Annotated in this window: 43 protein-coding genes (2 of these 43 only partly in view); 26 read left to right on the forward strand and 17 right to left on the reverse strand. The window is 49.4% G+C overall.

All coding sequences use genetic code 11. The features are described 5' to 3' along the window. On the reverse strand, positions 1-3,304 hold the 5' portion of the coding sequence (locus tag LZD49_RS05705) for a SusC/RagA family TonB-linked outer membrane protein (protein ID WP_234666352.1). The gene continues 14 nt to the left of window position 1, outside the view; the window shows 3,304 of its 3,318 coding nt (coding positions 1-3,304); the start codon lies at positions 3,302-3,304; the stop codon falls past the left edge of the window. Positions 3,305-3,891: 587 nt separating this feature from the next. Between LZD49_RS05705 and LZD49_RS05710 the strand changes: the two genes are divergently transcribed. From LZD49_RS05710 to LZD49_RS05765, 12 genes are all read left to right on the forward strand, one after another. Beyond that, complete coding sequence (locus tag LZD49_RS05710; protein ID WP_234666353.1) at positions 3,892-4,101, forward strand: helix-turn-helix transcriptional regulator; 210 nt, start codon at positions 3,892-3,894, stop codon at positions 4,099-4,101. A 75-nt stretch (positions 4,102-4,176) separates the two neighbouring features. Continuing rightward, a complete protein-coding gene (locus LZD49_RS05715; protein ID WP_234666354.1) occupies positions 4,177-4,659 on the forward strand; it encodes a hypothetical protein in 483 nt (160 codons plus the stop codon). A gap of 183 nt (positions 4,660-4,842) precedes the next feature. Next, a complete protein-coding gene (locus tag LZD49_RS05720; protein ID WP_234666355.1) occupies positions 4,843-6,570 on the forward strand; it encodes a family 16 glycoside hydrolase in 1,728 nt (575 codons plus the stop codon). Between the two features lie 26 nt (positions 6,571-6,596). After that, positions 6,597-8,597: a plastocyanin/azurin family copper-binding protein gene (locus LZD49_RS05725; protein WP_234666356.1), complete on the forward strand. Its 2,001-nt coding sequence runs from the start codon at positions 6,597-6,599 to the stop codon at positions 8,595-8,597. A 171-nt stretch (positions 8,598-8,768) separates the two neighbouring features. After that, positions 8,769-9,377 (forward strand): RNA polymerase sigma factor, encoded by a 609-nt coding sequence (locus LZD49_RS05730; protein ID WP_234666357.1) that lies wholly within the window; start codon positions 8,769-8,771, stop codon positions 9,375-9,377. A gap of 273 nt (positions 9,378-9,650) precedes the next feature. Continuing rightward, positions 9,651-10,727 (forward strand): FecR family protein, encoded by a 1,077-nt coding sequence (locus LZD49_RS05735; protein ID WP_234666358.1) that lies wholly within the window; start codon positions 9,651-9,653, stop codon positions 10,725-10,727. A 235-nt stretch (positions 10,728-10,962) separates the two neighbouring features. Then, positions 10,963-14,421, forward strand: a complete 3,459-nt coding sequence (locus tag LZD49_RS05740) for a SusC/RagA family TonB-linked outer membrane protein (RefSeq protein WP_234666359.1) — start codon at positions 10,963-10,965, stop codon at positions 14,419-14,421. Positions 14,422-14,477: 56 nt separating this feature from the next. Next, positions 14,478-16,010, forward strand: coding sequence for a SusD/RagB family nutrient-binding outer membrane lipoprotein (locus tag LZD49_RS05745; RefSeq protein WP_234666360.1), 1,533 nt, complete (start codon positions 14,478-14,480; stop codon positions 16,008-16,010). 27 nt (positions 16,011-16,037) lie between these two features. After that, the gene (locus LZD49_RS05750) at positions 16,038-16,970 is read left to right on the forward strand and encodes an RraA family protein (RefSeq protein WP_234666361.1); all 933 of its coding nucleotides are present in this window, start codon (positions 16,038-16,040) and stop codon (positions 16,968-16,970) included. 276 nt (positions 16,971-17,246) lie between these two features. Beyond that, positions 17,247-18,731, forward strand: a complete 1,485-nt coding sequence (locus LZD49_RS05755; RefSeq protein ID WP_234666362.1) for a mandelate racemase/muconate lactonizing enzyme family protein — start codon at positions 17,247-17,249, stop codon at positions 18,729-18,731. Between the two features lie 85 nt (positions 18,732-18,816). Further along, the gene (locus tag LZD49_RS05760) at positions 18,817-21,144 is read left to right on the forward strand and encodes a cation:proton antiporter (protein WP_234666363.1); all 2,328 of its coding nucleotides are present in this window, start codon (positions 18,817-18,819) and stop codon (positions 21,142-21,144) included. Positions 21,145-21,250: 106 nt separating this feature from the next. After that, the gene (locus tag LZD49_RS05765) at positions 21,251-24,523 is read left to right on the forward strand and encodes a cyclic nucleotide-binding domain-containing protein (protein WP_234666364.1); all 3,273 of its coding nucleotides are present in this window, start codon (positions 21,251-21,253) and stop codon (positions 24,521-24,523) included. On the opposite strand, the gene LZD49_RS05770 is transcribed toward LZD49_RS05765, so the two are convergent. Genes LZD49_RS05770 through LZD49_RS05785 form a run of 4 tightly spaced genes read right to left on the reverse strand, consistent with a single transcriptional unit; the run spans position 24,518 to position 27,905 of the window. Beyond that, on the reverse strand, positions 24,518-25,105 hold the full coding sequence (locus tag LZD49_RS05770; protein WP_234666365.1) for an HD domain-containing protein: 588 nt from the start codon (positions 25,103-25,105) through the stop codon (positions 24,518-24,520). The genes LZD49_RS05765 and LZD49_RS05770 overlap by 6 nt on opposite strands. 2 nt (positions 25,106-25,107) lie before the next feature. Further along, complete coding sequence (locus LZD49_RS05775; RefSeq protein ID WP_234666366.1) at positions 25,108-26,154, reverse strand: adenylate/guanylate cyclase domain-containing response regulator; 1,047 nt, start codon at positions 26,152-26,154, stop codon at positions 25,108-25,110. Next, a complete protein-coding gene (locus LZD49_RS05780; RefSeq protein ID WP_234666367.1) occupies positions 26,151-26,525 on the reverse strand; it encodes a response regulator in 375 nt (124 codons plus the stop codon). The genes LZD49_RS05775 and LZD49_RS05780 overlap by 4 nt, the downstream gene beginning before the upstream one ends. Before the next feature lie 18 nt (positions 26,526-26,543). Continuing rightward, positions 26,544-27,905, reverse strand: coding sequence for a sensor histidine kinase (locus LZD49_RS05785; RefSeq protein WP_234666368.1), 1,362 nt, complete (start codon positions 27,903-27,905; stop codon positions 26,544-26,546). A gap of 215 nt (positions 27,906-28,120) precedes the next feature. Here LZD49_RS05785 and LZD49_RS05790 point away from each other — a divergent pair, with 215 nt between their 5' ends. The 6 genes from LZD49_RS05790 to LZD49_RS05815 all read left to right on the forward strand — a co-directional run bounded on the left by LZD49_RS05790 (position 28,121) and on the right by LZD49_RS05815 (position 35,116). After that, a complete protein-coding gene (locus LZD49_RS05790; protein WP_234666369.1) occupies positions 28,121-29,377 on the forward strand; it encodes a TolC family protein in 1,257 nt (418 codons plus the stop codon). A 2-nt stretch (positions 29,378-29,379) separates the two neighbouring features. Continuing rightward, the gene (locus LZD49_RS05795; protein WP_234666370.1) at positions 29,380-30,390 is read left to right on the forward strand and encodes an efflux RND transporter periplasmic adaptor subunit; all 1,011 of its coding nucleotides are present in this window, start codon (positions 29,380-29,382) and stop codon (positions 30,388-30,390) included. Positions 30,391-30,401: 11 nt separating this feature from the next. Further along, a complete protein-coding gene (locus LZD49_RS05800; protein WP_234666371.1) occupies positions 30,402-30,701 on the forward strand; it encodes a DUF190 domain-containing protein in 300 nt (99 codons plus the stop codon). Position 30,702: 1 nt separating this feature from the next. Beyond that, positions 30,703-33,849 (forward strand): efflux RND transporter permease subunit, encoded by a 3,147-nt coding sequence (locus tag LZD49_RS05805; RefSeq protein WP_234666372.1) that lies wholly within the window; start codon positions 30,703-30,705, stop codon positions 33,847-33,849. Positions 33,850-33,902: 53 nt separating this feature from the next. After that, a complete protein-coding gene (locus LZD49_RS05810) occupies positions 33,903-34,289 on the forward strand; it encodes a DUF5618 family protein (protein ID WP_234666373.1) in 387 nt (128 codons plus the stop codon). Positions 34,290-34,480: 191 nt separating this feature from the next. Further along, the gene (locus LZD49_RS05815) at positions 34,481-35,116 is read left to right on the forward strand and encodes a hypothetical protein (protein ID WP_234666374.1); all 636 of its coding nucleotides are present in this window, start codon (positions 34,481-34,483) and stop codon (positions 35,114-35,116) included. On the opposite strand, the gene LZD49_RS05820 is transcribed toward LZD49_RS05815, so the two are convergent. The 3 genes from LZD49_RS05820 to LZD49_RS05830 form a co-directional block, all read right to left on the reverse strand. Further along, entirely contained in the window at positions 35,117-35,800 is a 684-nt protein-coding gene (locus LZD49_RS05820) for an NAD-dependent epimerase/dehydratase family protein (protein ID WP_234666375.1), read from the reverse strand. A 54-nt stretch (positions 35,801-35,854) separates the two neighbouring features. Continuing rightward, positions 35,855-36,700: an oxidoreductase gene (locus LZD49_RS05825; RefSeq protein ID WP_234666376.1), complete on the reverse strand. Its 846-nt coding sequence runs from the start codon at positions 36,698-36,700 to the stop codon at positions 35,855-35,857. 90 nt (positions 36,701-36,790) lie between these two features. Further along, on the reverse strand, positions 36,791-37,693 hold the full coding sequence (locus LZD49_RS05830) for an AraC family transcriptional regulator (RefSeq protein WP_234666377.1): 903 nt from the start codon (positions 37,691-37,693) through the stop codon (positions 36,791-36,793). A 197-nt stretch (positions 37,694-37,890) separates the two neighbouring features. Between LZD49_RS05830 and LZD49_RS05835 the strand changes: the two genes are divergently transcribed. Beyond that, complete coding sequence (locus LZD49_RS05835; RefSeq protein ID WP_234666378.1) at positions 37,891-38,865, forward strand: class I SAM-dependent methyltransferase; 975 nt, start codon at positions 37,891-37,893, stop codon at positions 38,863-38,865. A gap of 173 nt (positions 38,866-39,038) precedes the next feature. Here LZD49_RS05835 and LZD49_RS05840 read toward each other — a convergent pair whose 3' ends face one another. Together LZD49_RS05840 and LZD49_RS05845 are read right to left on the reverse strand one after the other, a co-directional pair. Further along, the gene (locus LZD49_RS05840; RefSeq protein ID WP_234666379.1) at positions 39,039-39,695 is read right to left on the reverse strand and encodes a hypothetical protein; all 657 of its coding nucleotides are present in this window, start codon (positions 39,693-39,695) and stop codon (positions 39,039-39,041) included. A gap of 75 nt (positions 39,696-39,770) precedes the next feature. Continuing rightward, positions 39,771-40,340 carry a Crp/Fnr family transcriptional regulator gene (locus LZD49_RS05845; protein WP_234666380.1) on the reverse strand — a complete coding sequence of 190 codons (570 nt, stop codon included), beginning with the start codon at positions 40,338-40,340 and terminating at the stop codon, positions 39,771-39,773. A gap of 235 nt (positions 40,341-40,575) precedes the next feature. Between LZD49_RS05845 and LZD49_RS05850 the strand changes: the two genes are divergently transcribed. The 7 genes from LZD49_RS05850 (at position 40,576) to LZD49_RS05880 (ending at position 48,187) form a co-directional block, all read left to right on the forward strand. Further along, on the forward strand, positions 40,576-43,011 hold the full coding sequence (locus LZD49_RS05850) for an ABC transporter permease (protein ID WP_234666381.1): 2,436 nt from the start codon (positions 40,576-40,578) through the stop codon (positions 43,009-43,011). A gap of 115 nt (positions 43,012-43,126) precedes the next feature. Continuing rightward, the gene (locus LZD49_RS05855; protein ID WP_234666382.1) at positions 43,127-44,245 is read left to right on the forward strand and encodes a hypothetical protein; all 1,119 of its coding nucleotides are present in this window, start codon (positions 43,127-43,129) and stop codon (positions 44,243-44,245) included. A gap of 50 nt (positions 44,246-44,295) precedes the next feature. Then, positions 44,296-44,778, forward strand: a complete 483-nt coding sequence (locus LZD49_RS05860; RefSeq protein ID WP_234666383.1) for a PA2169 family four-helix-bundle protein — start codon at positions 44,296-44,298, stop codon at positions 44,776-44,778. A 342-nt stretch (positions 44,779-45,120) separates the two neighbouring features. Next, positions 45,121-45,645: an RNA polymerase sigma factor gene (locus tag LZD49_RS05865; protein WP_234666680.1), complete on the forward strand. Its 525-nt coding sequence runs from the start codon at positions 45,121-45,123 to the stop codon at positions 45,643-45,645. Then, the gene (locus tag LZD49_RS05870) at positions 45,632-46,471 is read left to right on the forward strand and encodes a HEAT repeat domain-containing protein (protein WP_234666384.1); all 840 of its coding nucleotides are present in this window, start codon (positions 45,632-45,634) and stop codon (positions 46,469-46,471) included. Before LZD49_RS05865 ends, LZD49_RS05870 begins: the two co-directional genes overlap by 14 nt. 20 nt (positions 46,472-46,491) lie before the next feature. After that, complete coding sequence (locus tag LZD49_RS05875; RefSeq protein WP_234666385.1) at positions 46,492-47,355, forward strand: DUF4097 domain-containing protein; 864 nt, start codon at positions 46,492-46,494, stop codon at positions 47,353-47,355. A 4-nt stretch (positions 47,356-47,359) separates the two neighbouring features. Continuing rightward, positions 47,360-48,187, forward strand: a complete 828-nt coding sequence (locus tag LZD49_RS05880) for a DUF4097 family beta strand repeat-containing protein (protein ID WP_234666386.1) — start codon at positions 47,360-47,362, stop codon at positions 48,185-48,187. A gap of 91 nt (positions 48,188-48,278) precedes the next feature. Here the strand turns inward: LZD49_RS05880 and LZD49_RS05885 are convergent, their stop codons facing one another. The 7 genes from LZD49_RS05885 to LZD49_RS05915 form a co-directional block, all read right to left on the reverse strand. Then, complete coding sequence (locus tag LZD49_RS05885) at positions 48,279-48,713, reverse strand: MarR family winged helix-turn-helix transcriptional regulator (protein WP_234666387.1); 435 nt, start codon at positions 48,711-48,713, stop codon at positions 48,279-48,281. A 456-nt stretch (positions 48,714-49,169) separates the two neighbouring features. Next, positions 49,170-51,014, reverse strand: coding sequence for a chloride channel protein (locus tag LZD49_RS05890; protein ID WP_234666388.1), 1,845 nt, complete (start codon positions 51,012-51,014; stop codon positions 49,170-49,172). A 203-nt stretch (positions 51,015-51,217) separates the two neighbouring features. Then, on the reverse strand, positions 51,218-51,985 hold the full coding sequence (locus tag LZD49_RS05895; protein ID WP_234666389.1) for a hypothetical protein: 768 nt from the start codon (positions 51,983-51,985) through the stop codon (positions 51,218-51,220). An 86-nt stretch (positions 51,986-52,071) separates the two neighbouring features. Beyond that, entirely contained in the window at positions 52,072-54,015 is a 1,944-nt protein-coding gene (locus LZD49_RS05900) for a response regulator (RefSeq protein WP_234666390.1), read from the reverse strand. Positions 54,016-54,032: 17 nt separating this feature from the next. After that, a complete protein-coding gene (locus LZD49_RS05905) occupies positions 54,033-54,617 on the reverse strand; it encodes a chemotaxis protein CheB (protein WP_234666391.1) in 585 nt (194 codons plus the stop codon). Next, the gene (locus tag LZD49_RS05910; protein ID WP_234666392.1) at positions 54,614-55,429 is read right to left on the reverse strand and encodes a protein-glutamate O-methyltransferase CheR; all 816 of its coding nucleotides are present in this window, start codon (positions 55,427-55,429) and stop codon (positions 54,614-54,616) included. Before LZD49_RS05910 ends, LZD49_RS05905 begins: the two co-directional genes overlap by 4 nt. A 2-nt stretch (positions 55,430-55,431) precedes the next feature. Further along, positions 55,432-57,671 carry the 3' portion of a response regulator gene (locus LZD49_RS05915; protein WP_234666393.1) on the reverse strand. It continues 1,192 nt past the right edge of the window, so the window shows 2,240 of its 3,432 coding nt (coding positions 1,193-3,432); its start codon lies beyond the right edge, outside the window; it ends in the stop codon at positions 55,432-55,434.

Consider the following 57,671-nt stretch of genomic DNA (forward strand, 5'->3'; position numbering starts at 1 on the left):
TCACGTTGAAACCATAGCTGCGGCTGGAAGGGATCGACATATATTCGATACCCGGCAATGCAGTTCCTCCGTTGTAAGCCATCGTTTCAGGATCCACATGCGGCACTTTCGACCACAAGGCAAGGTTGCGTCCTACGAACGAGACAGTGATGTTTTTGATCGGTGAACGGCCCAGCAGGCGGTTAGGGATCGAATAGCCCAGCTGTACTTCGCGGAGTTTCACGAATGAAGCGTCGTACATCACCCCTTCGGCGATGTTACGCCCGCCCGTGAAGGCAGTATGCCATGCACGCGCAGTGAGTTTCACATCATTTGTGCTGTAAGTACCGTCCGCATTCTGAACCACACCGTCGCCGATCACACCGTTGCCTGCCTTGGTCAGGTCGTAACCATCCGCGCGGCCTTCAAGTGTTTCTTTGATGATACCACCTTCACGACCCACCACTTGCGTATGGGAATACAGCTTTCCGCCGTGGCGAACATCAAACAGGAAGCTGAATTTTACATTCTTGTAACTGAACTGATTGGAAATACCAGCCAGCCAATCAGGATTGTAGTTACCCATTTTCTGAACATTGGTCGTAGGAACCGGACGGCCATCTTTGTACACAACCTGACCTACATTCTGGCCTGTTGCGTCGTAATAAGGCTTCGAAGGATCGGTATTCTGTACGCGTGCAAATGCGATGCCGTACATATCTCCCATCCGCTCGCCTACGCGTGCTTCGATGCTCACGCCTTTGCTCGCCATCACGAAATTGGTAATGCCGTCCGACAGTTCGAGTACTTTGCTGCGGTTAGCCGAGAAGTTGACACCGATATTCCATTTGAAATCGTTGATTTCCACTGGTGTTACATTCAGCATGGTTTCAAAACCCCAGTTCTTGATCTCCCCTGCATTGAAAAAACGGCCATTGTAGCCTGTTGTCTGCGAAAGCGGGATTTGCAGGATCTGATTTTTGGTTTTGCTTTGATAGAATGTGAAATCGAGGCCTACGCGGTTCTTGAAGAAACGCACGTCAGCACCAAGTTCGTAAGCTGTACTGATCTCCGGTTTCAGGTTCAGGTTAGCCAGGCGGTCGGTTTCGCCATAAATCTGCGAGCTTCCGTAAGGCGTGCTTGGGTTGTAAGCCTGTGTAAATGTAAATGGATCGGTATCGTTACCAACCTGTGCAAAGCTGGCGCGGAGTTTGGCAAAAGAAATCACCTCGGGAAGCTTAACCATATCGCTCACTACAGCGCTCAAAGCTACCGATGGATAGAAGTACGAGTTGTTTTCGGTACCGAATGCTTTCAACGCCGTAGGAAGCGTCAATGCGCTACTCCAGTCGTTTCTTGCGGTAATGTCCAGGAACAGATAGTTACGGAACGAAACCGATGCTGAACCATACAAACTGTTGATCCGCTTGCCGACTTTGCTTTGGGACGCTACAAGCGCAATGCGGGAGTTGGTAAGGTTATAAATACCCGGTAGGTTCAACTGCCCAGCATTTTCCTCGTCATAAATCGAGCTCTGACGATTCTGATTGCCACCGAATGTTGCCGACACATTAATATCCTTGCTGATATCCTTGTTGAATGACAAAAGAAAATCGCTGTTACGCTCTTCAGTGTTGACTTTCACCTCGCGGTATTGCCCGAATGGGAAGCGCTGCGTGCTGAATGCACGGCGGTATTCGCGGCGCTCGTTACCCCAGTCGGTAGCGGTGCGTACTTGCAGGCTCAGCCAATTGGTGAAATCGTACTTCAGGATCACGTTACCGATAATGCGGTTCACTTCCTGGCCGTTGGTGTTTGCAAAAACTGTCAGATAGGGGTTATCGTGATAGTTGTAGTTCCAGCCAAACTGACGTTGTTCTTCCGCACCGTTCATCCATAAACGTTCCATATCCGAAACCTTCACCGAGCGAGGGAGCCAGCAGTTAAAAAGGTACATAATGCTTTCCGTACCATAGCTGATCGACGGACGGTTACCGCTCGATCCTTTGATGTAGCTTACAAATGTTTTAGCCGAAAATTTCTTGGTAAGATTGTAACCTGCACTCAATGAGACGGTATGACGCTTCAAATCCGTGTTTGGAACGATACCCGTCTGATCCAGATTGGTATAAGACAAGCGGAAATTGCCCTGGTCGTTGTTGCCGATCAAAGCAACGTTGTTGGTGAGCGTGCGGCCGGTTTTCAGGAAGTCCTTCAAACCATTTACATCAGCTTCCCAGGGCGTTGCGGTGATGACACTCCCCGCAGGCGCATTCAGATCGCCGCCGAGGAAGGGAATCGCCTGGCCGTTCAATGTGCGGGGCGAATTGTATTGCGGATAGCTTTGGCCTACAAATGCCGGCCCCCAACCTTCGTCGGTACCGTCGGTAAGACCGCCCCCGGCACCGTTGACGAATGCGAAATCGCCGCCGTTACCGTTACCCTGGCCATATTTGTTCTGATACTCGGGCAATTTCAATGCACGCTCGAAAGTCGTGTTACTATTCACCTCGACACCGATGCCTTTATTGCCCTTACCCGATTTGGTAGTGATCAAAATCACCCCGTTAGCCGCTCTTGAACCATACAAAGCAGCAGCCGCAGGTCCTTTCAGTACGCTCATCGTCTCCACGTCGTCGGGATTGATAAAGCTGGCGCCATTACCGAAATCGACTTCCAGGTTATTCTGGCCCGAACCGCCGGTGATGGAATTGCTGATGGGCACCCCATCGATCACGTACAACGGCTGGTTTTTATTCAAATCCACCGAGCGCTCGCCACGGATCGTTACCCGCGCCGAACCACCGATACCCGACGGGCTTCCAACGACGGTCACCCCGGCTACTTTACCTGCCAGCTGGTTCACAATGTTGGTCTCACGCGCCGTTACAATGCTTTCGCCTTTCAACTCCTGCACGGCGTAACCCAGCTTGCGGACATCTTTTTTAATCCCCAAGGCCGTTACCACCACTTCCTGCAACTGTTTTTGATCGGCCATGAGCGTCACATCGGCCACAGCACGGCCACCGATCGTTACTTCCTGCGATACATAACCTAAGAATGAGCAGGTGAGCACGGAACTGGCCCCTTTGACGCTGATCTGGTACTTGCCATTCGAGTCTGTAACTGTACCATTCGTACTGCCTTTTTCAATCACGCTCACGCCCGCGAGGGGGAGCCTGTCATCGTCGGAAATCACCTGGCCGGTAACCACCGACTGCGCGATGCCCGTATGCGAGTACATCAGGCCGGTAAGCGCAATGCCCGCGCACGCGCCGCTTCTGAAAATACTCAGCCGGAAGCATAAGTAAAATTGTTTGATCATGAGCACTAGGTTATTTAGTTGAGAAAATAGAATGGGCAAATTATGCCCTGCAAAACGCAAAAATCAACTTAATTAAAATCTGTTGTGTTAAGTATTTATTAACATACTATAAACAAATCGGCCATTCGAAACAACCTCCGGAACGCCCGGCAGAGACTACTGATCAATGCATAAAACTCTCACTAACTACCGCTCGCACAAATACTACGCTACGTGGCACGGACGCTGGGCAGCGCCATGTTCCTTTAAATTTACAAAATCGGAATTATAAAAAAGCAACCGCACGTTGCTCTATCCGACTGTTTAGTAGCATTTTAAAAACAAGCTACTCACAAAACCCAAAGATCGGCATTGCCATTTTGAAATAATACAGAAAATTCTTTGAAGAGGGATATTTCCAAATCCCCCGCGCAGGCGGTCATATTGCTTAAAGGCCATACCCACATTCACTCTTTCCGCTATACGCCCCGCGGGAATTATTCATCCTTGTTTAACTTTTGATTTTTCAACCGGCACGTTGGATCATTCTTGTGTTACTGTTTAATGGAATTGTCGTATCAATGGCGAACCCAAAAAAACCGATCGCCATGTTTACGTCCCGAGAGTGTGAAATAATCAGTCTGATCGCGCAAGGATTACCGTCGCGCGCCATTGCCGACCGCTTGTGCCTGAGCACGGAGACTGTCAAGTCTCACCGTAAAAACATTATCCGCAAAATTTCTGAGTTAACGGACGGGTCCACAGCCTTGCTCGAATTTGCGATCGCATATGAAAGGGAGCGTGAAAAATCACTCTAAAAGGGGGATTTACAAGTGTGGGTATATCTCCTACTTTTGAAATCACTCCTAACACTAACAGCCACAATTGTACCCATGAAGCATCTTCCAACCATCGCTACATCCATTATTTCGGCTGCACTCGCCCTCTTTGCTTACAATGCCTCCGCACAAAATAGCCGGGGTCTGGAAAACATTGTACCGAGAAAACAAGCCAAACTACCCGACGGCCATATTTATCTTCCACACGAGCGGCTGACGATAATGAAAGACATATCGAACGACCAAAAAAGAATCCACATAGAGATCAGCAACGAAATTACACCAGAGCGAGAAATCCAGGTGTTTCTGAAACAGGACACGGCTGAGCTGGAAGACTTAGCCACCGGCATCTATGAGCTATTTTTTACCGGCTCGAGCCTCGCCCTGACAAACAAGCAGACAAGCAAGAAAATCGTATTTGAACTTAATGACGAATCGCCGCATTCAAATTCAAGCAAACTGCATGGCAACGCTGACCAAGTACTAAACGCGATTGGAATTGCTGCTTATTTCAAAACCTGTCCCCGCCCCCAATGACCCCCGTTCACAAGTGACCGTATAGTCCGCATAGATTCTCCTGAGCCAACGTATTGTTTTAGCGATTTTCGTTTGCGATTACCTCAATTTCTGGAAAAAAATTCATACTATTTCCAGATATAATGGTAAAAAAAATGCCGAACTTCGGTTTTTAATTGTAAACAATACACTTAATCGATTCCAATGCGTCAATTGTTCCAGACAGTCTCCCTCCTTTTGCTGGCCAGCCCGGCGATGGTGATGGGCCAGACAGCGAAGGGAAACTATTCTCCTCTTTCCCTAAAAGACCTCAGCGCCTTCGAAAGCGCCGCCCCCAACTGGTCGATACAAGGTGGTATTACCATACATCCTTCCGGTGCTGCAAAGCCGAAGACATTGGCTGGCGAAGGCGTCCTGATCGGCAGCCCGGGAACGGTGCTTACCACCAAGCTAAAAGCGAGCGACCTCAGGCTTTCCATCGAATTCAACGTTTCGCCGGGTGCCGAAGGTAACATTATCCTGCCGGGTGGTCAGAAAGTGAAGATCTCCGACAGCAGTAAACAAAAAGTAGCCGACGCTTCCACTTCGGGTTACATCGGCCAGTTCCCTACGCAGAATGCGGCCAAATCCGCCGGACTATGGCAGACGCTCGAACTTTCATATGATGCTTCGGTCCAAAACGTTCCTAACTCGGCGAGGATAAATGCGCTTTCGCTCAATGGTGTGACAGTCCTCGAAACGGTTTACCTTCCCAATTCCAAAACGGCAGCTGATGGCCAGCCGATCGCGTTCGAAGTTACCAAAGGGAGTATCGCGTTTCGCAATGTTGGCTACCAACTACTTGCTAACCGTAAACCGTTATCCATCAGTAATTTGAATTACAAAGTATATTCAGATAAATGGGATGCCAAAGAATATAGCAAGCTCGATCACGAAGGCCAGTCGCCTGTACTAACGCAGGAAGTGACCAACGGTATGCGTGAATTTCATCTCGTATACGAAGGTGATATCGACGTTAGTGAAGCAGGTGATTACATTTTTACGACCATATATTCGGGGCCGGTATTTTCACTGGATATCGATGGAAAAAATGTAGTATCGTCAGGCGAGGCTACCTCACAGGAAACCCATACAGGCTCAGCGAACTTATCGCAGGGTAAACACAAAATCAAAATCTATTACTCGCGATTCCCATGGCGGCAGCCTGCTTTGGGCTTGCGTGTAGAAAAGTCCGGCGTGCGCCCTTATGATTTGCATACCCTTTCATCCCTACCCGAGCCTGAACCGAAGCCCTACATCAGCGTGACACCCGATATGCGTCCCGAAATGGTACGTTCATTTATTCAATTGGAAGGTGAAAAATCCAAACGCACACATTGTATCTCTGTGGGCAGCCCGGATGGCTGGAACTATACAGTGGACCTGAACCGGGGCGCATTACTACAGGCATGGCGCGGACAGTTCGCGGACGTTACCGAAATGTGGTATGAACGCGGCGAGCCGCAATTGCTTTTCCCCGCCGGTTTGAAAGTACACGTCTCAGGCCGCAGCAGTGTCGCCGTGCTCGATAATGGTAATGCAGCATGGCCCGACTCTTCGAACATCAATTTCCTGGGCTATAAAATTGATCAGAAAGGCTACCCTGTTTTCCGTTATGCGATCGGTTCGGCGACCGTGAGCGACGAGTTGGTATCGGGTGGCAACAGTCTTTCGCGGACATTCCGCGTGGATGGAACACCTTCTGGCTCTTTATATTCGCTGCTGGCTAGCGGAAAGCAGATTACCGAAATAGAAAAAGGACTTTATCAGATCGACGACCGCTTTTTTGTGCAGGTCGATAAAAAGGCCAAGGCAATTGTCCGTCCGGCTGGCGAAATGAAGGAGCTTATCCTCCCGGTTTCCAATGCAACCAGCTACTCTTTGTTTTGGTAAAAAACTTAAATATCTGATTTCTATCAATGAAAAATATACTTTTAACTACCCTGATTACCGTCGGCTCCATAAGTGCTTTCGCGCAATCGAAGCCCAATAAAATCGACGATTACTACCGCATTATCACCATTCCCATTCCCGAAAACGTCAGAATGGAGGTGGGCGGCATGCAGGTACTGCCAGATGGTCGGCTCGCTGCTTCCACCCGTCGCGGCGAAGTATGGCTGATCGGAAACCCATATCTCAAAGGCGACGGTAAACCTTCGTTTCACCGTTTCGCGGAAGGCTTGCATGAGCCGCTGGGCCTGTATTACCGCGGCAAGGACTTCCTCGTATCACAACGCGGAGAGGTGACCCGCCTCGAAGACACCGACAATGACGGGGTAGCCGATATTTACGACTCATTTGCACGCTGGCCGTTATCCGGTAACTATCACCAATATTCCTACGGCCCGGTAGCTATGCCGAACGGTGAAATGCTCGTTACCCTCAACCTCGACTGGGTGGGCCGTGGTGCAAGCCAGTCGAAATGGCGCGGATGGATGCTGAAATTAGGCCAGGATGGCAAACTAACGCCCTGGGCGACAGGGTTACGCTCCCCTTCCGGTTTCGGGTCCTATAAAGGCGATATTTTCTATACCGAAAACCAGGGCGACTGGGTTGGCTCGGGTCGTATGACGCATTTGGAGAAAGGCGATTTCGCGGGTAACCCGGCCGGTTTGCGTTGGGGTAAAGAAGAAGGGTCCCCGGTGAAACTGACTCCCGAGGATGTTCCCAGCACGGGTGAACCACTCTACGACGTTGCCAAAAAGGTCCCTGGCCTTAAACCACCTGCTGTCTGGTTCCCGCATACATTGGTGGGTATTTCCACCTCGGATTTCAAAGAAGACGTTACGAATGGCGCATTCGGGCCGTTTACGGGACAAATGTTCGTGGGTGACCAGGGGCACAGCATCATTACCCGCGTAGACCTCGAAAAAGTGAACGGCGTATGGCAGGGAGCGGTGTTCCCATTCCGTGAAGGATTTATGTCGGGTATCCTGCGGCTCGAATGGGGTCTCGACGGCTCGCTCTTCGTAGGCCAGACCAGCCGCGGATGGTCAGCCACGGGTAAGTCCGAATTTGGTATCCAGCGACTCGTATGGACCGGCAAAATGCCCTTCGAAATGAAAACCGTGCGGTCGACGCCGGATGGTTTTGAAATCACCTTCACTAGTCCGGTTGATAAAAAGGCCGCTGCTGATCAGGATTCGTACAAAATGAGCAGCTTCACCTACCGTTACCACCGCACCTACGGCAGTCCGATCATCAACACAGAGGAAGTGCCATTGAAAGGCATCATCGTGTCGGAAGATGGTCTTCGTGTGCGTTTAGTAGTTGATCCCGCTGCCTTGCGCAAAGGTTATATCCATGAGATTAAAACCGAAGGCGTGAAATCGCCGGATGGCAATAACCTGCTGCATACTACTGCCTATTACACGTTGAACGAAATCGCTAACGGGCAAGCTGCGAATGCTTCCCAGTTTACAACAACTGTGAAAGCCGCCGCTGTCGATCACAGCGCGCATACAATGCCTGCTAATTCCGAAACGGCTGCCAGCACTGCAGCTTCGGCCAAACGCGTTACCGAGATGCCAGCCAGCTGGACCAACGGGCCTGACCAGGTAGTGACGATCGGGACGGTTCCAGGTCTAAAGTTCGATATTTCAGAAATACAAGTGAAAGCGGGCAGCAAAATCAAAATCGTGTTCAACAACAACGACGATATGCTGCATAACCTCGTCATTACCAAGCCAGGAACGGTGACTGCGGTAGGCGAAGCGGGCCTGAATCTCGGTTTGAAAGGAACAGAGCTAAACTATGTACCGAGAACGAACGATGTCCTTTTCCACACCAACATCGTCGAGCCTGAAAAGTCGGAATCGATCTATTTCGTAGCGCCGAAACAGGCCGGCACATACCAGTACGTTTGCACATTCCCCGGGCATTACACACTCATGCAGGGCAAACTCAAAGTGGTTAAATAAACCATGCAATGCAATTCGTGAGCGGGGCGGGCTTCACCGCCCCGCTTTCTTCTTCCCCAACGTCCCTTACAAAGAATAATTAACGCCCAATCGCAAGGAGAATGCCCTTACAGCCTACTTTGATTGGTATAATTCATTGATTTAATAAAACATTGCCGTTGCATTAAGGATTTGAATCAGGAAGAAAACATATCGAATGGCAGTGAGCTGAACATCCGGCTCTGGCAACGGTTCAAGGCAGGCGACTCGGAGGCGCTCGGGCAGCTTGCCCAAACCCATTACCGGGCATTGTACAACTATGCCACGAAGTTTTCCTCCGACCCTGATTTCATCCGCGATACCATTCAGGAGCTTTATCTCGAACTTTGGGAGCGCCGTATTTTTCTTTCTGAAACTGCATTCGTCAAATCCTATCTTCTCAAAGCCCTCCGCCACAAACTCATCAAGGAAAGTATCCGGCTCAAACGCTTTCACGAACCGCAAGTAGCGACTTTCGATGCCGATCTGTCCGATCCTTCCATCGAAACCCATATCATTGAAGCGGAACACATCCGATTCCAGAACGGCCACCTCAAACGCATCATCTCACTGCTCTCCAAACGCCAGCAGGAAATCATTTATCTCCGTTTTTACCAAAACCTAGACAACGAAGACATCGCCAGCGTCATGGGCCTCGGCCGCCAGAGCGTCTCCAATCTGCTCTACCGCACATTGAAAGAGATCAAGGAAATATGGGCACCGGCTGAGTTTTTTTGGGTGTTGCTGGTGTTTTTATCGTAGGATGGAGGAAGGGGAATTTACGCGAGCGCTAATGCTTACTTATAATACTTTATTTACTTTTTAAATTTATTATACTTTGTAAATATAACTATCATACAATACTTCACCACCTTTCTATACTTTAACTTCCGTCCTCCCTTCCTTCATCCTCCCATTCCTCTCATTTATAACTTTTTCAAAAAAATTTTAAGTTTTTTGGTTATAACTGCTTTTAAAACTGACATACTACTTTAAAGAGCATTCAGTGCTTCGGACCGTCCGCTTTGTTATGACATGAGTTTACACCGAACCTTTACAGTAGAAGAGTTGGCTACGGACGACACATTCCGTCTGTGGGTGATAAATCCGACGCCGGAGATCGACCGCCACTGGCAGCAATGGCTTCAACTAAATCCCGATCGTGCGGGTGTGGCGGCGCGTGCCCGTGAGCTGGTACTCGCCGTGCATGACCTTTATAAGGATGATCTTTCGGACGAAATACTCAGCCAGGAGATCGCAGAGATCACACGCATTGCCGAAGAGCGTAACATCCCCTTTTACCAGCGCGCAGTATGGCGGGCAGCGGCCATACTGCTGCTCACCGGTGGCCTCAGCTGGTTCTATTATACCACGCATAACACCATAACTCCTGCCGGAAAAAGTACCGAAATCACTTTGGAAAGCGAAATGGTGACCAGGACCAACCAAGCCGATGTGGAGATAACAGTGCTCCTGAGCGACAACAGCGTGGCGACACTTTCCAAAGGCAGCAGCATTAAATATCCACGGCATTTTTCGGCCAGCGAGCGCCGCGTTTACCTCACGGGCGAAGCGTTCTTCGATGTGGCTAAAAATCCAAACGTGCCATTTCTGGTCTACACGAATGAAACCGTGACAAAAGTGCTCGGTACAAGTTTCCGGATTAAGGCATTTGATGGCGACAATACCGAAATGGTAGCCGTGAAAACAGGCCGTGTTTCAGTTTATCCTAAAAAAGACTACGAAATGCAGCACGGTAATGCCAGGCTGGCCGGTGTAATACTCAATCCAAATCAGCAGGTCGTTTTTAACCGGAAGGATAAGAAACTGGAAAAGGCTGTCGCGGCCAATACCGGAATTTTGGCAGAATCGATGTTGCTAAAAGACCAGGTGTTTGATGATCAACCTGTTACAGCAGCATTCGATGCGCTGGGCAAGGCTTACGGAATCAGCATCGATTACGATAGTGCATTGCTGACCAACTGCATGATCAGCGCACAGTTTAAAGACGAAAATCTGAAACAACGGTTGAATGCAATATGCCAGGCCATCGGGGCCGGGTATGATATGGAGAATGGTCGGGTTATGATCAGTTCCAAAGGATGTAATTAATGGGTTAGCCAACCCGCCTCAAATTCTAAACCCTTTTCAGAACTAAAATCAGCTACCATTAATCCTTCGATCTGCCTATGACAAACCTGTGACTCTGCTTTTCCCCTGAATGATAAAGAGCCAGTGATGATTGCGCCATCACCGGCCCTGCGCCTCCCCTCGCTAGGATGACCTCTGCGGCGATACAGGAGCATTCTGTCCCATCATTTCAATTCTGAACAAAACTTTCAAAAGCATGAAAAAACACCGACATCTATCCCGGCTACTTTACAGGGCTATGCGAATATCACTATACCAATTATTTATTGTCTTACTCTTTGCCACTGTCGCATCAGCAGGCACCGTTGGGGCACAGGATATTCTGAACCAGAAGATCACGATCCAGGTTAACAATCTGGAAATGAAGACCTTATTAAATAAACTGAACAAGCTGACACAGTTGCGTTTTACATACAGCTCTTCACTGATCAAAGCGCAGCGGAAGGTTTCGCTGAATGCCATCGACCGTCCGCTCGGCGACATCCTGGACGATCTTTTCAAATCGGCCAACATTACGTACAAGATCGAGGGCAAACAGGTGGTGCTCATCAAAAACACGGCCGAACCTGGCAGCGCATTACCCGAAATGATCCGCAACCAAAGCGCGATCGACCGCAACATCACCGGAAAGATAACAGACGAAAAAGGCCAGCCCCTACCCGGCGTGAGCATTGTGGTGAAAGGCACCAAAGCCGGCACAGCCACTGATACGGAAGGGACCTTCCAGCTCAGCGTTCCCGATGCGGGTGGCTCGCTCATCTTTTCTTATGTGGGTTACACGCCTCAGGAAATACCGCTTGGCAACCAGTCGACTTATGATATTTCAATGACGCCCGACGTGCGCAACCTTGAGATGGTAGTTGTTACTGCGCTGGGTATCAAGCGTGATGCCAGGAAACTGGGCTACTCGACAGCCACGGTGAATACGGAAGAGCTGACGACTAACCGCACGACCAACCTGGGTAACAGCTTGCAAGGGAAAGTGGCCGGGCTAAATGTGACGCCTCCCGCGAGCGGACCTGGTGGATCTACCAAAATACGTATCCGCGGACAGTCGTCATTTGGCGGTAATAACTCCCCGCTCATTATCGTAAACGGGATTCCGATCAATAACAGCAGCGTTTCGGCGGGTGGTTCTAACGGAAATGGCACCGGTAACCCCACCGGCGGCTCTTCCGATGCGGGTGATGGTCTGCAAAGTATCAACCAGGACGATATCGAGTCGATGACGGTTTTGAAAGGTGCCGCCGCAGCCGCATTGTACGGATTCCGCGCGAAGGATGGGGCGATTATTATCACCACCAAAAGCGGTAGCAAAACCACCGGCATCGGTGTTGAGCTAAACTCGAACTTCCAGGCACAGGAAGCCTTGGATTTCACGGATTTCCAATATGAATACGGTCAGGGAGAATTCGGAAAACGCCAAACCAGCGTCGCAGAAGCCCAAAGCTCGGGCGTATTTGCATTCGGTGAGAAATTCGATGGCCAGCCTACGCCGCAATTCGACGGCAGCACCCAGCCCTACGTGGCCCACAAGGATCGTATCAAGAAGTTTTACCGCACAGGGACCAGTTTTACCAATTCAGTTGCATTATCAGGCGGCAATGAAAAAGGAAATTTCCGCCTATCTTTTGCGAATACCGATGCCAACGCGATCATGCCGAATTCGGCTTATCATAAAAGAATCTTCAACCTTGGGTTGAACTACAAGTTTACCAAAAAGCTTTCCGCGCAACTGAACGCGAACTATTCCAACGAATACAACAAAAACCCGCCCCAGATCGGTATCCAGGACATGAATGCGAACACCACCATTTATACCCTGGCGACCAGCATCGACACGGACTGGCTTAAAAACCGCAAGGATGCAAACGGAAACGAAATGCCGCTGGCCCGCTTTACCAACCGCAATAACCCGTACTGGGTAGCTTACGACCGCTTCGAGAACGTCCGTCGCGACCGTATTTTCGGTAACACGTCGGTTCGTTATGATTTCACGGACTGGTTGTTCGTGCAGGGCCGGATTGGTCAGGATTATTATACTCGTCCGTATAACTACAATCGCCCTACCGGTACACGATCCATCGGTGCGGTAACAACCGGTTTCAATGGTTACTACTATCAGGATGTGTCGACTTTCCGCGAGCGTAATATGGACATCCTCATCGGTGCCAACCGCTCCTTCGGCGATTTCGGGATCGACATTACTTTGGGTGGCAACCAGATGTTGCAGGTGAACGACAATATTTCGACGGCGGTTACTAACTTTTATGTAAGGGATTTGTACACCATTACAAATGGTCAGGTTAAGAATCCAAATTATACTTATAGCAAGAAGAAAGTTAACTCCGTCTACGGTGCTGCTGAATTCTCATTCAGAAACTTCCTGTATGTAAATGTTACCGGCAGGAACGACTGGTTTTCAACCCTCAACCCTGCATCCAACAGTTACCTCTATCCTTCTTTGAGCGGGAGCTTTGTGTTCAGCCAGGCATTTGCCAATGCGCCCAATTGGCTCACTTATGGTAAGTTACGCGCTGCTTACGCGGAAGTGGGTGGTGATACCGATCCGTATTCCAATAACCTCTACTATGGTATCAATGCGAACCCTTTCAACGGAACGGCTCTGGGAAACCTGCCTTCGACCGTCAGCCCGAATGCAAATCTGAGGCCATTGAAGGTAAAAGAAACAGAGGTTGGTATTGAAATGAAAACTTTCGACAGTCGGCTGAACCTGGACCTTTCACTATATCGGAAAAATACCGTCGATGAAATCCTCAACGTAGATGTTTCCAATACCTCTGGATTTAGCCAAACCAAAGTGAATGTGGGTAAACTGCGCAATCAGGGCATCGAGTTCCTGCTGACGATCGTGCCTGTCCGCAACGACAATTTCACCTGGGAAACCAGCTTTAACGGCAGCTACAACATCAGCAAGGTGATCGAACTGGCCGAAGGACAAGACCGCTTCGATGTGGGTTCAGGCGAATTCTTCGGCATTGTTTCGCACGAAAAAAACAAGCCACTCGCCTCACTTCGCGGTTTCGATTACAAGCGTGACACACAGGGACGCATTATCACTTCCGGGGGCCTTCCACAACAGGGAAATCTAATGACTTACGGCAGCGCTATCCCGAAATGGGTGGGTGCCTGGGTTAACTCGGTCAATGTGAAAGGTATCCGCATCGGCACTCAAATCGACTTCAAAGCAGGAAACAAGATCCTTTCCAATTCCAACTTGAATTTCTTGCGTGAAGGACTCTCAAAACCGTCATTAGTCGGCAGGGATGGTGGCGTGTTGCTGGATGGTGTTGCCAACGACGGTACGCCTAATGCAACACGTGTGGAAGCGCAGCAATTTTACACCGCTTATCGAAGCACGGGACTAGCCACTCCGTTTGTTTATAATGGTGCATTTGTGCGTTGGAGAAGCATTACAGTCGGCTACGATCTGTCTCGCTTCGTGAGAGACAAGACGTTTATCAAAGGGCTGACCATCTCCGCAATGTGCAACAATGTGCTCATGATCAAGAAATACATCGACAATCTCGATCCGGAAGCCGCCGTATCCGCCTCCGACAACCTGCAAGGCATCGAGACGCATACGCTGCCGACGACACGGAGCTACGGGGTTAATTTGAATATCAAGTTGTGAGGACCGCCGACCACTCATTCAGTCATTCAATCATTCACTCATTCACTCATTAAACTATGAGACGACTATTCATATATGCCGCGGCGCTCGCACTGTTCACCTGCGCCAGTTCCTGCGACAGCGGCTTCGAAGACATAAACAAAAACCCGGTGCTCGCCACGAGCATCGACCCCATCTACCTTTTTTCGAATGCTGAGTTCGGGTCCGCTATTGCTACCCAGTTTTATCAAATGCAGATTGTACAGCAAATCAACTCACCCTATACCGGTGTAATGGAAGGCGGCAATCACAATACGGTGTATGATCCGAATTCCAATGCGAATTTTAACTCACTGTACCTGCAAAATGGCCCGGTGAACCTGCTTACCACGGTTATCGCCCAAACTAAAGACAATCCCGCGCGCTCCAACCTGTACAATATGTCGCGGATCTGGAAGGCGTATGTGTTTATGGTACTGGTGGATACGTACGGTGATGTGCCATATTTTGAAGCTGGAAAAGCGTTTCTGGAAGGTATTAATTTACCCAAATATGACGACCAGAAACTCATTTACGATGACATTCTGAAAGAACTGGAAGAAGGTACCAAGGCGCTGGATGCTTCCAAACCCATTGAAGGCGGCGATTTGTTTTTCAAAGGCAACATTGCCCAGTGGAAAAAATTGGGCAACTCATTGCTGCTCCGTGCCGCGATGCGATATTCCAAAATCGATGTGGCCAAGGCGAAGCAATACGTGGCCAAAGCAACCGACCCGGCAGCGGGTGGCCTGCAAAGCTCCAATGCAGATAATGCGCTGATTGCCTTCAACAGCACATTCAACCATCCGTTGGCCGGCTATTTTCAGGGAACGGAAAGAGCTAATGTATACCTCGGCAAGGCTTTCGTGGACTTCCTCAAAACGACTAAGGATCCTCGCCTGCAAGTAATCGCGGTGAAGTATGAAATCCCAAGCAACCCGATTGCAACCGCCGGAGCAGAAGATACCACGCCTGCTAATCAGCAGGGAATGCCTTACGGATACAACGAATCAACGGTTGCCGGTGCACCTGATTTTCCAGGCAAAATAGGTTCTGCATTCAAATATTCCCAGATCAACCGGCGGACAGCGGGGAAAATCGATGCGCCTGAGTTCTTTATCACTTATTCCCAAACATCCCTTTTACTGGCAGAAGCTGTTCAAAGAGGCTGGGCAACCGGCGATGTCAAGGCACTTTATGATGCCGGTGTAAAAGCGCATATGGCGCAAATGACCACCTACGACGTTTTAGCCACCGTTCCCGCAGCAGCCCAGGATGAATACCTGACAGCCAACCCATTTGTACCCGCGAAAGCATTGGAGCAGATCAACAACCAGTACTGGATCTCGTCCTTCCTGAACGGCTCAGAAGCGTGGGCGAACTTCCGCAGAAGTGGCTTCCCGATACTTCCCGTAAACACTTACCCGGGTAAAGACCCGTCAGTAAAAGATTTTATCAAAAGATTGGTGTACCCTGTCCGCGAACGCTCTGTGAATGAGGCCAACTACCTCGCAGCCATCGCCAGAATGGGCCCTGACGAGCTCGGAACACCCGTTTTTTGGGATAAATAATGAATACTAACCCTTAATTTTTCTTTTATGCTTAAACAAACCTTTCTTGCGGGAGCGCTTATGCTGGGAAGTGTCGCATCCTACGCACAGGCCATCTCCCCCACTCCCGATCAGATCAAAGCTTACACCGCCGGCTGGAAGGGTGAACGGTCGCCCGACGGACGCCCCCGGGTGTCGGACGCTATCCTCGCGCGCCTCAAAAACATTTCGATGGAAGAAGCCTGGGGCGTGCTGCGCAACAAAGGCTACCACAACCAGTTTGAAGGCGAATGGCAGCTGATCCACAACGACAGCACCATGACCGGCCGCGTGGTGACCGCCCAGTACCTGCCCGCACGCCCCGATTTGCAGGATTTGGTGAAAGAAACCGGTAAAAAAGAAGGCCGCGTACAGACAGGCGGCACCAACTCCTGGCCGATCGACGTGCTCAAAGAAGGCGACGTGTATGTGGCTGACGGCTATGGCAAAATCGCCGACGGTACGCTCATCGGCGACAACCTGGGCAACTCCATTTATGCTAAATCCAAGCGCGGAGTGATCTTTTACGGCTCGGTGCGCGATGTGGAAGGTTTGAGCGAGATCAAGGGTTTTAATGCATGGATCAAAGGCCAGGATCCTTCTTACATCCAGCAAATGATGCTCACAAACATCAACACACCGATCCGCATCGGTCGCGCGGTGGTGCTTCCGGGGGATGTGGTTTTGGCAAAAAAATATGGTACGATCTTCATTCCGGCGCATTTGGCGGAAGAACTCGTACTGACGTCGGAAGTAACAGCCTTGCGGGATGAATTCGGTCACCTGCGCCTGCGTGAGGGCAAGTACACGCCTGGTGAAGTCGATACCAAATGGTCAGACGCGATCCAGAAGGACTTTCTCAACTGGGTGAACAATTACCCCGGCAAACTGCCGATGACGAAGAAAGAGCTGGATGATTATTTAAAGGAAAGGAATTATTGAGCGATGCCGGGGTATGGCGGCGGTCCGTGGTAGACCATGGACCGCCGACCATAGACCGCCGACCGCCGATTATTCCTCGTGAATTCTCAAACTCATGGACCGCCGACCATAGACCGCCGACCGCCGACTTTTACTCATGAATTCTCAAACAAATACAAAACCATGGTCTATGGTCTATGGTCTTATCGTCCATAGTCCATCGTCACTACCCCCCATCGGCGGTCAGCTGTCAGCCGTCGGCGGTCAAAAAAATCAAAACACTAACCTCATATCCCAATGAAGAACATTCTTAAACAGATCATTGAATCAAACAAACAAGTTGAAGGTGCGGAGAAAGCGGCCGCGACTGCGGAGATCGCTAACCCGACGACAAATGACAGCCGCCGTAATTTCTTGCGCAAAACTGCGGTAGGCGGCATTGCACTGGGTGGATTTATGTCGATGTCCACCGAGGATACCATTGCGCAGGCCACTTCCAAGGTGAGCCGTGCCTCGAAACCTTCGGAATTGAAAATCACTGATTTGCGCTATTGTATTGTGCAGAATGTGGGCCGGACGCCTATTATCCGGATCGATACCAACCAAGGTATTTACGGGCTTGGCGAGGTGCGTGATGGTGCCGATGAGCGCTATGCATTGTTCCTGAAAAGCCATTTGCTGGGCCAGAACCCTTGTAATGTGGAGCAGTTGTTCAAATCGATCAAGCAGTTTGGTTACCATGGCCGGCAGGCTGGTGGCGTCTGCGGGGTGGAAATGGCGCTTTGGGACCTTTGCGGTAAAGCTTACGGTGTGCCTTGCTGGCAATTGCTCGGCGGCCGTTACCGCGACAAAGTCCGTTTGTATGCCGACACGCCCGAATCGAACGATATCAACGAGTTCAAGCAGAAGATCAAATTCCGTACGCAGGACCAGGGTTATACCTGGCTCAAAATGGATATTTCGATCGGGATGCTACGAAATAATGAAGGTAGCGTGGTCAACAACAAGGTGTGGGGCGGCGGCTTTTCGCAATGGGCTGGTGATTACCATTCCTACGCGAATACCAAACACCCATTCACCGCAATTCAGATCACACCGAAAGGTTTAGATGAAATGGCGAAAGTCGTGGAGGAAGTGCGCGGCGTGGTAGGCTATGAAATACCGCTTTCCTCCGATCACTACGGCCATTTTGACCTTAATAACGGTATCCGCCTCGGAAAAGCGCTCGACAAATACCGCCTTGCCTGGTTTGAAGACATGGTGCCCTGGGAATATACCGACCAATGGAAAACCATTTCAGACGCATTGGAAACACCGACGCTGACCGGCGAGGACATTTACCTTAAAGAAGGTTTCAAAGCATTGATCGAACAACGCGCTGTTGACATCGTGCACCCCGATTTGGCATCATCGGGAGGTTTGCTCGAAACCAAACGTATCGGCGATTATGCCGAAGACCACGGTATTGCGATGGCGATGCACTTCGCGGGCACACCGGTGAGCTTCATGGCCAATGTGCATTGCGCAGCAGCAACACAGAATTTCCTTGCGCTGGAACACCACTCGGTGGATGTTACCTGGTGGGAAAGCCTAGTAAAAACTACCGACGGCCGTAAATTGATCGATAAGGGTTATGCGCCGGTGCCTTTGGAAGCTCCTGGCCTCGGCATTGAACTGAACGAGGAAGAGGTAAAAAAACACCTGCATCCGAAAGACAAATCGTTCTTCGCCCCCACGCCCGACTGGAACGAAAAACGTTCGCACGATCGGTTGTGGAGTTAGGAATTTGAAAGTTAGTAGGGCGCTCCGTCCTACTAACTTTCACCTTAATTGAGTATTTTGCGTGCTTCACTCCCTTACCCAACAGATGAAGAACATTCGCAACGTACTCTTTTACATCATTACCATCGGCGTTTTTTCGGCCCTGCTTTACTTCTTTATCCGACAGGGCACTTTTCTCGAAAAAGCCGGCCAAATTACCCAAAAACAGCTGTCTACCTCTTCCTGGGAGCAATTTAAAGACACCTTCGGGCATAATATCCACCACCCGCTCGCCACGCTCCTGCTTCAAATCATCACCATTATCATTGTAGCCCGGCTCTTCGGCTGGATTTGCAAAGTCATTGGTCAGCCGACTGTGATCGGTGAAATTGCCGCCGGGATATTTCTTGGGCCTTCGTTGCTCGGGATGTTCTATCCCGAAATCTCGGCATTGATCTTCCCGGCCACGTCGCTGGGTAACTTGCAGTTTCTGAGCCAGGTAGGGCTAATCCTTTTTATGTTCATTATCGGGATGGAGCTGGACTTGAATGTGCTGAAAACCAAGGCACAAGAGGCCATTGTGATCAGCCATGCAAGCATTATACTGCCCTTTGCGCTGGGTGTGGGATTGGCATTGTATATGTATTCGGAGTTTGCACCCGAGGGCATCAGCTTTCTTTCATTTTCACTATTTATTGGCATTGCATTGAGTATCACGGCGTTTCCTGTACTTGCGCGCATTGTGCAGGAACGTGGGCTCTCCCGCACGCGCCTGGGTATGATGGTGATCACCTGCGCCGCTACCGACGACATTACCGCCTGGTGTATCCTCGCTGCGGTGATCGCGATTGTAAAAGCGGGTGAATTTGTAAGCGCCATTTATACGATCATTCTTGCGCTCGCTTACGTAGTGGTGATGCTGCAAGTGGTAAAACCGGTGCTGAAACGCGTAGGAGACCATTATGCCTACCGGGAAGGACTCACTAAACCTGTGGTGGCCCTTTTCTTCCTGATGCTGCTGTTCTCCGCCTATTGCACCGAACTCATTGGTATCCATGCGCTTTTCGGGGCTTTTATGGCCGGGGTGATCATGCCTGCGAACCAGCGTTTTCGCAATATTTTCATTGAAAAAGTAGAAGACGTCTCCCTGGTACTATTGCTACCGTTGTTCTTTGTTTTCACAGGTTTAAGAACACAAATCGGCCTGTTGAATGACCCGCATCTCTGGTTTGTGACCGGACTGATCATCGCGGCGGCCGTCATTGGTAAATTTATTGGAAGCGCCGTAGCGGCGCGTTTCGTGAAGCAGTCGTGGCGCGACAGCCTCATTATCGGCTCGCTCATGAATACGCGCGGGTTGATGGAACTGGTCGTCCTGAATATCGGCTACGATATCGGCGTACTTTCTCCCGAGATATTCGCAATGATGGTGATCATGGCGCTCGCAACCACCTGTATGACCGGCCCTGCCATGGACCTTATCGACAAGTTCTTACCTGCCAAAAAATGGGAAGAACAGCATTCAGTCGAGCCGTCCCGTTTCTCGATCCTGATTGCGTTCGCCAGCCCCCAGGGCGGCCGCAAAATGTTCCGCCTCGCCAACAAGCTGATTGCCGGGCAACGATTTGCCGGGCAACGATTTGCGGGGCAAGGAATTTTAGAAGAGGAAATCGATAGTCAGCCAGCAGAACAACACATTACGGCGCTGCACCTTTCGCCGAGCAGCTACCTCAGCCAGGTGAATACGGAGGAATATCAATACGAAACTTTCCGACCCATTAACGAAGAGGCACATTCGCTCGACGTAACTTTTACCTCCCTTTTTAAGCCATCCCAAAACATAGAGCACGACATTATCGAAACTGCCAACGATGGCGAGTTCGATATGCTGCTCATCGGGATCGGACGATCGGTCTTTGAGGGAACATTTTTAGGCAAAATACTCGGTTTTACGTCCCGCTTTGCGAGCAGGGAGCGGCTTTTTGACACCATTAGCGGCAGGGAAAAACTGTTTCATAAAGACGTGTTTGATGAACGGACTGCACATATCATCAAATCGGTAAAGGCACCGGTGGGTATTCTTATCGAAAAGAACCTCGAACAGGTAAACGACGTATTTATGCCCCTGTTTACCCCGGAAGACCGTTTCTTGCTACCCTTTGCGGAACGCCTGGCGGCCGTGGACGGATTGCGAATGACGATCATGGACCCATCGCAAGCCGTCAGCCAGCACCTCGAGGTAGGCGATGCCTTGAATGCATTGCTGGAAAAATCGCCGGAAAATGTGACGCTCCTTTACGAAAATGCGCTTGAAAAGGATTTTTTGAAAGAAAAGGATTTGATGGTGATCAGCCTGGAAAGCTGGAAAAAAGCCGTTGAATCGCACAGCGTATGGCTTTCCAACTCGCCTTCGGTGTTGATCATACGCGGCTGAAAGTCAGAATTTATGGATTTTTAAAGGCCGGAAACTCTGCTTGACGGGTTTTTAAAAGGAATAATAAGTATTTATTTTACAGGAGCGACGCTAGCATTCCAATTCTATGATCCCATTTCTAAGCCAAAACCGCTTCACGAAGTCCATTAACCCGCAAACGATCCTTTTCTTTTTTCATAATTTCTTTACCAATGTAGGAACCACGCTGGTGTACGTCTCGGCCAACGTGCTGCTGCTCGAAAACCATCCCGAGTACTCGCTCCCACTGGCCTACATCGCCGCCGCATTAGCTGTTATGACTGCCGGTAAGGTCTACGAATATTTCGAACACCATCTTTTGCTTGAAAAACTCAGCCTCGGAACAATGCTCTCCTCGTTGTTTATGGTGGTCGTGGTGATAGGTTTACTGCTGGCTGGTCATGGCGTGGCTACGGCCATTGCCGTTATGGTCGGTTACCGGATCATTTACCTGCTTATTAACCTGGAATTCTGGGGGTTATCCGCATTGGTATTCGATGTACGCCAGAGCAAGCGGCTGTTCAGCGTGATCGGTTCCGGTGACATGCCTGCAAAAGCGCTGGGAGCTGTGCTGGCGGTGCTGATCCATTCGCCGTCAGTATTGGCCATTCTACTGGTTATCTCGCTGGTTTTCTTTGCATTGGCATTCTACACTCAAATCCTGACATTCCGCCACACAGACATTCCCAACCCGCACCACGCACGCACACGGGCCACGGATTCCGACTCGCGGATCATTCAGAAATACTTTGGCGGGAACAAGCTGCTTACGTCGCTTTGCATTGGCATGGTGGCCATTGCGGCTGCGGCCACCTGGATCGAGTATCATTTTTTTGTGAATGTGAAATACAAATTCCACAGCCAGCACGATGTCATTTTCTTTGTCGGTTCGTTGCTGACGGCCACTTATGTGATCTCTACGTTTGTCAAAATGTTGTTTTCGAGCAAAACCGTCGAGCGTTTCGGGATCAAACTCACCTTATACCTGCTGCCTCTGACCACCATTGCCATTTCGCTCGGGCTCCTTATATCATCCTATTTCCGCAAGGACGAGCCTTCGCTCCTGGTCTATTATTGCATGGCCTATTTGCTTTTCGAACTGGTGAGGCGGACTATTTTTGATCCGGTTTTCCTGGTTTTATTCCAGCCGCTTTCCACTAAAACACGTTTGAAGGGCCATACACTCGCAAAAGGCTTTTTTGAACCGCTGGGAATGCTGATCGCCGGCGTGATGCTCTGGATCGTCTACACGCAGCATTGGAGCGATATCAGCCTTACTTTCGACCTGTCGCTGCTGTTTGCAGTCGCTGCATTGCTTGTATTCCGCAAAGCTTACCGGTATTACATGCAGGAATTGAAATCCGCCATCAGCAAACGTTTTATCCGGAGCGGTGAAATGGCGGCACCTGCCGAGGCATTGCCGATCATTACCGAAAACTTACAAAGCGACCGCAAGGAAGAGGTCCTGAATGCGATCGACTGGCTCGCGAAGAATAAGGTTTCTATCTTTCGCAAACATGCAGACGGGCTCTTGAAAAGCCCGGTTGTGCAAGTACGGTTGAAGACATTGCAGACGCTGGCCACGTTGGACAAGCCTGAGCTTTCCGCTTCATTTATTCAATATATCGAAGACGAACCCGACGCCGCCTGCCAGGTGCTGGCTGTCAGGCTCGCTTGCGGCAATGGTCGCTTGTCCGACGAACAAACGGCACGCTTTCTGGCCCATACCGATCTCGACATCGTTAAGGGCACCATTATCGGCTGCTGGGAGGCTGGAAAAGCATTACCGCTGATCCACGGCACGCTGCAAAGGCTTTTCGGATCGGAGCAGGAAACCGACCAGCTCGCAGCGCTCGACTGCCTGAAAGTAACGGGCATTAGTTCTTATGAAAATCTGCTCAAAAGCTGCATTAACAAAGGCTCGCAGCGTGTGCGTAACTACGCGCTGGAAGTAGCCGCTACCGTGGGGTCTCCTACCCTGCTCCGCGATTTGCGCATCGTTCTCACCGGCACATTGACGTCTTCGACGATTCACGCACTGATCAATTCCGGCGACCTCGGGATCCGCATTATTGAGGAATGGTTGCAGCAAGATACCTCCGGTGACCGCATTCGGACGTTCATCAAAGTGGCTGAAAAAGGTCGGCACGAATTTATACTTCAAATACTTTTTAACCTTATTAAAAATATTTACCGCAATAGACTTTTTATTAATATCGATAATACAAGCAGTATTAAAAGAAAAGAAAGTAGTGTTCATATCGAAAATATTGACATTTTCACCCATATTGCGGCCCTAAAAGCTCTTAGCCATTATACAATTATAGCTGATTATAAAGTACTTATACCTGAATTTGTCGAAAAGGAACTCATCCATGCGGCGCAGTTGCTGAATGGAATGGATGCCTCCGAAGCAGACATCACCTGGAACAATGCCCTCGAATACGAGCTCGACCTGACTGCTCAGCGCCTTTTTTACCTATTCATGATGCAGTACGATAAGGAGGCGGTGCAGAGTGCATGGAAGGGAATTCGCCATGCGAGCAGGGAAAAACGTGCCAACTCGCTCGAACTCATCGAGAGCCTTTTACCGCGAATGCTCTACCCTTCGCTACATGCATTGTTTGAAAATATACCTATTCAAAGGAAGCGTGACGCATTGCGCCAGTACATGGGCAATGCTGATCCGGGATTGTCTCTTGTTACGATGATTCTCTCCCAGGAAGAGCGTTCCTTCACGAGCTGGACAATCGCCCTTGCCGTGAGCAAATGCGACATCGAAGAGGCGGATCTCGTTCACCTCGAAAAATTGGCTTCCCACCCATCCCGGCTCATTCGGGAGGCTGCTCATGAAAAATATGCAGCGCTCGCACAAAGTCCCGACCTTAAATTTTCGCTTAGAATCCCTATGAAACACGCCGAACCTACCCAGCAGATTTCCGAAATGGAACGGGTGATCGTCCTTAAAAACACCCAGCTTTTCGCGCAGACACCGGAAAACGTTCTCAGCTCCATTGCGCCTATCATGAAGGAAGTGACATACAGCGACGGGCAACAGATTTTTGCCAAAGGCGATCTCGGCGATTCGATGTACATTATTTACACCGGTCAGGTTGGCATTTACGACGGGCCTAAACAGCTCGCGCTATTCGATAAAGGGGAAATTTTCGGTGAACTCGCATTGCTGGATACTGAGCCGCGATCGGCCACGACAGTCGCCGAAACCGACGTGCTCGTGTTCCGGATCGACCAGGAAGATTTCTTTGAATTGATGGAGGAACGTGATGAGATCCTACGCAATGTCCTGCGCATCCTATGCCAGCGCATACGTGTGCAGAACGAGAAAATGCGCCAGCTATAAGGTGCGCGCAGTCTTTTTGAGTTGTTTGAGATGCCGTTGTTTGACGGCATTGCGACGCTTTTGCTCAGATACCGTCCAGTACTGGTGCGCTTCCAGAAAACGCACCTGGATCGCATCCCAGGCCGGAATATCCTCGACCATGTCCCGCGATTTCAGTTCCTCAAATAATGTCGCCGAAATGTGCTCAAAATCATTGCGACCGAGGTAATCCAGATCGGCATCGCAAATGACCCTTTCCAGCTCATTTTTGGGGCTTTGAGGGATCTTTGTAGCCATGATCATCCCGCAAATCTTTTCAATTTGCTCGGCATCATAGCCTAAACCCGGCAAAACCTCGCGAACGACTACGCAACCAGCCTCTTCGTGCCCCCGGTAGGTGGTCATGAAGCCACAATCGTGATACAAGGCAGCCGTCCACAACAATTGAATCGATTCCGCGTCCATGATGCCTTCAAGTCGGGCAATATCCATCGCAGCATGCACAACATCGATCGTATGATGCACACCGTGATAAAACAGCGTGCTATCCAACCGCGCTTCCAGTTCCCGCAGAATGTATTCCTGTGCTTTTTCGATATCCATGGCTATTCGAGCACTTCGTAGATCAACACCGGGTTCGATTTGTTTTTAAGGTTAACCTCGCCCACAACTGTGCATTGAAATGCTTCTTTCAGCTTCTCGTAAGCCGATTGTGGAACGACCACCTGGCCGGGCTTCGCAATGGACTGCAAGCGCTGCGCCACATTCACGACGTCCCCTATCACCGTGTAATCCAGCCGTTTCAATGCCGCCGAGCCGATATTACCCGATACCATTTCACCCGAATTAATGCCTATCGAAACTTTTGGAAAATAGCCGGATTGGTCCGACAATTCTTCTTTGAAAACATTGATATGGTTACGCACTGCAAGCGACGACTCAACGGCCCTGTCGAGATGATAATCGCCACGAAAAACGGCCATTACCGCATCGCCCATAAACTTATCGACATGCCCGCCCTGCGCGATGATCTCTTTCACCATCACATCGAAATACTTGTTGATGAGCTTCACCACGCGATCAGGTTGTTCCTTTTCGGATATGGCCGTAAAGCCGCACATATCCATAAAAACGACGGTCCCTTCAATATTCTCGCTCGTCATCAACGACTGTTCGAATGTTTCCCGCGTCATGAATTGCAGCACCGACGAATCGACATACATTCTGAGAATATCGTTTTCGCGCACCGCTTTCAGCGTTTCCTTCAATTGCGCTACATATAGCAGCGTCTTTTCCATCGTGAGTTCCAGATCCCGGAAGTCAATCGGTTTGGTCACGAAATCGAATGCGCCGCGGTTCATGGCCATGCGGATATTGTCCATATCGCCATAGGCCGAAACAATCACCGATTTCAGGATCGGGCTCATTTCACCGAGCCTTACCAGCAGCGTCAGCCCGTCCATTTCCGGCATATTAATGTCGCTCAGCACCATGTCGACGTCGGTATGCTCTACCAGCATTTCGAGGGCCCTCAGGCCATTTTCAGCAAAAATAAATTCGTACTGCTGTTCGCGGATCTGCCTTCGGAACTTCTGCTTGATCAGTAGCTGCAAGTCGGCCTCGTCGTCTACCACGAGTATTTTGGCTTTCATATAATGTTGAGCAGTTTCTCTTTCAGTTCGTTAAAATTGACGGGCTTGGTCAGGAAATCGTTGGCCCCAAGTTGCATAGCCTGGTCGTGGTTAGCGCTGTCGCCGTAAGCGGTGATCATCATCACTTGTGGCGGCGCCGATGGGTGATCGGTACGGATCCTTTTGAGTAGTTCAATCCCGCTCATACCGGGCATGTTGATATCCGACAGGATCATGACCAGCTCCGAAGGGTGGTTTTGCATAAATTCCAGCGCCTCTTCGCCCGAAAAGGCAAATGAAAACTCAAACTGTCCAGCACGGATTTCGCGGCGGAATTTCTGTTCAAAAAGCGACTTTACATCTTCCTCGTCGTCTACAACCAGTATTTTCATTCTTTTTGAGGGTTAGAGTCAATTAATGGGTATGGTGAGACGGAACTCTGTTTTTTCCCCCTCCACCGTATCTACTTCCAGCACACCGCCGTGCCCGTTTGTGATGATGTCGTAGCTCATTGAAAGGCCCAAACCAGTCCCTTGTCCGGTTGGTTTGGTGGTAAAAAAAGGCTGGAAAATCTTGGCTTTCACATGATCCGGCATGCCCGTTCCATTATCCGAAACCCTGATATATAGTTTGTTATCAAACTTTCTGGTACTAATTTTGACCTCCGGCTTGTAATCACCGAGTTGGCCGGCCTCTGTGAGACTCCGCTTTTTCTCCGACACCGCGTAAAATGCATTGGTAAAGAGGTTGAGAAACACCCGCCCCAAATCCTGCGGCAACACATTCACCGTACCGATCCTAGGATCGAATTCGGTCACCAGGGCTGCATTAAACTCCTTGTCCTTCGCGCGCAGGCCGTGATATGCAAGGCGCATGTATTCGTCTGCCAGTGCATTCACGTCCACGGGCTCTTTCTCGCCCGATGAAGCGCGTGAATGTTGCAGCATTCCCTTCACGATCGAATCGGCGCGTTTACCGTGGTGCGTGATCTTCTGCTGGTTCTGGCTCAGATCGGCAATGATACCTTTGATATAGTCCTTATCCTCGTTCGGAATATCCACCTTATCGACCTCCTCTTCCAGTTCCTGGCAAAGCTCCACCGACACTTCCGAAAAGTTGTTCACGAAGTTCAATGGATTCTGGATCTCGTGGGCGATACCGGCTGTCAGCTCCCCGAGCGAAGCCATTTTCTCACTCTGTATCAATTGGTTTTGCGTCGCTTTAAGCTCTTCGATCGCCTTTTGCAACACTTCCTTTTGTTGGGTCAACTCCTGTGTCCGTTCGGCCACGAGATATTCGAGCGATAGCTTTGTTTCCTTCGCAACCTGCTCTTCACGCAGACGTTCCTCCCGCTCCTGCGTTAGGACCTTCTGCTGTTTGCGGGCGTAAAACCAGATTACAAAACAGAAAATGAAGGCAAATGAAAGCCCGATTTGAAAAAATTGGTCGTAGCTGTTATAAAATTTAGGAAAGACCTGCTCGAAAAAATCGCTTAGCATCGACACGCCGACGAATGGCAACACCGACTGAGCCGTCGACCGGACTGGTTTAAAATCCTCATTTTGGTTGAAAAACCGCACCAATCCAATCAGCGCCAGGTTCCATATCCACCCAAACCAATCCGGCGAGCCTGCTATATAGTATGTCGCCGTCAGTGAAAGGACGACTATACGCGCATACTTGAAGAAATTGTCCCATTTGGATGCATGATCCGTACTCTGCATCACGGTGTGGGCATATTGGATCAGGAGAAAGGCAACAATAAAATGCATGTAGAATATTGTAAAACTAGTTCTCTTTTGCTAAAATAACCGTTGAGTTGGCAAAGTAACCATTTTCCCTTAAATATCAGTTGTGCCCTGACACCCTGCGCAGGCTGCCTCTAATTTATTTCTAACCGATTTTTAATGCAATTATAAAACAGTTTTAATACCATTTTTAGCACCGCTGAGAACCTTTGCCTGCAGGTAATTCAAACTAAACGAACATGCGTTATCAACTTGTGAAGCCCATTCTCATCGCATTGCTGATGGGGACGGTATCGGTAAGGGCTCAAACAGCCTATAATTTGCAGCAAGCCCTGCAAACGGCAAAATCCAATAACCCCATTCTCAAACGGGAACAATTCAATGTCGACGTCTCGCAGGCAGACATCATCACAGCCCAGCTTCGGCCCAATCCTATCCTGAACAACCAGTCGTTGCAGCTGGTGCAGACTTCGAAGTTCCCGGAGAACACCGGCTGGTTTAATGGTGCGAACCGACAGGTTTGGTGGCAGGTTACCAAGCCTTTTCAATTGCCTGTGCAGAGAGAGAACAAGATCAATTTCGCACAGCAAAACGTAAGGCTGACCCAAAAGCAATATGCTGATACAGAAAGACATCTGTTTCAAGCAGTTGCACAGAAATGGGTGGATGTCTGGGCGGCACGCAAGCAACTCGATTTATTGGGCACTGCAAAGACAAATGTCGATTCGTTAGCGAATATCAATCGCCTTCGCCTCAAAAACCAGGTGATCACAACTACCGACCTCGCGCGCACCGAGCTGCTCGCGAACCAGTACGATATTCAGCTTAAATCGGCCGCCCAGGATTACCGCAATCAGATCTCGAACCTCAAATTTCTGATGGGTGTGCAGGACTCGATCCAGATCGACACCTCCGACCAGTTCGCATTCACATTCCCCGACCAGATGGATGCCATCGTGCAACAAGCATTGCAAAACCGCACCGATATCCAAACCATTAAATCGACCATGGATGTGGCCGACGCCAATATCAAGCTGCAAAAATCGAGTGCATTACCGACGCCGGAGCTGGGTCTGATTTATAACCCGCAAAACAAGGCGCATTATATGGGCGTTTACGGCACGATTGAAATACCGATTTTTTCCCGTAATCAGGGCGAGATCAAGAAGTCACAAGTACTGAAACAACAAGCTGAACAGGATCTCCGCGCCACCGAAACGCAGGCGCAGACCGAAATCCTCACCGCCTGGAAGAGCTACGTCACCCACAAACAGAACTTACAGAATTTCAAGCAGTTGTTAACTCAATCCCAAACAATCCTCAACAGTGTCAAATACTCTTATCTCCGGGGCGGTACGACGATCATCGACTTCCTCGAAGCCCAGCGCAGCTGGCTCGATACGCAGCAGCAGTATTACGACGTCCTCGGGCAATATCGGCAGAGCTACGTCGACCTACTTTACGCATCCGGACTGATCAATCAAATCGCGCAATAATCATGAAAAACATACTCGTTTGCACCTGCCTGGCTATGACATTGATGGCAGGCTGCAAAAACAAGGCAGCTAACAAGGTCGTGCAGGACAACTCCACACCGGTCGTGAATGCGTCGGGCACCAAGATCAGCTTCCCCCTCGCCGAAAGCGCGAACTTTTTTCAAACAGAAAAGATTTCGAGCAGCTCGCTCATGGCCAATGTGACCGCCCCCGCCAAAGTATCGGCTACTGTGTTACGATCAGACGAAGGCGCTTCGGGCAATATTGTCATATTCGACAACCCCGAGCTGGCTGGCAACTACTCTCAGCTTTTGCAGCATTTGACAATGATTAACCAGATCCAGAATGTCAACATCCGTCAGCGCAAAACCGAGCTGGGACGCATGAGGGATTTGCAGGAACACGGGGCCGCCACGGGTAAGGACCTGCTCGAATCACAAACAGCGCTTTCGATGGAAGAGACCAACCTGATCAACGAACGCGCGGCCATTATTGAGCACGAAACCAAGCTCAAAGCGGGTGGTTTTGAACCCAGACAGCTTCGTAACGCCCCCGCGGGCACTGCTTACATTATATGCGACGTGCCCGAAAGTGAGTTGAGCCAGGTGAAAAAAGGTGCTAAATGTACAATACAGTTCACCGCATTCCCGAACGAGGATTTCACCGGCACCATCGACGCCATCGCCGACCTTGTTGACCAGACCACCCGCATGATCAAACTCCGCGTAAGCATTGCCAACTCAACAGGTAAGCTCAAAGCCGGCATGTTCGGTAGCGTGGCATTTGGTTTGAGCGAAGGTAAAAAGCTCAGTATCAATAAAGATGCTGTGGTAACCGTGCAAGGCCGCAACTATGTTTTCCTGAAAACAGCCCCGCTGGTTTTCGAGCGTCGCGAAGTAAATATCGGCGACCAGATCGGCGACCGCATTGTGACATTCAGCGGCGTAAAAGATGGCGAGCATGTAGTCACCAAAGGTGTTATGCAACTCAAAGGTTTATCGTTCGGCTACTAACCCTCCCTGATATGCTACAAGCCCAGATTTTCGTCAGTGCCGATCACTGGAAGGACGAAATACCGCTATATGAATACATTATGCAGTTTTTGGTCAGACAAAAAGTGCAGGGAGCGACAGTGTACCGCGGCCGTCTCGGCTTTGACGGCAAGCACCTGAGCCGCCCCAACGACCTGTTCAGTTTCGACGAAACACCCATGGTCATTTCCTTCATCGATGAGGAAGAAAAAGTGAAATCCGCTCTGACATTGCTTCGGAAAGAGGTGAAAAGCGGGTTTATAGTCACCAACCATGTAGACAAGTGGAATTAAAATGATCAAGAACCTGCTTTTTTTCAGCCTTCGCAACCGGTGGGTTGTGATCGCTGTGAGCGTAGTGCTGATGGGCGTCGGCTACTGGTGCTTTACCCAGCTCAAAATCGAAGCCTATCCCGACATCGCAGATACCAATGTGATCGTGGTCGCCCAATATCCCGGTCGTGCCGCCGAGGAAGTGGAACAACAAGTTACCGTTCCCATCGAAAGAGCGCTCCAGAACACCCCGAATGTACTCGACAGACGCAGCCGTACCATCTTCGGGTTATCCGTCGTGCAGCTGACATTTAAAGACGGCACAGACGATTATTTCGCTCGTCAACAAGTTACCGAACGGCTTGCTTCGGCTGAGCTGCCGGATGGCGTTGCGCCCGAGCTCGCACCATTATCCACCGCAGTGGGGGAAATCCTGCGGTATGTGGTGGAAGCGCCGTCCAGTTACAGCCCTACCCAGCTCCGCGATTTGCAGGATTGGGTGATCAAGCCTGCATTGCTACAAGTGCCTGGTATTGCAGATGTTACGACTTTCGGTGGACCATTGAAACAATTTCATATCATTACTTCTCCCGAAAAGCTTGTAAAATACGGCTTGTCGATGCAGAATGTGATCGACGCCATTAATGTCAATAATCAGAATACCGGTGGGAACGTAATCTCCCGTGGCGGCCAGGGCTTTGCGATCCGTGGGCTCGGGGCCATTAAGAATGAGCAGGATATCCAGAATATTGTGTTGAAATCGGATAATGGCGTGCCGGTATTTGTTCGCGATGTCGCCACAGTCGAAATCACACCTCCCCCTCCAAGTGGCGTGATGGGTTATACTATTACGGCTGATAAAGTGGATGTCAGCAGCGGCGTGGAAGGTATTATCCTGCTCAGAAGGTATGAAAACCCCAGCGAGGTTTTGAAGGTTTTGAAAGAAAGGATCGCCGACCTCGAAGCCAGTGAACTGCCCGAAGGCGTGCATTTGAAACCGCTTTACGACCGCAGCTTCCTGATCGACCATTCGCTCGAAACCGTCGCGCATACACTGTTTGAAGGGATTTCGATTGTCGTGATCCTGCTGATATTCTTCCTTGGAAGCATCCGAAGCGCCTTTGTGGTGGCACTTACGATTCCGTTCTCATTGCTATTTGCGTTTATACTAATGCGTTTGACCGGCATTCCAGCCAACTTGCTCTCGCTTGGTGCGATCGATTTTGGGATCATTGTCGACGGTGCCTGTGTAATGGCCGAGCATCTGATCCGCAAATACCGCACGGCAAGTCCGGAAGAAAAGCGGCAGGGCATTGTCAAAATCACATTGTTGTCCGCCCAGGAAGTGGGTCGGGAAATTTTCTTCTCGGTAACCATCATCATCCTCGCGTACATGCCTATACTGCTTATGACGCGCGTGGAAGGCAAGCTCTTCTCCCCCATGGCGCTGACGCTCGCATTTGCGGTAATTGGTTCTATGCTGGCGGCGCTCACTTTCATTCCGGTACTCATTTCATTCGCCTACAAAAAAGCACTGGCCGATCCCGAGAAGCCGATGAAAGAACACAAGAATTTTGTGTTGGATTTTCTTACAAAGTCCTATTCCAAAGTATTAGGCGCCTTTTTGAAGAATTATAAGACCACCGTCCTCGTTGGTTTCAGTGTTGTGACCATATTAGTTTTATTCGGGATAAAACTGGGTACCGAGTTCCTGCCGACGCTCGATGAAGGCTCGATATTTCTGCGCGGCAACTTCCCGGCTGGGATTACGATCCAGGAAAATGCGAGCTATGCGCCGAAAATCAGGAAGATCATTGCCAAATACCCACAAATATCTTTTGTGATCACCCAAACCGGCCGCAACGACGATGGTACCGACCCGTTCCCTGCCAACCGAAACGAAATCCTGGTTGGTTTGAAGGATTATGATCTTTGGAGCAAAACTATCACCAAAAAAGAGCTCGTTGAAAAGATCAGACACGATTTGCAGGCCCAATTACCGGCTGTGGCATTCTCGTCCGGCCAGCCCATTATCGATCAGGTGATGGAAATCGTCACCGGTAGCGCGGCCGACCTGGCTGTGTCTGTGGTGGGTGATGACTTGAATATGATGCGAAAAAAAGCCGAAGCTATTGCTAAAATTGTGAAAGCAACGCCCGGTGCCGACAATGTGAATATCGAACAGGAAGGTCCTCAGGAACAGCTCGCAATCAACATTAACCGTGAGGCAGCTGCACGTTTCGGAATTAATGTGGCCGACATTCAAAACATGATCGAAGCGGCCATCGGCGGCAAGACCATCTCGACGCTCTACGACGGCACTAAGCGCTACGATATCGTGATCCGCTTCCTGCCCAAATACCGCAACTCCATCGACGCAATTAAAAATGTGCAGGTGCCATCGCTTACCGGGGCGCTCATTCCAATGAGTCAGCTAGCCGACATCCATTTCATGGAAGGTCAGACTAATATCTATCGCTACGGCAGCAAACGCATGGTAACCGTCCGCACTAACATCCGTGGCCGCGACCAGGGTGGATTTGTGAAAGAGTTGCAGAAAAAACTCAATGGGCAGGTGCATGTTCCGAAAGGTTACAGCATCATTTACGGTGGTCAATACGAAAACCTCGAACGGGCCGGTAAACAGCTGGCATTCACCATTCCGCTTACGATTGTTATGGTGTTTCTGTTCCTGTTTATGCTTTTTAAAAACCTCCCGCATACGATGGTGACCATGAGTTGCATTCTGTTTGCGCTGGGTGGTGGTATTGTGGCGCTGCTGATGCGGGGGTACTATTTCAATGTTTCCGCCGGTGTCGGATTTGTGAGCATATTTGGCATTTCGGTAATGGCAGGCGTTTTGCTCGTCTCTGCACTGAACCGCACTACACAAGCCCGCGAAAATTCCTTGGAGCATGACGTGCTGGAAGCATCCTCCGAACAACTCCGTGCCATGCTGTCCATCCTGGTAGTAGCCATAATCGGTCTGGTACCAGCAGCTATTTCGTCGGGCATTGGCTCCGACGTCCAACGGCCTCTGGCAACCGTGATTATTGGTGGTTTGACAAGCACGCTGATCTTCGCACCGGTCCTCATTCCACCGCTGTATTTATGGATGGAAAAACGCCGAAAACCGGAGAAGCCGAGGGAGGTGCTGGAATTGGATTGAAAGGATGAAATAGGTATTTTTGTTATAGTTACAATTCATATAAAACACAGACTATGACAAACGAAAACCCTGTTCTCGAGGCGAAACGCTATGTGGAGAATGCGCGCACCATTTTAAGAGAAAAGGCCGGTAAGGAAAATGAAATGTATACCGACCGGAAGTACGTAAAATTGGCGGGTCATGCCGCCTACACCGGGGTACTACTAGCTCTTGATGGTTTATTTGGTGTGAAAACAAAGAAACGTAAAGACGTCAACTGGTATAAGGAGCAGCTTGCATCGGTAGATAAAAAGGTGCTGAACAATTTTGTGAATGCATATGAACTGTTGCATTTGTACATGGGCTATGATGGAACCCGGGAAGCTGTGGTAGCGCAAGCCGGCCTTAAACGAGCCGACCAAATCATCCAATGGGTCGAGCAGCGGACTGTTACTTGCTAATTTCTGCCAGCCGATAGATAAACAGCGCCGTGCCATTTATTTAGCACGGCGCTGTTTTTTTAACTAGCTCAATATTTAAGCCATATAATAATTATCCAGTGGATAAAATGGCGTTTTTAGTTAAATTTCCTAAGTATTATGTCCCTAACGGACAGCAGCGTACTCAACTATACACTCTAACCTATTCTTCTATGAGGAAAAAGCGCTACCCCCTCTTCTTACTGCTCATTTTCGGTCGGATGTCTACTGCTCAAATTCCAGATTCCATTCCCGGAGAATATCATTTGCAAGGCGTCATGGAAACAGCCTCCGCGATCCTGCTTAAACCCGACAGCACTTTCGAGTTTTACTTCTCTTACGGTGCCATGGATCGCCAGGGCCAGGGCAAATGGCAGTTTCAGAATGGAAAAATACTCCTCAACAGCCGGCCCCGGCCTGAACGCGATTTTGCATTGGTGGCAAGCAAAGCAGCGTCTGATGACTTTACTACCGTCAAAATCGTCGACAGCAACCAGCAGATCCTTCCGTTCTTCGAAACACTTGTTCGAACGGGTAGCGGCGAGAAATATGGCAAAATGAACCAAGAGGGCACATTTCAGATACCCAAAACCAAGGCCACGGGCATCGATCTGTTTTTTACGCTCGCTCCTGAACGCTACACCTCTTTTCCGGTAAATTCCGAAGACAACTATTTCGAATTTCGAATCGAGCCATGGATCATCGAGATTTTCGTGGAAAATATTGCCCTGAAACCGGATAAGAACGGTCTCACAGGTGCACACCCGCTTCTGAAAGGCGATGCATTCTCTTACGAAAAAATGAAGTGATCAGACGTACTGTCGGTCGCCGAGGAGGTTGATGTATTTTACCTCGACAATATTCTTATCATAGCCGAATCTGGTCACGTTGATCATCGCCTGCCCAAGTTGTTTGAGCGTCGATGCCCCATTGGGATATACTGCTTTCACCACCGGATACAACCATCCGAAATATTTATACAGTTTCAGCAGGTTGGTCTGCCCCGGTGTAGCACGCAGAAAGCCGGGCCGGAATGCAAATACCTGATCGAACGGGAGTTTACGGAGATCATTTTCGGTTTTACCCTTTACACGCGCCCACATAATGCTGCCTCTTTCGGTGCTGTCGGTGCTCGCGCCGGAAACATAGCAAAAGGTCATGCCCGGGTTTTGTCGGCTCAGAAGTTCGGCTGCGTGCATGGTCAAATCGTAGGTAATGCGCTTGTAGTCAGGCTCCTTCATACCTACTGACGAAATGCCAAGACAGAAATAGCAGGCGTTATAGCCTTTCAATTGATTCTCAATGGAAGAAAGGTCATAAAAATCCTTGTGTACGATCTCTTTGAGCTTCGGGTGCGTGATGCCCAATGGTCTGCGGTTGATGACCAGAACGGACTCTACATCCTGACTTTCCAGGCATTCGAGCAATACCCCCTCGCCCACCATGCCTGTGGTACCTGTAATAATTGCCCTTATTTTTCCTTCAACAGCCATAGTTGATTTGGTTTGAAATGTCGATGCCGCAAGATAAGGATATTTCAAAGCGACCTAAGCCCCAAAATCCGTTGAAATCGACACTTCCTTCCAGGTTTCCAGCTCATCCGTCAAAGACGCGATTTTGGATTGCGCGAGACCAAAGGCATCCGAACCAAGTAGTAAATGCAGCGGAGGGTTAGCCTCGCCCGCAATGCGGATCATCGCATCGGCTGCTTTTTCGGGATCGCCAGGCTGTTGTCCGTTGATCTGTTGCTCATGCAAAGCCTGCGATTCGCGAACTTCCTTGTAGTCGGCGATTTCGTTCTTTGGTGTTACAAACGATCCTGCTTTTAGGAATTCCGTACGGAAATAGCCCGGTTCTACAATCGTTACTTTCACTCCAAACGAAGCCGTTTCCGCCGCGAGCGACTCTGAAAGGCCGGTGACCGCAAATTTCGTTGCGCAGTAGATTCCGAAGCCCGGAAACGTGCCGGTAAAGCCGGCAATAGAAGATACATTCATGATGTGGCCCGATCGCTGCTCCCTCAAATAGGGCATCACTGCGCGGATTACGTTGAGCGTACCAAATACATTAACATCGAAGTTACCCTTTGCCTCTTCATCCGAGAGCTCTTCAAGGCTTCCGGCTAGCCCATAACCTGCATTGTTCACAATGACGTCTATACGTCCGAATTCGGCTACGGTCGCGGCGATAGCCTTGCCAACGCTTTGTCCGTCTGTCAAAGTCACCGCCAACGGCAAAAATTGCCCTTCTGAATGTTTTACTGCATTTTTGAGATCATCCACCGAACGTGAAGTGGCAGCGACAGAATAACCATGGGTCAATAATTTTTGCACGAGTGCCAGTCCCAGGCCTTTCGAGGCGCCGGTAACAAACCATACTTTTCTGTTTTCCATTTTGCTTAGCTAATTAATTTTTTAACAGTACAAAGGTAAAATGGCCATAGACCTGAGGCATAGCGTGGTTCAAACAGAAACTTGCGAAATTCAAACAATTCTATATGCCGACGGAGTTTGATTGGTTTGTCTCTTGAAAAAATTGTTGAAATGGGATGGTTCCTCGAATCCGAGGCAGTAACTGATTTCCGAAATATTCCAATTGGTGTGCCGTAAAAGCGCCCTGGCCTCGGAAGCCATCCGCTCGGCAATATGCATGGTCGTGGTTTTTCCGGTGGTTTCGCGGATGGCGCGGTTAAGGTGATTTACGTGCACCGAGAGTTGTTCTGCAAAATCATTTGCGGAACGTAAGCCAAAACGTTGTGAAGGTGATTCGATGGGGAATTGACGTTCCAATAGTTCTGTAAAAACAGCTGTAATACGTGAATTGGCGTTCGGATGCTGATATAGTGCTTCACTTGGTTGCATTTTTAGAGCATAGTGAACCAATTCGGTCACGTAGTTCCTCAACAAGTCATACTTAAATGGGTAATCGGAGTCGATCTCTTCCAACATCTTCTCGAAAATCTGACTCACATGCACGTCCTGTGAATCGTTAAGAATGTAGGAAGGCTTCCCGCCGATGGCAAACATGGGCAAGTCGGCCACATTGCCTCGTAGCTTTTCTGAGAAAAAACCTTCTTTAAAAATGCAAAAGTACCCTGTAATGGTGTCGCAAGCCGCTTCCCAGGTGTATGGCACAAGCGGATTGAAGAACATGAGCGATGTCCCGTCCAATTCGAGGCTCTTATCGGCGTAATGATAAACATTCTTTCCCCGGATCAGCGCAATCTTATAAAAGTCCCGACGACTGTAACGAGCCTGGACGGGATTAGCCACGTAATTGTCCCCCATCGAAAAGACATTGAAATGGCCAATGTCTTGTTGCAAATTGTCCGGCAGCCAATTTAACTTGTATTGATAAAATTCTTCGAGTGATTCTGGTTTCTCCATAAGACGAAGTTACAAAAATCAAATAGCAATTGAATTCCATCGACTCATTTTTCCGTAAAGTCACTGGTTGTTCCCGGTTGCTCAATGCTTAGAGTATATAAGCGCCTTGTTCGCCCTTAATTGTATATTTAAGTAACCGAATGTAATTATCTGGCACAAAGTTCAAATCGCTCATTTCCTAACAACTCCGTCTGCCCATGCTATCACTGTCCCCACTGTTGACCGAATACATTCAAAATGGCACACTGGTATGCCCGTTATGCCTTTCGCGTCTGAAAGTCCATAACGAGCAGTTGTTGTGTGATCATCCCGGTTGTAGTCATGCCACAGCGGGCGTGCCCACGATACAGGAAAAGATCCCTATTCTGGTCGATTTCAATCGAAGTATTTTAAACAGGCAAAAGCTGCTCGGGACCGGAGGGGAAAGCCTTATTCCCCGCACCGGCAACAAATATGACAGGGTCAAAGACTTTTTCTGGGGTGATGGTGGCAAGACGAAAAAAAACCTCGTGCAATTTGTCGATAGCATTCAGAAATATCCGGACAAAAAATCGACAGTACTGATCATCGGCGGAGGGGCGATTGGCCATGGTGCCCATGGATTGTACGATGCAAAAAATATCAATATCCTTTCATTCGACATCTACGCTTCGCCCAACACCGATTTCATTGCTGACGGTCATTCACTGCCTATCGCCGACAACAGTATCGACGGTATCTGGATTCAGGCCGTCCTGGAACACGTGATGTACCCGCAACGCGTGGTATCCGAAATCCACCGTGTGCTCAGTAACGGCGGTGTGGTTTATGCAGAAACCCCGTTCCTCCAACATGTACATGAGGGTCCGTACGATTTCACCCGCTTCACCGAAAGTGGCCACCGTCTGCTTTTCAAGGATTTTAAACTGCTGGATTCAGGTTTTCTGACCGGCATCGGCACCGTTTTGCTGTGGAACATTCGGTATATGGCGTGGGGCGTTACACGCAGCCGAAAAATGGCGATCCTGGTTGCCATGCTGTTTGGCTGGGTCAGGTTTTTCGACCATCTCGTTCCCGATTCATTTAATGTGGATACAGCAAGCGGTGTCTATTTCCTCGGTCGCAAAGCTCCGGACCATACGTTCAGTGACATGGATATTGTCGCGCATTATAAGGGGTTTCAGCGGAAGTAGGTGTTGACCGCGAATGGCTGACCATTGAATGCCGACAAAATTGCGGCGAGCCAGTGGTTGTCAGGTATTGTCAGTCATTTAAGTCTCCGGTCACTTGCATCCCGACAGCCCTAACCGCATTACGTCAGCCGTCGGCGGTCAGCGGTCAGCCGTCCGCGGTCAGCCGTCAGCCGTCACCCCACCACCCTGTTCCGATCCGTAACATACGCCAACCCCAGCACGATTGCCTGCAATACCACGAATGAGCCAAGCAATGCGGGGATGGAATTTTCGGGCGGAGGGCCGAACGTATTGAAGAGTTCCGCAATGATGAAGAAGACGATCAAAGCAAACAGGCCCCATTTGCCCTTAGCGTTAATTGCGCGGGTATTTTTGACATAAATCCAGACACCGGCAATGAATAAAATACTTTCTGTTAGGACTGTCATTGGCAACGAATTCCACATCCCAAAGCCCAATTTCGTATCACCCGATATTGTCAGTGGCAGGTCAGGAATATGAACCACCAGGTCGAGGAACCAGTGGCTTAGCACGGCGAGACCGACAATCATTGCGCCACGCATATCTTTTTGGAATAACCAATAAATAACTCCGCACAGCAGCCCCCAAACCACGCCCATAACCAGGCTGTGCGTGTAAGGATAATGCACAAACTCAAACGGGGTAACTTCGGTGAAACCCGGACGGATGTTCACCTTTTCGACGTCCAGTAAAAGCAGGAACGGCCAAAGGATATCAACGAATTCGACGGCAAAAAAAAGGGTGAGGAGCGAAACTTTGGGGGCAGCTTTCTTCGCCCCGAATGCTAAACCATAATGACCTAGAAACATGTGATTGATGTTTGGTTAATGACCATGCAAAGGTATTTATACCACTCTCGAACATACTTGACCTAGATCAAGAAATCAGTTGAGCTGTTTCCGGCGGATGCGGCTGATCGTTTCGGGCGTCATTCCGAGCATGGAGGCGATGTATTGCAACGGTACCTGCGTAAAAATGTCACGATGGCTTTCAAAGAGCAGATTGTAGCGTTGCTCGGCCGTCATAGACAGAAAAGAGAAAACCCGGTCCTCGAGTGTAGTGAAGCAGTGTGCGATAAAGAGCTTTTCGGTTACCGGCCATCTGGGAATATATTCGCCCAGGCGGTCGTAGTCGCGCTTGTCGATGGTGTAAACAGTCGTATCAGCAAGCGCCTGAATGTTCCAGCGGGCGGGCTTTTCGAAAACCAGGCTGGCCAGATCGGCTACGAAATAACCTTGGGTGCATATCCATTGGGTGACTTCCCGGTCTTCCAGATCCACGTAAATACGCAGCATACCCGATTGAATGAAGCTTAGCTTTTGGCAAAGTTTCCCGGTTTTGAGATAGTATTCACCTTTTTTCACTATTTCGGGTTTGAAAAAGGAAGCGACTTTGACCAGATCTCCCTGATCAAAGTCAAAATAGGTTTGCAGGTACTGTTCTAGGTCTGTCATAAGCGTCGTAATCGGCATAAATGTAAGAAAGATCAGCTATCCTTCCCGGCCGGTATCGCACAAAAGTGTCCGAATGCGAACGAGTGGACGGCCACATTTACGTATATATTATTGATTTACAAATGATTAATTTTTTGGCATGTATTTTATACAATGTACTATGCAATGCAATGTACCGTCTGTTAGCCATGAAAATCAATCCTTCAACCGCCATAATTTAGTCCGCTCTATCCCTATGTTAAAAAACTATATCAAAATCGCCTGGCGAAACCTGGCACGGAACCGGGTGTTTTCCGCCATTAATATTGCCGGGCTGGCCATTGGTCTGGCTTCATGCATGCTGATCAGCCTGTATGTGATCGACGAGCTGAGCTTCGACCGCTTTCATGAAAAAGCGGATCGCATTGTAAGAACCACATTTAAAGGGACGATGCAAGGCGGGATTATCAACGAATCGCACGCAATGCCTCCTACTGCGGCCGCATTGAAGGCCGACTATCCGGAAGTACTCGAATCTACCAGATTACGCCAGGGCGGAAGGCCGTTGGTTTTTCTCAATAATAAAATCTACAACGACGAAAAACTCGCATTTGTGGATTCCAATTTCTTCTCCGTTTTCACGCTGCCTTTTATCCAGGGAAATGCGAAAACAGCGCTTTTAGAACCGCTTACGATCGTGTTATCCGAATCTGCGGCTCAGAAATATTTCGGTAAAACCGATGTGATCGGAAAGACCGTCACATTCAAGGACTGGAAACAAACGTACCGCGTCACTGGCGTCATGAAGGATATTCCGTCCAATTCACACTTCCGCTTCGACTTACTGGGTTCAATGGCCACATTGGATGAGGCAAAATCGACTTCCTGGATGACGTCGGAATTCTTTACTTACCTGGTTTTGCCGGAAGGTTATAATTATAAAAAGCTGGAAGCAAAACTTCCCGCGACCATTGATAAATACATTAGTCCGCAACTGAAACAGGCCATGGGCGTTACCATGGCCGAATTCCGCAAACAGGGCAACAATCTCGAACTTCACTTGCAACCACTGACTGACATTCACCTGCATTCCGATTTTCAGTACGACCTGGACGTGAACGGCGATATGACTTACGTGTATATTTTCGGTGCGGTAGCGGTTATGATGCTGCTCATTGCCTGCATTAATTTCATGAACCTCTCCACCGCCGGCTCATCCAAACGTGCACGGGAAGTGGGTGTGAGAAAAGTAATGGGTTCCGAAAAATCCGAGCTGGTATGGCAATTTCTAATGGAATCCATCCTGCTGACGGCTCTCGCTATGGTATTGGCCGCAATCCTCTGTATTGCCGCGCTACCAGTGTTCAATCAGCTTTCGGGTAAAAATCTCTCACTGGAATGGAATTCCGTTCCCGGCCTTATCCCGGCGATGATCGGCTTCGGGTTGTTTGTAGGGATATTCGCGGGAAGTTATCCGGCATTTTTCCTCTCGTCGTTCAAGCCTATCACCGTTCTGAAAGGCGGGGCTTCGGCGGTCAATATTAGCGCCTCAGGGAAAAGCATCAATCTGCGCAGCGGACTGGTCGTATTCCAATTCTCGATGTCGATAATCCTGATCATCGGAACGACTGTCGTATTCCAGCAACTGCAATTTATCCGGAACAAAAAGCTCGGGTACAATAAGGATCAGGTGATTGTGGTACCAGCTTGGTCGCTGGGCAAAAACACGGACACATTCCGCCAGAAGCTCGTGCGCGACTCGCGCGTGGCGCAGGTAAGTCTCTCGGGATATGTACCCGCCGGCCCCTCGGACAACAACAACTTCGCCGTAAACCCCGACGGTAACCCATCCCGGCACATCAAAACCTTACGTTATGAAGTCGATTACAACTACCTTCCGACTTTGGGTATGGAAATAGCGCGCGGCCGTAACTTTTCCAAAGAATATGGCACTGATTCGACGGGCATTATCATCAATGAAACCGCTGTAAAAATCTTCGGCTGGACACCTGAGAACGCATTGAACCGAACGATCACCCACAGCGATAATGACGGAAAAAAATCGGCATACCGGGTCGTCGGCATCGTCAAGGATTTCCATTTCCAATCTATGCATGAACAAATAGGCCCGCTGGTGATGACATTGAGCAATGGGTGGGGCTGGATGATGGTCAAGGCCAGGAGCACCGAAGTTTCAGGCCTGCTGGCCTCGATGAAGCAAAACTGGGATGGCTTCCAATCGGATATGCCGTTCAGCTACACATTCCTTGACGAGCGTTTCAATGAAACTTATAAAGCCGAGCAAAAAACCGGCCAGATCCTGGGTACGTTCGCGGGCCTGACGATTTTCGTAGCCTGCCTGGGCCTATTCGGCCTCGCTACCTTCACAACCGAGCAACGCACCAAGGAAATAGGTGTGCGCAAAGTCCTAGGTGCGTCGGTTGCAGGGATCATCGCATTGTTGTCGAAGGACTTTCTTAAACTCGTGCTGGTAGCGCTGCTTATTGCAACGCCCACGGCCTGGTGGCTGATGGACAGATGGTTGCAGGAATTTGCATACAAAATCAACGTGAGCTGGTGGGTATTCACCATCGCCGGAGTACTCTCGACAGCGGTGGCATTATTGACCATTTCGTACCAGTCCGTAAAGGCCGCATTGGCCAACCCGGTACAGTCACTTCGTTCAGAATGACCGCAGGCTCAAAAGAAGCCGCCCAGAAGTTCATTTGTTATTAAATTCGGGTCTGAGTTGCAGCAAAATTCGTGTGCAGCTCAGGCCCGGATTTTTATAAAAATACCTGTGCGAAATGGAGGCAACCATCCACTGTAAGATCACCCGGCACACCCACGTTTTCCAACCTGGTAATATCATCGAGGTACGGCGACGTATCGTGGAAAAATCTGCTGATCAACCGGAATCAGGCTATTTTATCCCCGATACCGGGGATGGTACGGCGGGGATCGTTCCGCTAAGTGCGGCAGAGGCAATCGTAGACGGTGTACCACTCGAAGAAGCTTACTACGGTAAATGTGTGCTTACCAGCGTTTCCAATTTCTCCCAAAACCCGGACAACCGTTCGACGGTGGATGAAATTGGCATTGTGAAGCCCGAGAATGTTCGGGTTGTGCACTACAACGACTGCCAGCAATTGTTTTTCCATATGCCAAAATACGCCTGGGATGCAGGCACATTTCGCTTGACTAATGCATGCTCCGAAACTTTGCTGGAAGAAAAGCCTGTGCGTGATCGCCTCAATGGTAGCACAATGATCCTGATCAATACGCTTCCCTACCCGCCGGGATTTTACAACATCGAAGCCGACTGGCCGGGAGGTTGGACGCACTCTATCCGCTTTATCAAATTTTCAGAAGGTTTTCCCAAAGCGCCTTACGAAAATCCGCCTGCCAATATCGCCCGTGCCATCCGCAATGAGGAAGTACATTTGCTGCGCCTTCCCGAGCCTGAGCCACCACGCAAACTGACTGTTGAAAGTATCAAGAAAGATGCACCCTACCCTGGCTATTCTTCGCCTCCTTGCAGCCTGCACATGGTCCAGAGCGATGATGAGCACAGGCTTTTCGATTACAACGGCGTAGAGCTGGATTCCGGAATAGATATGGACCGGTTCAGGAAAGACCTTCAAAGCCGATTTTTTCCTACCGTAGAATATACCCAGGATGGCCGTGGCGGCATCATCTACTACAAAGAAGGTGATATCAATATCCGGTTCGACTGGGAATTCGGCGGTGGCAATGCGGTCGTGATTTTTTATATTCCTGAAATAAAATATTGGGAGGCGCAGACCCGGACGCCACTTTCCCGCCGGGATGAAATTCTTCGTTTCGTTTGCGAGCAAGTGATCCGTGACCAGGCACCAGGATGTAAATACAAGATTTACGGAAACTCGATCAGCATTGTCAGATGAGCTTTGGAATGGTTATTGATGAAAAAGCCCATCATCAAACGATAACCGTAATGGCACAAAATTCAGAAACCATCGAAATCCTGAACGACCTGATCCTGATCAACAACGACCGGATCGCCGGATATGAAAAAACCGAGGCAGAAACCAATAAACTCGAAAACGATCTCAGATCCATGTTCAGTAACCTTGCGGAACAGAGTCGCGCGAATGTGCTGGATCTGAAATCGTATGTTACCCGCCTCGGCGGCGAGCCCGCCACGGGCACCATGCTTTCCGGCAAACTCTACCGCGTGTGGATGGATATTCGCGCCACATTCACTTTTGACAACCGCCTCGCAGTGCTCGAAAATGCCGAAATCGGCGAAGATGCTGCGAAAAAAGCCTATGAGGAAGCAATGCAGTCCGACAACCTTCCCGCCGATATCCGGCAACTGCTCCTCAGCCAGTTTACCGCCATCCAATCTGCCTACAACACCATCAAAACTGACCGCAACCGGCAGCGGGATGTTTCGAAGTATCCGCTAACGACCTAGTAGATTGCTTCGGCTGAGGCCGCGGCTGGTTACTTGCTTGCCCGAGGCTGAAGCCTCGGGTTGGCATCGCTGGTAGCCGCCTCGTTAGTTTTTCCCTGTTTCTTCCGTTTCTTCTCCAATCCCGTCGGTAAATTCCCCTAAGTTCCTCTGGATGTGCCGGAACAAAAAGTGCCATTTTTGTAGATATTCTAAATGTGTAACGTGATGCGTGTCAGGCAACAAAAAAATTTTTTCATTTTTTTTCTCAAATTCTTGTAACCTTTCCGTGCCCCCAGAGTTACCACATCAGAATCACGAAAAAAAAAGAGCGAACTTTTGAATACCCTAACCGACAACTCGCTAATGCTCCGGGTAAAATCCGGTGACCTGGATAAGATGGGATTGCTCTTTGAGCGGTACAACCGGCCGTTGTTCGGGTTCTTTTACCACATGACGCACAAGACCGATCTCAGCGAGGACCTCGTACAAAACGTGTTTTACAGAATGCTCAAATACCGGCATACGTTTACCGCCGACGGTGAGTTCCGGACCTGGATGTACCACCTCGCCCGGAATGTGCTGAACGATTCGGTGAAGAAAAATAGGTCGTTTAATTTCTACGACGTTAACGAAGTCGCAGACCGGATTGCAGGAGGCATCCTGGCAGATGAAAATCTCGAAAAACAACAAGACAAGGATTTCCTGCACGAAGCAATGGGCGCATTAAGTCCCGAGTACCGCGAAGTGCTGATTTTGAGCCGGTTTCAGGAAATGAAATACGACGAAATCGCCAAAGTACTGAATATTAACGAGGGAACCGTAAAAGTGAGAGTGCACCGGGCATTGGGAGAATTGAAGAAAAGGTTTTTTACAAATGAAAGAAGATAGGGAAATGAGCTGTGAACATACTAAGGACAAACGGACCGAATGGCTCAACAACAGCCTGGAAAGGAATGAACAAATGGCGGTCAACCGACACTTGGCAGATTGCATAAGCTGCCAGGAAGAATTTGCGGCCGACAGGCTGATCTGGGACGGCATGACGAAAATCAGGGTTCCCGAGCCATCGGAGGCCATGCGCAACAACTTTTACGCGATGCTCGACGAATTCAAGGAGGCGGAAAACGCAGCAGAAAGGTTCTCGTTCCAAAGCATGATGGAAAGCATCCGGGAGTTTGTTTTGCCGCAATGGACAGTGCAGGTGGCATTCAGTCTGCTGTTGGTAGGTTTGGGTTGGGTGATCGGTAACCGGACAAGCCGCAACAAGGTCGACGCCACCGCCTACCAGCAACAGATCGAAACGCTGGCCGGCCAGGTGCAGGACATGAAGAGCGCCATGATGCTGACGTTACTTGATAATCCCTCGGCCACTGAGCGACTTCGGGCAGTGAGCTACACGAGTGAGATCGTGCAAGCCGATGATCGCGTACTGGAAGCGCTTTTTGCGACCTTAAACAACGACCCCAACGTCAACGTCCGGCTGGTAACGCTCGAAGCGCTCACACAATATGCCGATAATGCGACGGTACGCGAAGGACTGGTGAAATCACTTAGTATGCAGGATTCCCCGATGGTGCAGGTGGCGATGGCGGATGTGATGGTGAAATTGCAGGAGAAACGCTCGGTGAAAGCGCTGAAAACACTGCTTCAAAAAGAAGACCTGAACGATCTCGTGAAAGTAAAAATCCAACAGACCATTAAAGACCTTTCATAAACCTAAAACAACTATTAGCCATGAAGTATTTTGCAATCCCCCTGCTGGCGGGAACAGTGCTCTGCTGTACCCAGGCCCAGGCACAGAAGCTGGAACACAAGGAGCACGTCAGCAAAGCGTTTACCGTTGCGGGCCAGGCAGCCAAGAATGTGCTGGCAATCTACAACGTCAACGGGTCCATCAGGGTAGAGGGATATAACGGTGACAAAGTAGTGCTGGAAATCGACAAGAAAATTACTGCCAAAACCCAGGAGGTGCTCGACCAGGGCAAGCAGGAATTCAAATTGGAAATCGAGCAGGACGCCGATAGTATCATCGCCTACATTGCCAATCCATTCGACTCCCGCCCAAACCGTAGCCGCCGCAACTGGGACGGCCCGAAGATCCATTACAATTTCGAGTTGGACTTCGTAGTAAAAGTCCCCTATTCGCTCAATCTACACGTTTCGACGGTTAACGGAGGCGATATCAATGTAAACGACGTAACCGGCTCACTGGGTGTCCATAATGTGAACGGGGCAATCAAGGTGGTGAATGCCAAAGGCCCTTCCGTGATGCGGACAATCAATGGAAATGTCGAAGTCAATTTCCTGACCATTCCCCCAGGCGGATCGGATTTCAAGACGCTGAACGGTGATATCAAGATCAGTTACCCGGCTGCGCTGTCGGTCGACTGCCAGTTCAAGACTTTCAACGGTGATTTCTTTACCGACTTTCCCGATGTGGAGAGGCTTCCGGTAAGGGTTGTCAAAAATGCAGAAAACCATGAAAACAAAACTGTTTACAAGCTCAGCACCGAAACGTTTATCCGTATCGGCAGCGGTGGCCCCACCTACAAATTCGAAACATTCAATGGCAATATCTATCTCAAAAAACAATCATAGCAGAATGAAAACCCCACGCATTTTAGTCCTTGCAGCGTTCGCAGCATTTACCACTTTTTCGGCCCCGCTGCTGGCTCAGGGTGAATTGAAAGAACAACTTTCCGTCCCTCTGAGCGACCCCGCCAAGCCCGGCTCGCTGAAAGTACACCTCGTTCGCGGCTCGATCCGTATAACAGGTTACAATGGCAACCAGGTATTGATCGACGCGAGCTCTAAACAAGACAAGCCTGAAAAGCCTAAGGAGAATTCGGAAGGTATGAAACGCATTTCAAAAAATGGCTCGCTCGACATTACCGCTACCGAGGAAAACAATGTCGTGAATGTCAGTTCAAAATTGTTCAACACACAAATGGAGCTCAACATCAAAGTACCGATGAAATTCGCACTCAATGTCGGAACTGTGAATGACGGCGATATCACAATCGAGAATGTAGACGGCGAAATGGAGATCACGAATGTGAATGGCGATATTCGCCTGACGAACATCTCCGGTTCGGCTGTTGCCAACACGGTGAACGGCCTGCTGAAAGCGACTTTCAAAACCGCTGATGCCAAATCGCCCATGGCATTCTCGACCCTCAATGGCAATGTGGATGTGACCCTTCCGGCAACCGCGAAATTTGACGTGAAACTCAAATCAGATCGCGGAGAGATTTACAGCGATTTCGATGTGGATGTAGACAAAGCCGCTCCGCAGGCAAGCCGTTCCTCGAAGGACGGTATGTATAAAGTCAGCATTGAAGACTGGGTAAAAGGCAAGGTCAACGGCGGCGGCAGCGAGATTATGATGAAGAATATGAATGGAAATATTTACGTGAGAAAGGCGAAGTAATATTCCCTATCCATGGCCCACGCCTCTGGCAGATCGTCTGCCAGAGGCGTTTTTATTGGGCTGTACGGAAAGTTTTCAACACCAAAGGCCGCTATTCAATCGTCGCGCCAAGCTCCAAGAGCATTTTTTGCAATTCGTCGAGCTTTTTGGTCTTTACCGACGCCAGGATTTGTTCCGTCGCAGCCTCAGCGGAAGCGACCGCTTCGACATAAATCTTCTTGCCCGCATTGGCCAGTTTCACATAAGATACCCTTGCATCCCGGCTGTTTGCCTCCCTTTTTACATAGCCCAGCTTCTCCAAAGGCGACAGCATTCGCGTAATCCCCGAGGCCGTCAAACCCACTTTTTCGGCCACATCCGTACGCCGCAATTTCTCATCCTGCGCATTCGCCAAGTGATGCAAAATCATGAATTCATTCAGGCTGATTCCATGGCTTCCAAGCTTAGCATCGAATCGCTTTGACGTCAATGTCTGGATCATAGTAAGATTCAAAAACAGTTTAAGCCCCTGAGAAATAGTTAACATAAGCTTGAATAATGTTTGATTTATAGTTGATATATACTTGACTTATCAAGTATTATGCAATAATAATGTATTTATAAATGATTGAAAAATAATATGTTGATTATTTTTCAATCGGCGCAGGATACGCGGGAGCCTATGGTTTATTCCGGATGAGAATGCATGTCGCGGAGCCTTCCTTTCTCATGGTTGTCGCGTGCCTACGGCATGCACCGCATTGCCAGAGATAACGGTCGGGCAACCAATATTTCGTACCTAACGGCATTTTGGGCAAACATGCAAGCGTCGCGTGGCGACGTAATATTGGCAGAAAAAATCGGGAGTAGCGACGGGGGAAATCCCGTCAGGGATGTAACAACAACGCGGCGAACATGACCATTCAGACATGGGGCAAACCCGATGACAACACTCAAACGGCGTGCGTAACGAACGCCATACGGGTAATCTCCAAACGCCCCGCTATCCCGAATGCGACCGCAATAATTGCCGGTAACTATTGAGCACTGCCGACTTGGAAATAAATCCGACAAACTCTCCATCGACCTTCACGACCGGTAAATTCCAGGCCCCTGTTTCATCAAATTTCTTGACAACGGTGTACACATTATCGAACTCATTGATGACAGTGGCGGGCGGTTTCGCGAGGTGAGAAATGCCGAGAAGATCGTAACCCGCATCGCTAAAAAGCAACGGCCGGATGTCGTCCATGGAGATGATACCAACAAGCTTTTTGCCATCGATTACTGAAATCATATTCCGCTTACCGGTGCGTATCAGTTCGGCCAATTCGTCTCGCGATGCATGCACATCCACCAGCTGAACATCTTTGTCGATAAGGTCAGGAACGTACAGCAGCGAGAGCAAATTACGGTCGTGTTCACGGGTGAAAATCTTACCTTGCCTTGCGAGATTTTCGAGATCAGGGGATATCGAAGAGAACCATTTGGCTATCGAAAATGAGATCACCGAAACCATCATTAGCGGAATGAACAGGTCATAGCCGGAGGTCGATTCGGCGATCAGGAAAATCGCCGTTAATGGTGCATATAATACTCCGCTCATAACGCCAGCCATACCAACGATTACCAGGTTGCTTTCGGGCACATTTGGGATGCCTAGCTGCTTGCATACGAGCGCAAACGCGTAGCCCACGAGCCCGCCTGCGAAAAGCGAAGGCGCAAAATTGCCGCCGTTACCACCACTGAAAATAGTGATGGAGGCAGAGAATGCTTTGAGTAAACATATTAACAGTACGAACACGATCACAACCCATTCATGATAACCAATGAACTGAAAGAAACTATTGGCAATTACCTCCTGGATCTGCCCGTTCGTGATCGCTTTGATAGTGTCGTAACCTTCGCCAAAAAGAGGGGGATAAAGCACGCACAGCACCGATAAAATAGCCCCTCCAATAGCTGCTTTCTGAATGCGGCCGAACTTCAGATGGTGAAACCATTGATCTACATACTTTGCAATGAGCACGTAATAGCGCCCGTACAGCCCACACAAAATGCCGAGCAGCAAATAGAAAGGGATGTTATGATAATCAAACGGTGTACGGGTACTAAACTGGAACAACACCGATTCTTTCAACAAAACTTTGGATACCAGACTTCCGCAAACCGCCGCGACGACCAACGGCAGAAAGTCGGAAAAAACGACGCCGGTAAGCAGTATTTCAAACGCAAACATCATTCCGGCGATGGGTGCATTGAATGCCGAAGCAATCCCGGCTGTGGCTCCGGCGGCGAGCAGCAATGTCCGTTCACGGTAGTCGAGCTTGTAGGTCTGTGCAAAATTGGAACCAATAGCTGCGCCCGTCACAGCGATTGGGCTCTCCAACCCAGCCGAACCTCCCAGCCCAACCGTAATGGCGCTTTGCACGATTTGGGAATACATTTTCACCGAAGAAACAACACTCGAATTTTGCGCGATTTCATACAAAATAGCCGGAATGCCCTTTCTGTCCTGCCCTTTGAAAATGAATAAGACAACGAGGGTCGTCAGCACAATGCCCAGAAACGGGAACAGAGTGTGGAATAGCACCTGCTCCTCAAAATGCACTTTGTAGGTAATTACATAGTGAATGTAATGTACCAGCGATTTCAGCACCACTCCGGCCAGTCCACAAGTAATACCTACCAGGATACCGGAAAGGATCAGGAATTGGGTTCGATTCAGGATACTTTTCAGCCAGAATAGAACAATTTCGTAGCTTCTGGCCTTTCGTAGGCCATACCGGGTGAAGTTCCTTCTGAACTTTAAAAAATTATAAAATTTTTTAATACTGCTTCTATTCACAATCGATTCGTTACAAGGGAGGTATGGGCTAGGACATAACGCTAAAAATAGCATTCCTATGAGCTACCAATAATAGCCGAAAGATCACTAATTAATATGTTAAAAAATCTAACATTGATCAGCAACTTGATTTAAAACAAGTTACTTAAAACAAAAAGCCCGCTGATTTTTACAGCGGGCCCTGAATTCCTGGTAAGGCTGGTTTAATTTGCTCTTGCCAATTGCACTTCGAGACGGATATCAACATTTCGGTCGTTGCCGTTATACCGGGAGTTATAGCCACCGGTACCAATGCCAACACCCATGCCGCCTCCCATTCCTATACCTCCGCCCAGACCAATACCGATCCTCGGACTGAAACCGGAGTTGGAAGAACCTTGCCCTTCGACTTTGATATTCATGCCCATCATTGCAGTTTCCCGCGCATTTACATTCATCAAAGCGAAAGGAATGGCTATTTGCTCAGTCAATTCACCATTGCGGTCCATAGCAATGTGCGATTTGATGCTCCCATCAGGTCGAACGAGATCGATCAAATGCTGGCCTTCACGATCCTTCCAAACCGCTTCCTTGTTGTAGGAATCGAGCAGCAGGTCAAGGCCGAGGCTGTTCGGCAGATCGGTTTCAATACGGCGTAATGCTTTGCGGTCTTCTTTCATTACCACCGGGAACGTCAGCGCATACGCCTCTTTCCTTTGTCCGCCCGGGCTGAAGGCAATTTTCAGTCCATTGCCCAGGATGTTCTGGATCGTGTTGGGATCCTTAGTTTTAAGCGTAATGTACACGTACTGTTCGTCGTTGATGATTCCGTATCTGAGTCGTGACCGCTGATCCTGCTGATCAGGCTTGATTTCATCCACATAAGAGAACGGCGCATTCCATTTCGATTCATAAGGCATCGTTTTGGAAGAACTACAACCGCCGAGGGCTATTAACAGCAGTAATGACCAACTGTTTCTGATTGTTTTCATTTGTTATTATGTCAATTAGAATTACTCTTTCTACAACGAAATCCGGTAATTAATCATTACGAGAAGTTACCACAAATCGTTGCAGTTCAAATCGGAGACACCGTTGCCGGGGTTACGGTTGTGAGGAGCAAATCTATTTTTTGATGAAGTTTCTCAGGTTCGAAAGGTTTTGAAAGCGTGTCATTCATGCCTGCTTCCAGCGCCTGGGCCACTTCCTCCGGCAAAACCGTGGCGGAAAGCGATAAGATAGGCGTGGTAACCCGCAACTCTTCGCGCGCTAGCCGTGCGGCCTGAAAACCGTCCATTTCGGGCATACGGGTATCCATAATGATGAGGTCGAATAGTTCTTCCCGCAGTTGATCCACCGCTTCTTTCCCATTGCCTACGATGACAGCATCCAACTGCCAAGCTTTCAGGTATTTTTTCAAAAGCAATGCGTTGATTGGGTTATCCTCTGCGACCAATACCCGTTTACCTTCGAATGATGGCAGGTTTTGGAAAGATACCGACGGTTTGGCGCCTGCCGTCTTTTCATTCGCGTCCGAGAGCACCAGCGTAAAGAAAAACTGGCTGCCATGGCGAGAGCGGCTGTTCACCTCCAGCTCGCTTCCCATGAGCCTTACGAGTTTTTGCGAGATAGTCAGGCCAAGGCCGGTACCACCATATTGATGCGAGGTGTTTTCAGAGGCCTGACCATATTCGGAGAAGATATTGGCCAATTGATCTTCCGACATCCCGATGCCAGTGTCCGTCACGGCGAACCGGATGGCGTGTCCGCTTGGTACCTTAGCCAAATATTCCAATTTTAGCATTACACTGCCCGTTTCGGTAAATTTCAGCGCATTTCCGACGAGGTTGAGTAAAATCTGGTTCAAACGCATCCCGTCTACCAGCACGCATTCAGGAATCCCAAGCCCGATTTCAAGATGTAGTTCCAGCTCCTTTTCATCCGCTTTGAACCGCATCAGGTCGATGATTCCCTTTCCAAGCACCCGGAGATCAGTAGACGTCGGAATGATCGAGAACTTGCCTTCATCGATTTTGGATATGTCGAGAATGTCGTTCAGGATATTCAGTAGCGAGCCGGACGACTGCCGGAGCATATTCAACAGTTCACTCTGAGACTCGCTAAGCTCGGTTGCGGAAAGCAGGTTACCAAGGCCGATAATCCCGTTCAGCGGTGTCCGGATCTCATGGCTCATATTCGCCAGGAAAGCTTCCTTCGTCTTCCGAGCCTTTTCCGCCTGCGCCTGTGCTTCGACGAGCGCCAGTTCGTGTGCCTTTCGTTTCTCCACATCATGTAGGTTGACGAACAGCAAACGGTTTTTGTACATGATTCTGAGTTCCAACCAAACAGGCTGTCTAAGCCGGCCATAGAACTGGTCCTCGACCACGATCGTTTCACCGCCGGCATAACTCCGCTTCACCAGGACTTCGCGGAGCGACGATTTCAACGGTTCCACGAGCAGATCGAGGATAGGCGTTTTGAGCAACGAAGCCGGGGTTATACCAAGAATCGTTTCTACGGACGGGTTAATGGACTGTATGGACCCCGTTTCCGGCTCCACGGTAGCAATAATATCGGGTGAGTTGAGAACTATCGTCGCATAGTTTTCCAGCAACTTGTTCTTGTCACGTATCTCCCGCTGGCTGCGAGCGAGCTTGATCAGCGAATCTACCTTTGCATTGGTGATATATGGATCGAGTGGTTTGTAAAGATAATCGATAGCCCCAGTTTTAAGGCCACGCACCGCATAAGTGGTTTCCTTCGAAATGGCTGTTACGAAGACGATCAGGATTTCGCGGGTTTTCGGGCTTGAAAAGAGCGTTTCCGCAAACTCGAAACCGTCCATTCCGGGCATCTGAACATCCACCAACGCCACCGCGATATCGCCTTCCCAAACAATCCGCAATGCCTCGTTGGGCGATGTTGTAGCATATATGTCAATGTCGTCCCGGTTCAGGATTGCTTTGAGCGAGATCAGGTTTTCTTCCCGATCGTCCAGCAGCAAAATCTTGGTATTCTCCATGGGTTATCGTTGAGTTGCTATTGAAGTATGTTGTTGATAATGGAAAAAAGGTTTCCGTCCACTATCACCTGATGCCCGGGATAAGCAGCGAGTGCTTCTTCCGGCATCCTTGGCGACTCGGCCTCGGCAGGGTTCTGGACGTAAGTTGGAAAGCCTCTTTGAGCCAACGTTTTCATTCCAAATGCCCCGTCGGCACTGGAACCTGAAAATAGCATGGCTGCCTTCACCGGAATACCAGACATAGCGGCAGAGGCAAAGGTGGCGTCAATGGAAGGCCTCGAAAAGAGCTCCTTTTCGGACATATCGTAGTAGAACCGGCGATCCGGACCAATCAGCAAATGGTAATCAGGGTAAGCGAAGTAAATGGAATTTGCCTCGATCGGATCCAGGTGATACGGTTCACTCATGTATACGTTTGTCTTATTTTTAAACAATTGCGGCAAAACCGACGTGCTTGACTTACCGCGGTGCAGCACAAAAATCAGTGCGAAGGATAATGGATTCCTGATCAGTTTCAACATTTCCTCGAAAATCGCAAAGCTACCCGACGAGCCGCCGACAAGCACCAGACTAAGCGCTGCGTTATCCCCTGTTGTTTTCATCTGATCTTCTGATAAATATTCAACGTACTGTCGATTATTTTGAAATGATCTTCCAGACCGGAGTAGCGCAGCGTTTCTCGCTTTCCCAGACAAAGAAAGCCCAACATACTCAGACTGTCATATAAAAGCCCGAATACTTTTCGCCGTAATTCCAGGGTAAAGTAGATCATCACATTCCGACAACTGATAAACTGAAACTCGTTAAATACCCCGTCGCCGGTCAGGTCGTGCATAGAGAAAACGATATTTCTGCGCAGTTCAGGCACAATAATGGCTTTGTTATAAGCGACCCGGTAATAGTCAGATAACGACTGCTCCCCTCCGGCTGCCATATAGTTTTCGGAAAACGTACGCGCATTTCCCAATGTAAACACACCTTCCCGTGCCGCTGTGAGCGCTTTGTTACTCAAGTCGGTTGCGTAAATCAGCGAACGGCCCAAAAAACCCGCCTCTTTCAAGAAAATCGCCATCGAATAAGCTTCCTCCCCCGATGCGCACCCCGCTACCCAAAAACGCAATGTCGGGTATGATTCGAGGTAAGTAAAAACCTCAGTCCTCACCTTCCTGAAAAAATCCGCATCCCGGAACATCTCGGAATAGTTGACCGTCAGTTCCTGTATCAGGTCGTAAACCACACTTCCTCCCTGCTCAATGTGCACAAGCAATTGCCCGTGGTCCATTTTATGGGTGGTCAGGTACCTGCCCGCCCGCCGCAACAACGATGGCCGTGCATAACCCGAAAAATCGAAACCGGAGATTTCCCTGATCCGCGTAATAAGTATTTCCAGTTCAGGATATTCTATCAATACCATACTTACGCTACGTGTAACCAGACCTTGATCAGCGAAAGCAGCTTATCAACGTCCACGGGTTTCGAAATATAATCGTTGGCACCGGCTTCGAGACATTGCTCACGGTCGCCTTGCATGGCTTTGGCCGTAACCGCGATAATGGGCACGTTAGCCCATCTGCCGCCTTGCTGCCTGATCCGACGCGTCGCTTCTATACCATCCATTTCCGGCATCATCACGTCCATCAGGATCAGTTCAATGGCGGGGTTATCTTCCAGCTTGTTGATCGCTTCCTTTCCGTTCGTCGCGATTTCAATGCTGAAACCGGCGTCTTCTAATACGGCACTCAGTGCGAATATGTTACGCATATCGTCATCGGCCAGCAACAGCTTTCTACCTACAAACAGCTGGTCGGAGTTGACCACCGCATTGCTGAACGACTCCTTTGGAACTTGCGGCTCCTGTACTTTCGGCTGGATCTTTTTGAGGAATAGCTTCACCTCATCCAGCAGACGTTCGTTTGATTTCTTCGTTTTAATCACCACCGGATGTGCGTACTTCATGACCCGGCTCAGATCGGCCTGGGTGAGGTCTTCGGCGGTATTCACTACCACCGGCAGAGCATTCCACTCCGGATTCTTTTTGATTTTGTCCAACAGATCGAGTCCGTTCATATCGGCCAGCCTGACATCCAGAATAATGCCATCTACCCGGTCCGATTCAAGGATATTCAATGCCTCCCCGGCAGAATAAGCGTATAGCACAAAAATGTTGTTGCTGGTCAGAAAATCTCCCAGGTACTTGCTCTGATAGGCATCGTCCTCGATCAGCAGGAGGCGCTGCTGTTCCAGGCTCTTACCTTCAATTTTCAACGCGTCAAAAATCCGCTGTGCCGATCGTTCATCCACCGGCTTCTGCATAAAACCAATCGCACCGTGTTTCAACATTTCGTCATCGACATAATCTCCCGAGGAAACGGTATGCACCGGAATCAACCTGGTACGCGTATCCTTTTTCAGCTGTTTGAGCACCTCCTCGCCCGACATGTCCGGCAAATGCATATCCAGGATGATTGCCGTAGGCTTAAATGCCTCCACCATTTCCAGGGCATCCCGGCCATTGGTGGCTACCTGCACATTGAAGCCGCTGCTCTGCGCTTTCGCAGCCATATCCGCGGCAAAAACCGCATCGTCCTCAATTAGCAGCAGTCGCCTGGTCTGGTTGTTGTCAGGCAAAACCGTACCCGGTTCGCTTACCCTGGATTCAGCAACCGGTGTCGGTTGCGCATTGTCAGTAGGCTGCGCATCGGCGTCGGTCAGGTAAGGTATTTTTAACGTAAATACGGAACCTTCTCCTGGTATACTTTTGAGCGAAATAGAACCTTTGAACAGGCCCGCCAGCTCGCGGCTGATCGAAAGGCCGAGGCCGGTCCCGCCGTATTTGCGGCTGGTAGAGCCATCGGCTTGCTGGAATGCTTCAAAAATGGAGGCTTGCTTTTCGAGCGGAATACCAATGCCCGTATCGGCGACCGCGAAACTCAACTGCCCCTCTTCGCGTGAAATGCTAAGCGAAACCTTTCCGGGAGCAGAGGTAAACTTCACAGCATTGGAGATCAAATTGCGTAATATTTGTAAAAGCCTTGTGTGATCTGTGTACAGCTTATCCGGGCAGGACACCTCCATTCCGACATGTAATTCAAGGCCTTTATTTTCCGCGATTTTTTGAAATGTATTTCTGATTTCTGCTAAAACCGTCTCTGTACCAATGTTCTCATGCACCAGCTCGATTTTGCCGGATTCTACTTTCGCCAGATCAAGAATATCGTTGATCAGCGTCAGCAAGTCATTCCCTGAATTGTAGATCACCGAAGCATAACGCTGTTCCTCTTCACTGAGCCGCGCCCCTTTGTTTTCACCTAATATGCGGGACAAAATCAAGATACTGTTTAGTGGCGTGCGCAATTCGTGACTCATATTGGCCAGAAACTCGCTCTTGAAACGCCCGCTTCTTTCCAGTTCGTCGGCCTTGATCTGTATCTGATCGCGCGCCTCTTCGATGGTGCTTTTCTGTTCTTCAAGCATGAAGGCCTTCTCTTCCAGCTCAGTGTTAATCTGTTTTAATTCCTCCTGCTGCACACGAAGCTCCTCCTCTGAAACTTGCAACAGCGAGGTCTGACGTGTCAGTTCTTCGTTCGTAACGCGCAGCTCTTCCTGCTGGCTTTCCAGCTCCTCGGCCTGCAACTGGGTTTTTTCCAGCAATTCAT

It is taken from the genome of Dyadobacter sp. CY261, assembly GCF_021440085.1.
GTDB lineage: Bacteria > Bacteroidota > Bacteroidia > Cytophagales > Spirosomataceae > Dyadobacter.

Bases quoted from the DNA above. Each gene is read 5' to 3' on its own strand.
- LZD49_RS05840 (WP_234666379.1), bottom strand. From the start codon at position 39,695: ATGTTTCTAGGTCATTATGGTTTAGCATTCGGGGCGAAGAAAGCTGCC.
- LZD49_RS05880 (WP_234666386.1), top strand. From the start codon at position 47,360: ATGAAAACCCCACGCATTTTAGTCCTTGCAGCGTTCGCAGCATTTACC.
- LZD49_RS05735 (WP_234666358.1), top strand. From the start codon at position 9,651: ATGAGTTTACACCGAACCTTTACAGTAGAAGAGTTGGCTACGGACGAC.
- LZD49_RS05770 (WP_234666365.1), bottom strand. From the start codon at position 25,105: ATGGATATCGAAAAAGCACAGGAATACATTCTGCGGGAACTGGAAGCG.
- LZD49_RS05860 (WP_234666383.1), top strand. From the start codon at position 44,296: ATGGCACAAAATTCAGAAACCATCGAAATCCTGAACGACCTGATCCTG.
- LZD49_RS05790 (WP_234666369.1), top strand. From the start codon at position 28,121: ATGCGTTATCAACTTGTGAAGCCCATTCTCATCGCATTGCTGATGGGG.
- LZD49_RS05800 (WP_234666371.1), top strand. From the start codon at position 30,402: ATGCTACAAGCCCAGATTTTCGTCAGTGCCGATCACTGGAAGGACGAA.
- LZD49_RS05795 (WP_234666370.1), top strand. From the start codon at position 29,380: ATGAAAAACATACTCGTTTGCACCTGCCTGGCTATGACATTGATGGCA.
- LZD49_RS05725 (WP_234666356.1), top strand. From the start codon at position 6,597: ATGAAAAATATACTTTTAACTACCCTGATTACCGTCGGCTCCATAAGT.
- LZD49_RS05780 (WP_234666367.1), bottom strand. From the start codon at position 26,525: ATGAAAATACTGGTTGTAGACGACGAGGAAGATGTAAAGTCGCTTTTT.
- LZD49_RS05825 (WP_234666376.1), bottom strand. From the start codon at position 36,700: ATGGAAAACAGAAAAGTATGGTTTGTTACCGGCGCCTCGAAAGGCCTG.
- LZD49_RS05775 (WP_234666366.1), bottom strand. From the start codon at position 26,154: ATGAAAGCCAAAATACTCGTGGTAGACGACGAGGCCGACTTGCAGCTA.
- LZD49_RS05805 (WP_234666372.1), top strand. From the start codon at position 30,703: ATGATCAAGAACCTGCTTTTTTTCAGCCTTCGCAACCGGTGGGTTGTG.
- LZD49_RS05745 (WP_234666360.1), top strand. From the start codon at position 14,478: ATGAGACGACTATTCATATATGCCGCGGCGCTCGCACTGTTCACCTGC.
- LZD49_RS05760 (WP_234666363.1), top strand. From the start codon at position 18,817: ATGAAGAACATTCGCAACGTACTCTTTTACATCATTACCATCGGCGTT.
- LZD49_RS05815 (WP_234666374.1), top strand. From the start codon at position 34,481: ATGAGGAAAAAGCGCTACCCCCTCTTCTTACTGCTCATTTTCGGTCGG.
- LZD49_RS05715 (WP_234666354.1), top strand. From the start codon at position 4,177: ATGAAGCATCTTCCAACCATCGCTACATCCATTATTTCGGCTGCACTC.
- LZD49_RS05885 (WP_234666387.1), bottom strand. From the start codon at position 48,713: ATGTTAACTATTTCTCAGGGGCTTAAACTGTTTTTGAATCTTACTATG.
- LZD49_RS05855 (WP_234666382.1), top strand. From the start codon at position 43,127: ATGGAGGCAACCATCCACTGTAAGATCACCCGGCACACCCACGTTTTC.
- LZD49_RS05710 (WP_234666353.1), top strand. From the start codon at position 3,892: ATGTTTACGTCCCGAGAGTGTGAAATAATCAGTCTGATCGCGCAAGGA.
- LZD49_RS05750 (WP_234666361.1), top strand. From the start codon at position 16,038: ATGCTTAAACAAACCTTTCTTGCGGGAGCGCTTATGCTGGGAAGTGTC.
- LZD49_RS05850 (WP_234666381.1), top strand. From the start codon at position 40,576: ATGTTAAAAAACTATATCAAAATCGCCTGGCGAAACCTGGCACGGAAC.
- LZD49_RS05720 (WP_234666355.1), top strand. From the start codon at position 4,843: ATGCGTCAATTGTTCCAGACAGTCTCCCTCCTTTTGCTGGCCAGCCCG.
- LZD49_RS05830 (WP_234666377.1), bottom strand. From the start codon at position 37,693: ATGGAGAAACCAGAATCACTCGAAGAATTTTATCAATACAAGTTAAAT.
- LZD49_RS05900 (WP_234666390.1), bottom strand. From the start codon at position 54,015: ATGGAGAATACCAAGATTTTGCTGCTGGACGATCGGGAAGAAAACCTG.
- LZD49_RS05910 (WP_234666392.1), bottom strand. From the start codon at position 55,429: ATGGTATTGATAGAATATCCTGAACTGGAAATACTTATTACGCGGATC.
- LZD49_RS05755 (WP_234666362.1), top strand. From the start codon at position 17,247: ATGAAGAACATTCTTAAACAGATCATTGAATCAAACAAACAAGTTGAA.
- LZD49_RS05765 (WP_234666364.1), top strand. From the start codon at position 21,251: ATGATCCCATTTCTAAGCCAAAACCGCTTCACGAAGTCCATTAACCCG.
- LZD49_RS05835 (WP_234666378.1), top strand. From the start codon at position 37,891: ATGCTATCACTGTCCCCACTGTTGACCGAATACATTCAAAATGGCACA.
- LZD49_RS05820 (WP_234666375.1), bottom strand. From the start codon at position 35,800: ATGGCTGTTGAAGGAAAAATAAGGGCAATTATTACAGGTACCACAGGC.
- LZD49_RS05875 (WP_234666385.1), top strand. From the start codon at position 46,492: ATGAAGTATTTTGCAATCCCCCTGCTGGCGGGAACAGTGCTCTGCTGT.
- LZD49_RS05905 (WP_234666391.1), bottom strand. From the start codon at position 54,617: ATGAAAACAACAGGGGATAACGCAGCGCTTAGTCTGGTGCTTGTCGGC.
- LZD49_RS05845 (WP_234666380.1), bottom strand. From the start codon at position 40,340: ATGACAGACCTAGAACAGTACCTGCAAACCTATTTTGACTTTGATCAG.
- LZD49_RS05865 (WP_234666680.1), top strand. From the start codon at position 45,121: ATGCTCCGGGTAAAATCCGGTGACCTGGATAAGATGGGATTGCTCTTT.
- LZD49_RS05785 (WP_234666368.1), bottom strand. From the start codon at position 27,905: ATGCATTTTATTGTTGCCTTTCTCCTGATCCAATATGCCCACACCGTG.
- LZD49_RS05810 (WP_234666373.1), top strand. From the start codon at position 33,903: ATGACAAACGAAAACCCTGTTCTCGAGGCGAAACGCTATGTGGAGAAT.
- LZD49_RS05740 (WP_234666359.1), top strand. From the start codon at position 10,963: ATGAAAAAACACCGACATCTATCCCGGCTACTTTACAGGGCTATGCGA.
- LZD49_RS05895 (WP_234666389.1), bottom strand. From the start codon at position 51,985: ATGAAAACAATCAGAAACAGTTGGTCATTACTGCTGTTAATAGCCCTC.
- LZD49_RS05870 (WP_234666384.1), top strand. From the start codon at position 45,632: ATGAAAGAAGATAGGGAAATGAGCTGTGAACATACTAAGGACAAACGG.